The organism is Streptomyces sp. NPDC048277 (genome assembly GCF_040652235.1).
GTDB lineage: Bacteria > Actinomycetota > Actinomycetes > Streptomycetales > Streptomycetaceae > Streptomyces.
Window position 1 is genome coordinate 1 of the sequence record NZ_JBEZLQ010000025.1, and the last position, 57,207, is coordinate 57,207.

Below are 57,207 nucleotides of genomic sequence, written 5' to 3' on the forward strand. Positions count from 1 at the left end.
TCCGCCACAACGCCCGCGACCCTCGCCGCCCCCTCGCACTCCTCGGCCTCGGATGATCACGAACCGGACGTCACGCGACTACGCCGAAGCCCTGGGGGCCCGTGACCCGGACTTTCCCGACGCAAAAGACCAAAGAACCGGGGAAAGAACCGAACCCTCCCCTACCGTCCCCGTCGATTACTCGCCGGGGTGAATATGCCGAACTCAAGTGGCGTGGAGGGGGAGTTGTGGTGCAGGGTCAGCCGCAACGAGCCCGGAAATACTTCGGCCCTCGCCGGGACTGCCATCCCACTGCGAGGGCCTGATCATCAAGGAAGAGATAGAGCCTTCCCCATGACTGTTCAGCACCCTAGCGCGCCCGCGGCCGCCAAGACCCGGCATTCCCAGTCCGGTGTCACCCATGTGAAGGAACGCCTCGACGGCAACTTCACCGTGATCAGCAATGAGTTGCTCCAGCATCCGGAGTTGTCCGCACTGGCCGTCGGCATCTCGTGCATCGTCCAGTCGCTTCCCAAGGGCACCCCGGTCGGCATCAAGGCGCTGGCGGCGAGGCTGCGCGAGGGCGAGATCAGGATCGCCGCCGCCCTGCGCGAGCTGGAGCGGTACGGGTTCTACCGGCGCGTCAAGGAGCGTCTTCCCTCGGGCCAGGTGGTGACCCGGACGTTCTCGTACAACCGGTCGCGGCACGCGGTGGTCGAGGCCGCCCGAGCCCCTGAGCCCGCTGCCCCCGCGCAGCCGAAGGCCCCCGTCCCGCCGACGGCGCCCCGGGCCCCGCGCAAGGCCCCCGACCTGCTCGCCGGGCTCCGTGCGTACGACTCCCGTCTGCTCCTCGGCGAGCGGGACATCCACCGGCTGACACCGGCCGTCTCGGCGTGGCTGGAACGTGGCGTGCCGCCCACAGCCGTCGTACGCGTGCTCACGTCCGACCTGCCGCAGGACCCGATCAAACACCCGGCGGCCTTCCTGGCCCATCGCCTCACCAGCCACCTGCCCCCGCATCTGCCGGCCCCGGCTCCGACTCCGCGTGACGCTTCCGCGCCGACCCGCCCGGATCCGCTCCAGACCTGCGACGGCTGCGAACGCGCGTTCCGCGCACCCGAACCGGGGCGGTGCCGCGACTGCCGTGCGGTCGGCGCGGTCGCCTAGGAGAGAGGGGGGCGAGAAGTGAGCACCGACGGTCCGATCGAACCGCTGATCCCCATGCCCGAGCTCACCCCGGACGGCCTGCGGGCGGCGGTCGCGCGGATCGCCCCGAGTCGGATCCCGGCCCTCACTCAGCACCTCTTCGAGGCCACGACGAACGCGCAGCAGACGCAGAGTCTTGCGCCGCTGCGAGCCTTCGTGCACTCATGGGCCGTTTTTGTGGCGATTCAACGCCGCCCGGAGCGTGCCGCACGCCTGCACGAGCTGGAGCGGCTTGTGGACGAGGGGGAGCAGGATCCGACGGCCGCCGTTGCCGAGATCCGGGGGATCCGGGAGACAGCCGAGGCGGAGGCCGGGCTGTGACGGACTGGGCCCGGGACTACAACCCAAGCGCCGAGTACGTCACGGACGGCCTGCCGCTCGGAGCGGTGGCCGAGGTAGAGCGCTTGGCGGCCGAACTGGCCTGGTCGCCGTGGCAGGAGCGGCGGGGCGGCCGGCGAAGCCCCGTACGACGCTGTACGGCGAGGTGCCGGAGGAGCGGCGGCTGGCGGCGGAGGCGTCCGACGGGCATCTGCCGGAGCTGCTGCCGGTGCTGGACTGAGCGGTCGATGGACGGGGGCCCGGTGCGATGATCCGACCTCTGTTGTCTGTGCAGGGGGCCTCATGGCGGAGGAGATGCGTACCCGTGGCTGCCCTACTGCCCTCCTGGGTCACGGTCACCGGTCTGACGGCGGGGGCGACGGTGGCCGTCGTCTTCCTCGCCGTACAGGCGGACAAGGGGCTACGCGCTCGGTGACAAGCGGGTGTGGCTGGTCGGCGCGACCGGCGAGGCGAGTCGCACCTTCACGGTGTGGCCGGGGACGGTGAGTCCCGACCCCGGCACCTACGTGATCTCCCATACCCGCGCGTCCACGACGGGCTCGGACGGCGTCCAGATCGAGCACATCCTCTACTTCGCCTCGAAGTCGGGCCTGTCGGTCGCCTTCTCCAACGCGGTCGACGGCTCCTCCCCGCCACCGGCCGCCGGCAAGCAGACCAGCGGCATCCGCATGCACCAGGCGGACGGGGCGGCCCTGTGGACGTTCGGCACGGAGCCGGACACCAAGGTGACGGTCGTCAAGTAGCCGGGGAGCGCTCCGGCAGCTGTACGACGACCAGCGCGACCCCGGTCAGCACCAGTACCCGGGTCGCGGCGTCGAGTCCGTTCCAGGTCTTCGACTGCCACATCGCGAACCACTCGCCGCCGATGGCGATGAACCCGGCGCCGAAGAGCAGCACCAGCATCAGCAGACCGTAGGTGGAGACGCGCCGCGCGCGGCCGTTGTCGCGCCGTACCCAGAACCAGGTCCCGGCGACGAGCACGAGCGCGGCGACCGTCTCCCACGCGATGATGGCGACGTAGGCGGTGTTCTCGAGCCCCTTGTCCGTGATGGCCCGCCACATCAGGTCGTCGTCCTTGAACGTGGTGTCCATGGCCAGGACATGCTGGACGAAGGCCTGGTTGGTGCCGAAGTCGGTGATGTTCCCGAGGGCGACGAGGGCGATGTAGAGAGCGACCGTGCCGGTCAGCACGGCAGCGGCGAGCGAAAGCGCACGAGGCGCGTGGGAGGTGGACATGACACCGTCCTTCCCGTCACCTGTTCGGTGTACGCCCGTTTCCGCGGGCCCCGGTCTCGATGGGTTACTGGAGTAAATCCGTTCGAAGGAGGATCAGATGAACGAAATGCAGCAGAACGGTGCAACTCCCGCCCATGGAGGGACGTCGAACCCCCCGTCGCGCGCGTATCTGCACTTCGACGGCGGGTGGCCGTTCACGGGCCTGGAGGCCGGCAAGTTCTTCCCGGCGACGGAGAAGGGGCTGTCCGATCCGGAGGTTCCGACCGACGTCGTCAGCGGCCCCAAGACCCCGCCGCCGGACGGGCGGATCGCGAGCGGCGGCCATGAGCCGGAGGCCGCCGTCCTCGACGAGGTGCGGGACTGGCCCAAGGTGGACCTGCGGTCCGGCGCCGAGATCCCGGTCGCGTGGGGCTACACGATGAAGCACCGGACGCGCCGGTACAACTACTTCGTCACGAAGCCCGACTGGGATCCGCAGGCCCCGCTCTCCCGCCGGCAGTTCGAGGCCACGCCGTTCGCGGTGCACAAGCCGTACGGGGACACGGTGTACTGGGAGATGCCGGAGGCCCACGACGATCCGAACCTCGACGGGCACACGATCAGGCTGCCGCAGCGCAAGGGCTATCACGTGATCCTCGCCGTATGGGAGGTCGCCGACACCGGCCACGCCTTCTACCAGGTGATCGACGCCAACTTCACGTGACGGCGGCCGCAGGCCGACCGGACGTGACGGCCCGCCGCCCTGTCGCGGCGGGCCGGTGCCGGTCCGGAGGTCCGCGCCGTCCCGCCGGGTGACGGCTGCCGAGACGCCAGGTGCTCTGCCAGACTCACCGTGAACCGGCTACGGGGGTGGTGAGGGTGGGGTCGACGCGGCCGTCGATGCAGGAGCTGATCGCCCGGCGCAGGAGGGCCGGGTTCGTGGGGCGGGTGGACGAACGCGCCGTGTTCCGGCGGAACTTCGAGCTGATGCCCGAGGACGAGAGGCACCGCTTCCGCTTCCATGTGCACGGCAACGCGGGCGTCGGAAAGACCTTCCTGGTGCGGGAGTTGGAGCAGATCGCCCGGGAGGCCGGGGCGCTGACCACGTTCGTCGACGAGGGCGCGGGGAGTGTGCCCGAGGCGATGACGGCGATGACACGTCAATTCGCGGCGCAGGGACGCAAGTTCAGGGAGCTGGAGCGGCAGCTGGCCCTGCACCGGGAACGGCGGCACGAGGCGGAGGCCGCGCTGACGGCGGCCGGACCCGAGCCGGAACGGCCTTCCGCGGGAAGCCTGGCGGTGGCCCGCGCAGCCCAGGTCGGCCTCGGGATGGTCCCCGTGGCCGGGGCCTTCGCCGCCTCGCCGGCCGGGGCGCGGCTCTCCACGAACTGGGCCGGCACGAGGAGGCTTTGACCGACCTCGACCGAGCCGTCGAGCTGGCCCCCGACTTCGGGTGGGCACTGGCGGTACGGGACCGGGTGCGGCGCGGGGCCTAGGGTCCGCCGGGGGATCCGGCGACTCGGAAAACCGGTGGAGCGGCGCCGCTGCGCGCCGTTACCGTGCTGCCGAGCCGAGTCGCCCAGGCAAGGACGTGCCGTTGTACACCGTGTGAGACCTCCCGAGAGCTGATCTGTCGCGCGTCGCGCATCCGCGCCGCGCTTCTTCTTGCTGCGGACTTCTCACTGAGACCGGTGTACTTCTGTGCTCACCAACTGGGTGGTCATGCCCACCTGCCTGCCGACCGTTCTTCGCCGCTGCCACGCATGCGCCTCCGGGCGCTTCCGGGCGAACGGTAAGTTCCGTGTCAACGCGAACCACAAGCTCCTCGACGCCTGGCTCCTCGTCCTCTGCACGGCTTGCGGGGACACGGCGAAGCTCACGGTCCTGGAGCGGATGAACGTGCGCGCCGTACGGCCCGAACTGCTGGACCGGATGCACGACAACGACCCGGGCCTGGCAGCCGAGTTGCTCCAGGATCCGGTCGTGCGGCGCCGTAATCGCATCGCTCTCGACTGGAGCGGCGCCTGGCGCCTCGACACCGGCGGACCGGATCACCTGGACCACGAGGTGATCGACGTCTCGGTCCGCTTCGCCGCCCGGATCCCCGTCCGGCCGGTGCGGCTGATCGCGGACGGCTGCGGTCTCTCGCGGGCCGAGGTCGAGCGACTGATCACGGCGGGCAAGCTCGTTTCGGCGGTCCGGCTGACCGACAGGCTCTCCGACGACTTCACCTTCACGCTCAAGCGCTGAACCCCTCAGCCCAGGAACGCTGCGACGGTCGTCGCGAAGCGGTCGGCGTCGTCGAGCCACGGTTTTTCTGGCGATTCAACGCCGCCCGGAGCGTGCCGCACGCCTGCACGAGCTCGAGCGGCTTGTGGACGAGGGGGAGCAGGATCCGACGGCCGCCATTGCCGAGATCCGGGGGATCCGGGAGACAGCCGAGGCGGAGGCCGGAATGGGTGGGGTCGGTCCCTTGCTCCCTGTGTGACAGACCCCTCACCCGCCCCCGACCTGGCCGAAAAGCGGTCACCCGGGAGCACACAACCCACACTTCGCATACCTAACTGGGCCCTGAACGGACCGTTCCCGGTCGATTACAGTGCTGAGCTGTCGTACGTACGGACGGTGCCCGTAAGGAGGTCATGGTGAGTGCGACATCGGGTGCCGTCTGGGGTCGTGCGGAGCAGCAGGACTTCCGGAGCAGGGTGCGGGGCACGCTGCTCGGCGGCGCCGTCGGGGACGCCCTCGGCGGGCCGGTCGACGGGCTGACGCTGGAGGAGATCCGGGCGGCGTACGGGCCCGAGGGGCTGGTCGATCTCGGGTTCGGGTACGGGCGGCGCGGCACCGTGACCCATCACACGCAGCTCACCCTCTTCACCGTGGACGGGTTGATAAGGGCCCAGGTGCGGAGGGACACGGGGGCCTGGCATCCGCCGACCGACGTGCACCGGGCCTATCTGCGGTGGGCGGCCACCCAGCGGGACTGGGGGCCGGACGAGCGGCGGAAGGACGACGGGTGGCTGGCCAGGGAGGAGTGGCTGTACGCGAGGAGAGAGCCGACGCGGGCGCTGCTCATCGGGCTCGGTGACGAGAAGATGGGGACCCTGGAGTCGCCGAAGAACCCGGACGACCTGGGGCCGGAGGCCGTCGCGCGGTCCGCGCCGTTCGGGCTGCTCGTGGGGTGGGATCCGCAGCTCGTCGTACAGCTCGCCGTGGAGTGCGCGGCGCAGACGCACGGGCATCCGACCTCGTGTCTGTCGGCGGGCGCGTACGCGGTGATCGTGCACGGACTGGCGAGAGGCGACTCGCTCGACGGGGCGGTGCAGCGCGCGCTGGCCCTGCTCGCCGCCCGGCCGGGGCACCAGCCCGTCTCCGACGCGTTGCAGCACGCGCTCGGCGCCGTACGGCAGGGCATGCCCTCCCCGGCCCGGGTGGAGGAGCTGACCGGGGACGGGGCCGCGGACGGGGCGCTCGCCGCCGCCGTCTACTGCGCGCTGGTCGGCGAGGACGTACGGCACGGGTTGTGCCTGGCCGTGAACCAGGCCGGTCCGTCCGCCGTCGCCGGGGTCCTCACGGGTGGCCTGCTCGGCGCCCTGCACGGCGAGACGGCCCTCCCGCCGGCCTGGGTGGCCGAACTGGAGGGCCGTCCCACGATCCTGGAGCTGGCCGACGACTTCGCGATGGAGATGACCCAGGGGCCGGCCCTGCACAACCCGGCGGGCGCGGCTCCGGGTTGGCTGGTCCGGTACCCGCGGAGTGCGTGAGCGCCCCGGCGCCGACGGGTGTCCCGCTCAGGTGGCGCGACGGGCCCTGACCACGTCGGGTTCGAAGTCGTAGACGATGCTGTTGATCCGCAGGCCGTCGACGGCCCCGATCCACATGAAGTCGCGCCCCTTGCTCACCCCGGCGGTGTAGATGACCGGCTGCGCGCCGCCGTCGTTGAGCGCGGCCAGCAGATTCTGGAAGGTGCACTGCGTGGTCAGGTTGCAGCCGGTCGAGGTGCCCGCGGAGCCCGTGAGGTACCACGAGCCGGTCGTGGTGGCGTCCAGGTAGGGACTCCACTGGTTCACCACCGGGGACTGGGGCGGGTTCCACACCATCGAGGAGTAGGCGCTCGGGTTCCCGGTGAGGTTCGGATTGATCTCGAACCTGATGTTCGGCATGTTGACCGCCGAGCCCCCGTAGGCGACGTTCTCGCCGGTCTGGAAGACGTGGAAACCGACCTGGCGCAGCGCCAGCACCGGGGCACCGAAGAAGTCGACCTCGTTGCCGAAGTGGACGGCCTCGCTCGGCGGGCTGAGGGAGGTGGACTTGTCCGCCACCTCGATGCCGAGGCTGCCGCGTCCGAAGGGCGGCCTCGCGGTGGGGCCCTGTACGCCGAACGAGCCGAACGGGCCGGTCCGCAGGGCGGCGACGGGAGAGCCGATCGTGTTGCGGGTGATGACGCCCCAGTGGTCGGAACGTACCCATTTGTTGTCGGAGACGGTGGAGGCCGATGCCGGGACGGCCGAGGCGGCGATCGCGAGAAGTGCCGTGACCGCGAGCGCCGCTTTCCGTTTCACCCCGAAGCAAGCTTTCACGCTCGCTCCTTTCGTGGTCCTTACATGGGCAGGACGGGCACCGGGGCCGGGCCTGCGTGGCGCACGCCACGGTAAGGACACGCCGTACCGGAACCATCACGACGCACCAGTGATATGTGCTGATTAATCATGATGGTGGACCGAATGGTGGACCGAACGGCTGCTCTCTTCGTGTCAGTCCTGGACCGGCGTTGCCGCCGGGGCCTGTGCCGGCACCGGTACCGTCACCGCCGCGCTGTCGCCGTCCGTGTTCACGGTCTCGATGATCGCCAGGCGTTCCGGGGTGTCCTCCGGCTTCAGGTAGCCGATGAGGATGTAGAGGATCAGCGAGACCGCCAGCGGGACCGAGACCTGGTACTGGAGCGGGACGCCGCCGTCGACGTTCCAGTTGATCGGGTAGTTGACCAGCCAGAACGCCAGCAGGCCCATGGACCAGCTGGTGAGCGCGGCGGTCGGGCCGGAGCGGCGGAACGGGCGGAGCAGACCCAGCATCATCGGGATGGCGATCGGGCCCATCAGACCGGCCACCCACTTGATGACCACGGTGATGATGTCCTTGAAGGTGGGGGAGTTGACCTGGGTGGCCACCGCCATGGACAGGCCGAGGAAGACGACCGTGGTGACACGGGCCGCGACCAGGCCGGAGCGCTGGTTCCACTCCCGGGCCCGGCGGGACAGTACGGGCGCCGCGTCCCGGGTGAACACCGCCGCGATCGCGTTGGCGTCGGAGGAGCACATGGCCATCGTGTGCGAGAAGAAGCCGACGATGACGAGGCCCAACAGGCCGTGCGGCAGCAGCTGTTCGGTCATCAGGCCGTAGGAGTCGGAGCCGTCCGGCTTCTGGGCGTGGACCAGGAGGGGGGACATCCACATGGGGAAGAAGAGGACCACCGGCCAGACGAGCCAGAGGGCCGCGGAGAGGCGGGCGCCGCGCTCGGCCTCCTTCGGGCTGCCCGTCGCCATGTAGCGCTGGGCCTGGTTGAGCATGCCGCCGTTGTACTCGAAGAGCTTGATGAAGAGGAACGCGAGCAGGAAGACCGTGCCGTACGGGCCGGTCAGTCCCTTGCCGTGGCCGTGCAGGGCGGGCTGGTTCCAGGCGTCGAAGAAGCCGATGCCCTTGTCGTTCAGCTTCAGGACGACGGCCACGAACATCGAGATACCGGCCAGCAACTGGATGACGAACTGCCCCAGTTCGGTCAGCGCGTCCGCCCACAGGCCGCCGATCGTGCAGTAGACGGCGGTGATCGCGCCGGTGATGAGGATGCCCTGGTTCAGCGTGATGCCGGTGAAGACGGACAGGAGGGTGGCGATCGCCGCCCACTTCGCGGCCACGTCCACGATCTTCAGCAGCATGCCGGACCAGGCGAGGGCCTGCTGGGTCTTCAGGTCGTAGCGGTTCTTCAGGTATTCGAGCGGGGACGCCACATGGAGGCGGGAGCGGAGGCGGTTGATGCGCGGGGCGAACAGCTTCGAGCCGATCGCGACGCCCAGCGCGATGGGGAAGGACCAGGTGACGAACGACGTCACGCCGTACGTGTAGGCGATGCCCGCGTACCCCGTGAACAGGACCGCGCTGTAGCCCGACATGTGGTGCGAGATGCCGGACAGCCACCAGGGCATCTTGCCGCCGGCGGTGAAGAAGTCACTGACGTTGCCCACCTGCTTGTGCGACCAGATGCCGATCGCGACCATCACACCGAAGTAGCCGATGAGCACGGTCCAGTCGAGCCCGTTCATGCGCCCCCCTTTCCAGGGTCCGCCTTGTGAACTCCGCTCAGCTGGCTGGCACTTCGCATAAGCGGAGCGAGGACGGGGAAGGCCGCGAAGTGCCCGCTCATCGTGGGTTCGTTTACGAGGGCACGACAAGCCGACGTATGGTCAAGGGGCGGTAAAATCGTTCGCCTTGCTGACCTTGATTTATGTACGTGAACGACTGGAATGGCTGGATCCGACGGGTCAGCGCATCAGCTCCCCCGCGTTGACCAGCAGCGACTGCCCCGTGATGGCCCGCGCCCGGTCCGACGCCAGGAACACCGCCGCGTCCGCCACGTCCCCGTCCGTCGCCAGGTCCGGCAGCGCCATGCGCCCGGTCAGCCGCCCCAGCACCTCGTCCTCCGGCACGCCCTCCGTGTGTGCCGTGAACTGCACGTACGCCTGCACCGGCGGCCCCCACATCCAGCCCGGCAGCACGGTGTTGACCCGGATCCGGTGCGGTCCCAGCTCCCGCGCCAGCGAGTACATCGCGCTGGTCAGCGCCCCCTTCGAGGCGCCGTACGCGGCCTGCCTCACCTGTGAGGGCGCGGCGACCGCCGACTGCGTCCCGATGAAGACGACCGAACCGCCCCCCGCGGCCTTCAGTCCCGGCAGGCACGCCCGGGTCATCCGCAGCGTCCCCAGCAGGTTCACGTCGATCACCGACGCCCAGGTCGCGAAGTCCGCGTCCTCGACCCCGCCGAAGTAGGAGTCCCAGGCGGCGACATGCACCACCGCGTCGATGCCCCCGAAGCGCTCCCGCGCCAGCGCCGCCAGCGCCTCGCACTGCCCCTCGTCGGTGATGTCGGTGGCCCGGTACGCGGTCCGGCCGCCCTCCGGATCGATCCCGGCCGCGCTCTTCGCGAGGTTCGCCTCGGTCCGCGCACCGAGCACGGCGTTGCCCCCGTCCCGTACGACGGCCGCCGCGACCTGGTGCCCGAGCCCGGCGCCGACCCCCGAGACGACGACCGTCTTGCCCGCGAGCAGTGACATCGATGACCTCCCGGCTCTGGCGCTTTATCTGACGGAGCGTCAGAGTATGGGCGACCACCGGAAAGGGGAACCGCATGAGCGACGACACCCGCAGTGACGTCTACGCCGAACTCGCTGCCGTCGGGCCCTACGGCGTCCGCCCCGGCCACGCCCTCATCACCATGGTCGAGCCGCACCCCGGGCACGAGTACGCGTACAACCGCTGGTACGAGGACGACCACTACTACGCGGGCGCCATGGCCATGCCCTGGATGTACGCGGGCCGCCGCTGGGTCGCCACCCACGACCTCCAACTCCTGCGCTACCCCGAGAAGTCGGCCGTCGCCCAGCCCGTCAGCGCCGGCTGCTACCTCTCCGTCTACTGGGTCACCGACGGCCGCTACGCCGACCACATGAAGTGGACGGTCGCCATCAACAAGCGGCTGAACCGGGACGCGCGGGTGTACCAGGACCGGACCCACGTCTTCACGGCGTTCCAGGACCACGAGGCCACGGTGTACCGGGACGGGGCGGCCGGGCCGCGCGACTACCACGCCCTCGACCACCCGTACGCGGGGCTGGTCGTCGAGGTCGTCGACAGCGAGTCGCCCGAGCAGCGCGCGGAGTTGCTGGAGTGGCTGCGGGCCCGGCACCTGCCGAAGAAGCTGGCGTCCTCCCCGAGCGCCATGGTGACCGTCTTCCGGCCCACCCCCCTCCCCGGTGACCGGATGACGTACGTGAAGCAGGTCGAGGGCGTCGACACGCGGCTGACGCTGCTGTGGTTCTTGGAGACCGACCCCCGTGAGGTCTGGCAGGAGCACTTCACCGGGCTGGACGCGGAGGTGGCCGCGACCGGGCTGGGCAGCGTGGAGTTCGTCGCGCCGTTCATTCCTACGGTGCCGGGGACGGACCGGTACGTGGACGAGTTGCGGGCGCGGTAGCGGTGCGGTTTCAGCGGCGGTGACGGGCCGGTTTTCGTCTGCGGCTGCGTCGTGGCTGGTCGCGCAGTTCCCCGCGCCCCTGTCGGGGCGCTGCAGCCGAGGTCGTACATCCCGCGGCGGGACTTTGCGTAGTACGCGTCGCCTTTCCACTTACCGGCGGTTGCGGGCGGGGGCCGTGTCCCATGCAAGGATGACCGACGCAACCGCAGCGACGACCGTTCCGGCCGTTTCGGCGCGTGACCGTACTACATGGGCCGAACTCTTCTTCGACCTGGTTCTCGCGTTCGGCGTGGGCCAGGTCGCCCACCCGCTGGCCGTACACCCCGGCTGGCCGGTACTCGGCGCATGCCTGCTCGTGCTGGTCCCGCTCTGGTGGGCCTGGGTGGATGTCGTCATGGCGATGAGCGCCGTGCACGAGACCAATCTGCAGCGGGTGTTCCTGCTGCTGACCGCGCTCGCCGTCTACGGCATGGCCGTCGCCGCCCCCCTCGCCCTGGACGACCGGGAGGCGGCCCTGCTGTACTCCGGAAGCTATCTCGCCCTGCGCCTGCTGATCGGGGAGGCGATCCGCAGGGAGTGCGCCCTCTACACCATCCACCCCTACCGGGCCGGGCTCGCCTTCGCCCTGGTCCTGTTCGCGTGCGCGACCGTACCGGCGCCGTGGCGCGAGGTCTGCTGGGCCTGTGCCGTGGTCGCCGAGATCGCCGCGCCCGCCGTGCTGAGCGGCCATCTGCGCCAGTTGGCGTTCGGCGTCAACCATCTGCCCGAGCGCTTCGGCCTGTTCATCATGATCGCGCTCGGGGAGAACGTCTTCGCCGTGGGCGCCGGGGCCGCCCGGGGCCCGCTCGCCCCGGCCGAACTGACCGCCCTCGTCCTCGCCTTCCTGGTCGGCTGCGCCCTGTGGTGGCTCTACTTCCACCTCGTGGCCTCCGCGGTCGCCCACGCCCTGCGCACCCATCCGACCCCGTCCGTCGTCGTCCGCGACGTGCTCAGCTACGGCCATCTCGTCCTGGTCCTGGGGCTGTTGCTGGTCTCCGTCGGCGCCGCGCGCACCGTGCGGTACCCGCTGCACACCCCGCACGGGCTGGGCGCCGCACTGCTGCCGTCCGGCGCCGCCCTCTTCATGCTGGCGTTCTGCTACACCCGGCGCCGGATGTTCGGCGCCGCGTCCGCCACCCGGTTCTACGCCGGGCTCGCCCTGCTCGTCCTCGCGCTCCCGGTGTGGCCGCTGCCGGCCGTCGCGACGCTCGCCGTCGCCACCGTGCTGCTCCTGCTGGTCAACGCGGTGGAGCACTGGCTGATCAGCTCCGGTCGACAGGTCCCGCTGGTGCTGCGCAACAACGGGTTCGGGACGACCTGACGTAGTAGGCCGACGGAACTCCGGCAGTGCCGCAGGCCCTCCCGAGGCGGCCCCGGCGGGACGCGGGGCGTTCCTAGGTTCGCTGTATGGAACTTTCCCGCACGGGCCTTTCCGGCACCGGAGACGAAGAGGAGGTGGCCTGATGCCGTCCCGCAGCGCCTTACCCGCCCTGCTCTCCCTGTCACTGGGGTACTTCAGCCTGGGGACGATCTCGCTGGCGGTCGTCGGTCTGAACGGCCCGATCGGCGACGACCTGCACGTCCAGCCGGCCACGGTGGGCATCCTGGTCACCGTCTTCGCGCTGACCTTCGCGGTCTGCGCGCCCACGGCCCCCATCCTGCTCCGCCGCTGGAACCGCAAGCGGGTGCTGCTCGCCGGTGTCGGCCTGCTCACCGTCGGCGCGGCCCTCGGCGCCGTCGCCCCCGGCTACGGCTTCCTCACGGTCACCCGGGTGCTCGGCGCGATGGGAGCCGCCGTCTTCGGGCCCGGTGCCTCGGCGGCCGGTGCGCTGATCGTGCCGCCCGAGCGGCGGCAGCGGGCCCTGGCCACGGTGTTCGGCGGCATGACCGCCGCCGCGGTGCTCGGGGTGCCGCTGGCCTCGTTCCTCGGCGGCACGCTGGGCTGGCGGCCGGCCCTGCTCGGCGTGGCCGCGCTGTCGGCGCTCTCCTTCGTGGCCGTGCTGGTGTTCGTCCCCGAGATCCCGGCCGGCGAGCCGCCGACGGGCGCCGCGTACCGCGAGGCGATGCGCACGCCCGCCACGGCCGCGACCGTCACCACGACCCTGCTGTTCATGGCCGCCCAGTTCACCGTCTACGGCATCGCGGGCGCGTATCTGAAGGACCGCTTCGGCGCGTCCTCCGGGCTGATCTCGCTGACGCTGCTCGCCTTCGGCGTCATCGGCGTGGCGGGCAACGCGTTGGCTCCGCGGATCGCCGAGCGGCTGGGCGGCGGGCGCACGGTGAGCGTCGCGCTGCTCGGCCTCGCGCTGGGGTTCGTCCTGCTGCTGGTCGCCCCGCACTCCGCGCCCGGGGTCGTCTTCTTCGCGTTCTGGGCGTTCTTCAGCCAGATGTACCAGGCGCCGCAGCAGGCCCGGCTGGTGGAGCTGGTGCCGCTGCAGCCCGGTCTGATCCTCGCGCTGAACGCCGCGGCGCTGTACCTGGGGATGAGCCTCGGCAGTTTCGTCGGCAGCTCGCTCCTGCCGGGGCTGGGCGCCGGGCCGATTCCGTTCGCGGCGCTCGGCGTGCTCGTGCTCGCCGGTCTGGCGCATCTGGCCTCGGTCCGGCAGGTTGCCGCGGCGGCGGTCGGTGCGGGCCGGTCCGTGACCTCTCCCGTGCGTACCAGCTAGGCGTCCAGTCAGTTGTCTGCGGCGCCGTCGTGGCTGGTCGCGCCCACGCGGCGGTAGCCGCACATCGATACAGCCCCGCGCCCCTTACGGGGCGCTATTCCCCCGTCAGTCAAGGAGAACCCATGAGCAGCCACCAGGTGAACTTCGTGCGCGAGTACATCGAGAACGTCTGGAACCAGGGGCGGACCGAGCTGGCCGACAAGTACCTGGCCGAGGACCTCATCCAGCACAACCCGAACCTGCCCGACGGGCGGGCCCCGCTGGTCGAGTTCATCGACGGCTTCCACAAGCAGTTCCCGCGGGCGCGGTTCGAGGTCCGGCGCGCGGCGGGTTCGGGGGACCTCGTGTTCCTGCACACCCGCTTCCGCGGCGACCCCGACGACCGCGGGATGGTCGTCGTGGAGGTCTTCCGGATCGACGAGGGACTGATCGTCGAGCACTGGGACGTCCGCGACGAGATCCCGGAGACCACCGTCAGCGGACACGAGGTCGTCTGACCGCCCCGTCCGCCGGCTCCCCCCCCTGCCGCCCGGGAGGCTCCCAGCCTCCCGGGCGGCGGCCGTTTCCGACCCCGAAATGCCCGAGAACCAGGAGACACCTGTGAAGCGACAGCAGCCAGACTCACGCCCCGCCGCCGGTCTCACCCGGCGCGCACTGCTCGGCACGGCGGCCGCCGCCGGTGCGGGCGCGGCCCTTCTTCCGGAACCCGCCCGCGCCGCCGACCCGGTGGCAGCCGCCACACCCGCCGCCGCCCCGGTCACCGTCGCCCCCTCCGACGCCCGCTATCTCGACCTCACCTCCCGCGGCTACAACGCGAGATTCACCGCCGCCCCCGACTCCGTGCGGCTCGTCCACAGCACCCAGCAGGTGGTGGCCGTCGTGCAGGAGGCGGTGGACGGGGGCAAGCGCATCGGCGTGCGCGGTGGCGGGCACTGCCTCGACGGGCTCGTCGACGACCCGGACGTGCGGGTACTCGTCGACATGTCCGAGATGGACGCGGTCCGCCACGACCCCGTACGCCGGGCCTTCCTGGTGGAGGGCGGTGCCACGCTCGGGCACGTCTACCGGACGCTGTATCTGGAGTGGGGCGTGGCCCTGCCGGGCGGTACCTGCCCGACCGTCGGGGTCGGCGGGCATGTCAGCGGCGGCGGTTACGGCGCCATGTGCCGGCAGCACGGCGCCGTCGTGGACCATCTGTACGCCGTCGAGGTGGTGACCGTCGACGCGTCCGGCACCGCCCGCGCGGTGGTCGCGACGCGGGAGCCGGACGACCCGCACCGCGAGCTGTGGTGGGCCCACACCGGCGGGGGCGGCGGCACCTTCGGCATCGTCACCCGGTACTGGTTCCGGTCGGCGGACGCGACCGGCAGCGACCCCGTGAACCTGCTGCCCAGACCCCCGAAGACGCTCCTGAAGTCGACGGTCACCGTCAAGTGGAGCGACCTGACCGAGGCGGCCTTCACCGCGCTCGTCGCGGACCACGGCGGCTGGCACGCCCGCAACAGCGTCGCCGGGTCCGCCTACGACAGCCTGCACAGCGTGCTCATCCTGTACAACCGCGTCCAGGGCGCCGTCGTGCTCAACTCCCAGATCGACGGCACTCTCGCGGACGCCTCGGCGCTGCTGGACGCCTACGTCACGGCGGTGGCCGGGGGCATCGGCGTGCCGTACACCGAGGTCCGCTCCTCCTGGCCGTGGCTGAAGACCACCCTCAAGGACCCCTACGACACCGGCCTGTACAACCGGACCAAGTCCAAGGGCGCCTATCTCAGGAAGGGCTGGTCCGCCGACCAGGCGGCCACGCTCTACGGCTACCTCTCCGACGCCGCCTACGACGGGCACGCCGGTATCCTGCTCTACTCCTACGGCGGCAAGGTCAACACCGTCGCGGCCACGGCCACCGCGCTGGCCCAGCGGGACTCGGTCCTGAAGGCCAACTTCACGACGTACTGGCCCGCCGCCGCGGACGACGACCGGCATGTCACCTGGATGCGCGACCTCTACCGGGACCTGTACGCGGACACCGGCGGGGTGCCCGTGCCGAACGACACCAACGACGGCTCGTACATCAACTACCCGGACACCGACCTCGCCGACCCGGCCTGGAACACCTCGGGGGTGCCCTGGCAGAGCCTCTACTTCAAGGACAACCTCGCCCGGCTGCGCGCGGTGAAGGCGGCCTGGGACCCGAACGACGTCTTCCGCCACCGGCTGTCCGTGACGGCGAGCTGACCGCGCGCGGACACGGACGAGCCCCCGCCTCGCTGCGCCGAGGCGGGGGCCCTGCCACAGACGGGATCAGCCGAAGCTGGCCGGGAACGTCACCCCGGTCAGCGACTCGCTCAGCTCGCGCAGCCGGGCGCGGGCCGTCTCGTCGTACGCCTGGGCGCCGGCCCGGGACCGGGTGGAGCGGTTGAAGTAGACGCCCGACACCTCGTCCAGCGCGGGGTCGGTCATCAGCCGCAGCGTGTTGCGCATGCCCTCGTCGACCGTGCTCTGCGGGGTGAACAGGTTCACCACCATCTTGGTCGGCATGTACGACGCCGGGTGCAGCGCGTTGGCCGTGACCCCGGTGCCGCGCAGCCGCTCGGCCAGGTCGAAGGTGAGGGCGATCTGGGCGAGCTTGGCCTGGCAGTAGGCCTGCACCCCGTCCCAGTGGCGCTCCAGCATCACGTCGGCGAAGTTGACCGGTGCCTGGCCCGCGGAGCTGACGTTGACGATGCGGGCCGGCGCCGAGGCCACCAGCAGCGGGGCGAGCCGGCAGCTGAGGATGTAGGCCGCCAGGTAGTCGACCTGGAAGGTGAGTTCCAGTCCGTCCTGGCTGGTCTGGCGGGCCAGTTCGACCCCGATGCCCGCGTTGTTCAGCAGCACGTCCAGCCGGTCGTACGTGGTGAGGATGCGCTCGGCGAGCTTGCCGATGTCCTCCAGGGAGGAGAAGTCGGCCAGCTCGTAGCTCAGCCGGCCGGTGGCGCCGGCCGCGCGCAGCTCGGCCAGCAGGTCCGCGCCCTTGGCCGCGCTGCGGCCGTGCAGGATCAACGACGCTCCCTGCGCGGCGAGGTTGCGGGCGAGCGCACGGCCGAGGCCGTCGGTGGCGCCGGTGATGAGAATGGTCTGGTCGGGGACGGCCTTCATGGTGGGGAACTCTCCTGTCAGGCGGGTCAGGCGTACGGTGCCAGTTCTTCGCTGGACTGGTCGGTGTATCCCTGGCTGACCTCCACGACGATGCCGTCCGGGTCGGACACCCACACCGTCTTCCAGCCGGGGATGAACTCGTCGAAGGTCAGCGGCCCGAGCGTCGGCTCGAACCCGCCCTGGGCGGCGGCGAGGAACGCGTCCACGTCGTCGACCTGGAAGGCCAGGTGGCGGGCGGTGCCGGGCGCGGCCGGACCGTCCTTCTCGGCCGGGAAGAGCGGGTCCGCGTCGGTCGCGAACAGCTCCAGGTACACCGGGCCGTTGCGCAGGAACACCACGCGGACGCCGTCGGCCTCCACCACCCGGGCCCGGCGGAAGCCGAAGAACCGGGTGTAGAAGTCCTCGGTGGCCTTCTGGTCGCGGCAGTTGAGGCCCACGTGCGACCAGCGCAGGCCCTGGGCGGCGGCGGTCGTCATGGCCGTCACTTCCCGGTGACCGGGGCGAACGGCACGGTGTCGTGGACGTTCGTCATGTAGGTGATCAGGCCGCCCCGGACGCGGAAGTAGTTGCACACCACGGCCTCCACCGCGATGCCGTCCGGGGTGCGGGCGGTGATGTCGGAGACCACCGCGGCCTGTTCGCCGTCCACGACCACGAGGCGGGGGACGTTGGCGAAGGAGGCGTACATCTGCGGGAAGCCCTTCATCATCTCGCGGAGCGTCTCGCGTCCCTCGACATGCCCGGCCAGCTGCTCGTCCATGGTCTGGTCGACGGCGAACAGGTCGCACCAGGCGTCCCAGTCGCCCTCGTTGGCGAGCCGGTAGTACGTGTCGACCACTTCTCGGGTGCTCATGCGCCCGTCCTTTCCTGCGGTGGTGGGAGCATCAGGGGAGGGGCACGCCGAGCTGGCGCATCAGGCCCGTGGTGTCGGCCTGCACCCAGCGCTCGACGACCTTGCCCTCCTCCAGGCGGTAGACCTCCAGGCTGGTCCAGGAGACCTCCTTGCCGGTGGGCTCCTGGCCGAAGAACGGCGCGATGTGCCTGCCGTGGAAGGTGATGTGCATGATCACCCGGTCCGGGGCGGCCGGGTACAGGGCGTCGAGGTGCACGGTCATGTCCAGCGCGTCGTGCGCGCCCTTGATGATCACCTTGAGCTCGTCGAGGCTCTGGACGCTCCAGGCCGGGTTGTTGTCCCGGAACGTGGGCCCGAACAACTCGTCCAGGTCGTCGTAGCGGCGCTCGTTGACCGCGTCGCTGACCTGCCGTACGACGGTGTAGTTCAGGTCGTCCGAGGAGACCTGCCGACGCAGGCCGAGCAGGTCGTCCTGGGCCCAGCGCTCGGTGAACAGGCCGCCCTGGGCCCGCCAGATCTCGGTGGTGGACCACTCGACCTTGCGGCCGGTGGCCGGGAAGCCGAGCACCTCGCCGAGGTGGGTGCCGGTGAGTTTGACCCGGGTGACGATCCGGTCGTCGCCGAGCGGGGCCCCCTCCTCCAGCTCGCCCTTGAGGTCGAGCGTCTCGTGGGCCCCGCGCACCGCCTCCAGGTAGGACTCGATGCCGGTGATGTCGAAGCCGGGGTGGTGGTCGGTGAAGTCGGGGCTGAGGACGGCGCGGACCGCCGCGATGTCGCCGGCGTTCAGGGCGTCGAGGAAGCGCTGGTAGAGCTTCTGGATCTCCTGCTGGTCACGGGTCTGGCCACGGGTCTGGTCAAGGGTGGACATGCTGCATCCCCTCGTTTCGGGCGGCGGACGGAAGCGGCCGGTCGGTGCCGAGGGCGAACGCCGCCGCGCGCTCGCCGATCATGACGCTGGGTGCGTGGGTGTTGCCGGCCACGATGGACGGCATGACCGAGGCGTCCGCGACCCTGAGGCCCTCGACGCCGTGCACGCGCAGCTCGGGGTCGGTCACGGCGTCCGGTCCCGTGCCCATCCGGCAGGTGCCGGCCGGGTGCCACAGGGTGGTGGCGTTCGCGGCGACGTAGGCGCGCAGCTCTTCGGTGCCCGACACGTCCTTGCCGGGGCCCAGTTCGTCACCGCGGAAGGCGTCGAGGGCCTGGGCGGCGGCGAGTTCCCGGGCCAGCCGGACGCCGTGCACCAGGACGTCGAGGTCGGCCGCCGAGGTGAGGTAGCCGGCGCTGATCACCGCGTTGGAGGCGGGGTCGGCGTCGCGCAGCCGCACCCGGCCCCGGCTGTGCGGGAGCACGGCGATCGGGGCGAAGGTGAGGCCGGGGCCCGCCCACTGCTCGTCGGGCGCGCCGGCGGGCAGGAACTTGACCGGGCCGAAGGTGAACTGGAGGTCGGGCGGCCCGTCCGGGTCCGCCGCCGGGGTGTGGGTGAACAGTCCGGCCTCGGACAGCAGCGCCCCGGGCGGGTGCTCCTGGAGGGACTGGTAGCAGACCGGGGTGAAGAGGTGGTCCTGGAGTCCGGCGCCCACCCCGGGCAGGTCGCGTACGCAGTGGATGCCGTGGGCCCTGAGGTGCTCGGCCGGTCCGATCCCGGACAGCATCAGGAGCTTCGGCGACTCGAACGCGCCGGCGCACACGATGACTTCGCGGTCGGCCCGCAACCGCTCGGGGGCGCCGTCCCGGACGTACTCGACGCCGGTGACCCGGGTTCCGTCGAGCAGCAGCCGGGTGGTGCGGGCGCCGGTCAGCACGGTCAGGTTGGGGCGGCCGAGCGCGGGGCGCAGATAGGCGTCGGCGGCGCTGCACCGCTGCCCCGCGTCGTCGCGGTTGGTCTGGTACAGGAAGCCGAAGCCGTCCTGCCGGGCGCCGTTGTAGTCGCCGTCGCTCTCGGCGTCGTGGCCGAGTTCACCGGCCGCCGCCACGAAGGCGGACGCCAGCGGGGACGGGCGGTCCAGCTGCCGTACACGGACCGGGCCGTCGGCCCCGCGCAGTTCGGAGCCGCCGCCGGAGTAGCTCTCGGCGCGTTTGAAGAACGGCAGGACCTCGTCGTACGACCAGCCGGTCGCGCCCTCGGCGACCCAGCGGTCGTAGTCGTGGCGGCTGCCGCGCACCCACATCAGGGCGTTGACGGAACTGCATCCGCCGAGGACCCTGCCGCGGGCCACGGGGACCCGGCGGCCCGCCATGCCCGCCTCGGGCTCGGTGACATAGCCCCAGTCGATCTCGGTGCGCCACTCGGCGGTGAGCAGGGAGAGGACCGAGGCGGCGTCGGCGCGGTGGATCTCGGGGCGTTCGTCCGGGCCGCCGGCCTCCAGCAGCGTCACGGTCACGGACGGGTCCTCGCTGAGCCGGGCGGCCACGGCGCAGCCGGCGGAACCCGCGCCGACCACCACGTAGTCGGCCGCCGGTGGCACCGGGGGAGTCGCATTCGTCGGCATGACAGCCTCCAAACAGTGACGGACAGTGACAGACAGTGGCGGGGTCAGAGGGCGGCCGGCTCGCCGACCTGGTAGTCGACGATCACCGGGGCGGCGCCCGGGGCGGGGCGTTCGAGCCGCCACTGCTGGTTGATCCGGAACGAGGACACGGTGCCGTCGGCGGTCGACTTGGCGGTCCACACGACGGTCAGGTCGATGCCGATGCGCGGTCCGTCCTCCTGGTGGACGAGCTTCTCCACGGTGTGGTCCTGCTCGCTGTAGGCCTCACCGACGGCCGCGTACCAGTCGAGGAAGTCCGCGTGGCTGTGCAGGGTCCGCTCCGGGAAGGCCATCTCCAGGCCCTCCTCGGCGACGAACGGCAGCAGCTCCGCGACCGGGGCGTGCACATTGAGCAGGCCGAACCAGCGCTGCACGAACTCCTCGATCTCCCGGTCGGAGCCGGTCTGTTCGGTGGACATGGATGTCTCCTCATCGGGGTCCCGCCCCCGGGAACCGGGAGCGATACGCGTCCGATGACCGCACATCCCGGCCGCTTCGCGCGGCCCGCGCCCGGACACCGGGCGCACTGTGCGAAGTCGCTGCTCAGGCTCGGGCAACTCGGCTTCCGCGCCGGGTGCGCTCCCCGGTCGTGCGCCCCTCGAAAGGCATTGGCCACAACATGCCGTAGTGCATTCGGCCACTTGGGCATGTGCCGTGACCCCGGGCGGCGCGATGGTCCGGACGAAGTGCCCCGTCGTAGACAGGAATCCGCCACTTGGCACCGTCACGTGGCACCGTCCCCACGTGGCACCGTCCCCGCCGAACGGGAGGGATCCCATGAGCAGGCGCATCCTCGTCGTGCTGTCCGAACACGGTTACTGGGGCGAGGAGTTGATCGGACCCCTGGAGACCTTCGACCAGGCCGGCTACCACCTCACCTTCGCCACCCCCACCGGCAAGCGGCCCCACGCGCTGCCGCCGAGCATGGACCCCGAGTACGTCGACCCGCCGCTCGGCCGGTCCGTCACCACCCCGGAGATGGCGGCGAAGGTACGGGCCGCCGAGGACTCGGACCGGCTGGACAACCCGCTGGACCTCGCGTCCTGGCTGCCCGACCGGCCCTACCGCTCCCGGCCGTACTTCCTGCGCGACTGGGAGGCCTACAACACCCGCCTGGAGCAGGTCCGCAGGCAGATCGCCGACCGCTACGACGCGCTGCTGATCGTCGGCGGCAGCGGGCCCATCGTCGACCTCGCCAACAACTGGCGGGTGCACGACCTGATCCTCGCCTTCCGCGAGCTGGACCGGCCGATCGCCGCCGAGTGCTACGGCGTCGCCTGCCTCGCCTTCGCCCGCGACCAGGAGACCCGGACCTCCATCATCCGCGGCAAGCACGTCACCGGGCACTGCATCGAGTACGACTACAAGGACGGCACCGGGTTCCTCGGCACCGACTTCGTGATGGGTCCGCCGCCGTACCCGCTGGAGTACATCCTGCGCGACGCCACCGCGCCCGGCGGCGCCTACCACGGCAACTTCGGCAAGGAGACCTCGGTGATCGTCGACTACCCGTTCATCACGGGCCGTTCGACCCCCGACTCCTACCTGACCGGCCAGAAGACCGTCGAGGTCCTCGAACAGGGCCTGCGTCAGTGGGGGTTCAGGACCTCCTGACCTCCCGACGTCCGACCCACGAGAGGTGACCAGCATGGACAGCAGGCCCGCGCGCGTCGCGCTCCTGGAGCAGCTGCAGGCCGAAGGGGTCCGGTACATGTTCGGCAACCCCGGCACGGTCGAGCAGGGGTTCCTCGACGAACTGCGCTCCTTCCCCTCGATCCAGTACGTCCTGGCCCTGCAGGAGGCCACGGCCGTCGGCATGGCGGACGGCTACGCCCGCGCCACCCGCACCCCGGCGGTCCTGCAGCTCCACTCCGGAGTCGGGCTCGGCAACGGCATCGGCATGCTCTACCAGGCCATGCGCGGCCACGCCCCGATCGTCACCCTCGTCGGCGAGGCCGGGCTGCGGTACGCCAACCTGGACGCCCAGATGGCGGCCGACCTGGTCGGCATGGCACGGCCGGTCACCAAATGGGCGACCCGGGTCCTCGACCCCGACTCCACGCTGCGCGTGCTGCGCCGCGCCTTCAAGGTGGCCGGGACCCCGCCCTACGGGCCGGTCCTCGTGGTGCTGCCGGCCGACGTGATGGACGCGGGCACCCGGGAACCGGTCGTCCCGGTCTCCTATCCGGACACCCGCAGCCTGCCGGCCCCGGACACCGTGACGCGGGCCGCGGCCCTGCTCGCCGGGGCCCGGCGCCCGCTGGTCGTGGCCGGCGACGGCGTGCACTTCGCGGGCGCCCAGGCCGAACTGGCCAGGCTGGCCGAGGTGTGGGGCGCCGAGGTGTACGGCGCCGACTGGGCCGAGGTCAACCTCTCCGTCCAGCACCCGGCGTACGCGGGCCAGTTGGGGCACATGTTCGGCGAACAGAGCCGGCGGATCACCGGTGCCGCCGACGCCGTCCTGATCGTCGGCACCTATGCGCTGCCCGAGGTGTACCCGGCGCTGTACGACGTCTTCGCCGAGGGCACCCCGGTCGTCCACGTGGACCTGGACACCGACGCCATCGCCAAGAACTTCCCCGTCGACCTCGGCATCGTCGCCGACCCGCGGGCCACCCTCGGGCTGCTCGCCGACGCGCTGCACGAGGAGATGGGCGCGGAACGGCTGGCCGCGGCGGCCGAACGGCTGCGCACACGGGCCGCCGAGCGGTCCGACGCGGAGGCCGGCGCCCGGGAGCGGGAGCTGGCGGGCCACGAGTCCCAGGCCCTGCCCACCACGGCCTTCGCCAAGGAGCTCGCGCGCCAACTCCCCGCCGACGCCCTGCTGTTCGACGAGGCGCTGACCGCGTCCCCCGAACTCTTCCGCCACCTGCCGCCGACCGTGCCCGGCCAGTGGATGCAGACCCGGGGCGGCTCCCTGGGCGTCGGCATCCCCGGCGCGCTCGGCGCCCAGCTCGCCCACCCCGACCGCACGGTGGTCGGCTTCACCGGCGACGGCGGCAGCATGTACACCTTCCAGGCGCTGTGGACGGCGGCCCGCTACGGACTGCCCACCAAGTTCGTGATCTGCGACAACGGCAGCTACCGGCTGCTGGAGGACAACATCGAGCAGTACTGGCGCGAGCAGGGCATACCCGCCCACGAGCAGCCCGGCATGTTCGATCTGGCCCATCCGCCCATCGACTTCGTGGGCCTCGCCCGCTCCCTGGGCGTGGCCGCCGTACGGGTGGAGAAGCCCGGGCAGGCCGAGGAGGCGGTGGCGCAGGCCCTCGCCCACCACGGGCCGTTCCTCGTCGACCTCGTGACGGCCAAGGGAAAGGGGTGAGTGCCGTGCGACTGTCCGGCCACAAGATCGCCGTCCTGATGGAGAGCGACTTCTACGAGCCCGAGATCCTCTACTACCGCTACCGGTTCCCCGAGGAGGGCGCCGAGGTCCACTTCCTGACCCGGCTCTGGGGCAACGACACGATGACCTTCCAGGGGCACGAGCACCGTATGCCCTTCGACGTCAGCGAGTCCTTCGAGGACCTCGACGAGTTCGCGCTCAAGGAGTACTCGGCGGTCATCGTCCCCTCCGGCATGGTCTCCGACCGGCTGCGCTACACCGACGACCCCGCCGAACTGCCGCCCGCCACGCAGTTCCTGCGCCGCGCGTTCGCCGACCCGGCGATCGTCAAGGGCATCATCTGCCACGGCATGTGGCTGGTCGCGCCGGTGCCCGGCATGGTGCGCGGGCGGCGCGCGGTGGTCCACAACAACCTGCTGGGCGACCTGCGCAACATGGGCGGCGAGTACGTCGACCAGGACGTCGTCGTCCACGACGACCTGGTCACCGCCCGCACCGGCAACCACTGCCACGTCTTCGCGCGCACCATCATCGACCTGCTCGCCGCCCGTCAGCCCGCCCAGGCCGGTGCCCCGGCCGGGAACGACTGACGGCACGCGAACGGGGAGAGGAGAGACCGCCATGACACCGGTGACCGGGCGCATCCCCGTCCTCGACGTCCGCCCCCGGGTGCGGGACGGGGAACTGCCCGCCAAGGCCGTGACCGGCGAGCACCTCGACATCACCGCCACCGTCTTCCGCGAGGGCAACGGCGTGATCGCCGCGGACGTCATCCTGCGCGGACCCGGGGGGACGCCCGCCCGGCGGGTGCCGATGACCCTCGTGGACGAGGACGCCGACCGCTGGAGCGCCACCGTCGTGCCCGACACCGAGGGCACCTGGACCTTCCGCGTCGAGGCCTGGGCCGACCCGCTGGCCACCTGGCGCCGGGACGCCGAGCTGAAGATCGCGGCCGGCGTCGACACCGAACTCACCCTGCGCGAGGGCGCGCTGCTGCACGAACGGGCGGCACACGGGCGCAACGACCTCAGAGCCTGTGTCGCCTCCCCGGCCGGGCGCGTGACGCCTGGCACGCACTCCCCCAGAGGGGGGACCCCCAGCGGCGTTGCCGAACCGCCCACGTGGCTCCGCCACGAGGGCGCTCCGGCGCCTTGCGATCGCACGCTCCCCCACGCGCGAACCGGCTTCGCCCGGCTCGCGCGGGAGGTACCCCCATCGCCGCCACGCGCTGATCCGACCGGGGAGGCGACACAGGCTCTCACCGACCAGGGCCGCCGGGAGGCGGTCCGGGCCGCGGTCGCCGCGCTCCGTGACCCGCTGAGCCCGCCCTCGGCCCGGCTGGCGGCCGTCACCTCCCCCCGGGTGACGGCCGCCCTCGGCCGGTACGCGGTGCGCGAACTGGTCACCGCCTCCCGGCCGCTGCCGCTGCGCGTCGAGCGGCGGCGCGCCCTGGTCGGGTCCTGGTACGAGCTGTTCCCGCGCTCGGAGGGCGCGGTGGTGGCCGGCGGGCGGCCGATGAGCGGCACGCTGCGCACCGCCGCCGGGCGGCTGCCGGCCGTGGCCGGGATGGGCTTCGACGTGGTGTACCTGCCGCCCGTCCACCCCATCGGCGTCACGCACCGGAAGGGACCTGACAACGTTCTCGTCGCGGGCCCGGACGACGTCGGCTCGCCCTGGGCCATCGGCTCCGAGCGGGGCGGCCACGACGCGATCCACCCCGACCTCGGCACCCTGGACGACTTCCGGTACTTCGTCTCCACTGCCCGCGACCTGGGCCTGGAGGTGGCCCTCGACTTCGCCCTGCAGTGCTCCCCGGACCACCCCTGGGTGACCGGGCACCCCGAGTGGTTCCACCACCGGGCCGACGGCTCGGTCGCCTACGCCGAGAACCCGCCGAAGACCTACGAGGACATCCACCCCCTCGACTTCGACACCGACTTCGAGGGCCTGTACGCCGAGGCGCTGCGCGTCCTGCGGCACTGGATGGCCCAGGGCGTGCGGATCTTCCGCGTGGACAACCCGCACACCAAGCCGGTGCACTTCTGGGAGCGGCTGATCGCCGAGGTCAACGCCACCGACCCGGACGTGGTGTTCCTGGCCGAGGCGTTCACCCGGCGGGCCATGGTGCACGCCCTGGCCCAGGCCGGCTTCCAGCAGTCGTACACCTATTTCACCTGGAAGAACACCAAGCGGGAGCTGACCGAGTACCTGCCCGAACTCGCCGAGGAGAGCGCGGACTTCCTGCGGCCCAACCTGTTCGTGAACACCCCGGACATCCTGTCCGTCCAGCTCCAGCACGGCGGCCGGCCCGCCTTCGAGGCGCGGGCCGTGCTGGCGGCGACGGCCGCGCCCAGCTGGGGCGTGTACGCCGGGTACGAGCTGTGCGAGAACACCCCGCTCGCCGAGGGCACCGAGGACTACCTCGCCTCGGAGAAGTACCAGCTGCGGCCCCGGGACTGGGCCCGCGCGGAGTGCGAGGGGCGCACGATCGCCCCGCTGATCACGCTGCTCAACCGGCTCCGCCGGTCCCGTCCGGCCCTCCAGGAACTGCGCAACCTGCGGCTCCAGCACACGGACAACGACCAGGTCCTCGCCTACTCCAAGCACGTGGAACTGCCGGACGGCTCCACCGACGTGGTGCTGGTCGTCGTCAACCTGGACCCGCACCGGGCCCACGAGGCGACCGTGACCTGCGACCTGGCGGCCCTCGGCCTGCCCGCGGACGGCACGCTCAAGCTGCGGGACGAACTCACCGGAGCCGCCTACGCCTGGGGCGGGTCCACCTATGTGCGCCTCGACCCGGCCCACCAGGTCGCGCACGTTCTGACACCCGAGGAGGCGTCATGAGGACGGAGATCCTCGAGCCGCTGCTTCCCGCGCTCGGGCCGTGGCTGGCGGGGAGGCGCTGGTTCGACGCACGCTATGCCGGAGCCGCGCTCACCGCCGAGGCGGCCTCGGTGATGGGCGACGAACCACCGCTGCTGCTGCACGCCGTGGTCGCGGCCCGGGGCGACAGCGGTTCCGTGCACAGCCAGCTCCTGCTCGGCCTGCGCCCGGACCTGCCGGACCGGCTGGCATCCGCCGCGATCGCCACCGTACCGGCCGGGCCCTGGCGGGGCTGGCACGTCTACGACGCGCTGGAGGACGGCGCCCTGCTCGCCCTGCTGCTGCGGACGCTGGCCGGCCGCGGCGCGCCGCGGGGGCCGCGTCTCGAGCGCATGTCCCGCTATCCGCTGCCCGTGGGACTGGTGCCCCGGCCGCTCCAGGTGGACCAGAGCAACACGTCCGTGGCCTACGGCGACCGGCTCCTGCTGAAGATCTTCCGCCGTCCGGAACCGGGACCGAACACCGAGGTCGAGGCGCTGCGGGCGCTCACCGACCAGGACTGCGCCCGGACACCGCTCCTGTACGGGGCGGTGCACAGCGACGCCCCCGGCGCGCAGGGCCTGGTGCTCGGCCTCGTCGAGGAGTTCCTGCCGGACGCGCGGGACGGCTGGGAGGAGGCGGTGCGGCAGGCGGGCGAGTACGTGGACGGCTCGGCCCGCGGTGTCCCGGCCGGCGGCGGTTTCACCGGGTACGCCGCCGAACTGGGCCGGGCCGTCGCCGAGGTGCACGGCGCGCTGGGCGAGGCGTTCGGGCGGACCCGGCTGACGGTGGAGAACGTGGCCGAGGAGGCGGCCCGGATGACCATGCGCCTCAAGGAGGCCGCCGAGGAGGTCCCGGCACTCGCCCGGTACACCGCACGGCTCGGCGCCCTCTTCGACGACTACGCCCGGGTGGCCGGGCGCGGCTGTCCCCTCTTCGTCCAGCGCACCCACGGCGATCTGCACCTGGGGCAGGCGCTGCGGGCCCAAGACGGCTGGCGGATCGTGGACTTCGAGGGCGAGCCGGCCCAGCCCGCCGCCGAACGGGTCCGCCCGCAGCCGGTGCTGAAGGACGTCGCCGGCATGCTGCGCTCCTTCGACTACGCGGCCCGCATGGGGCTCGCCTCCGCCGAGGAGGACGCGGCGGCCCGGACGACGCCCGCGGTACGGCTGCGGCGACGCCGGCGCGCGTCCGCGTGGGCGGCGCGCAACCGGCGGGCGTTCGTGGCGGGTTACGCGGCCGCCGGGCACGAGGACCCGGACTGCCACCCCGTGCTGCTCCGGGCGCTGGAGGCGGACAAGGCCGTCTACGAGGCCGTGTACGAGTCGCGGCTGCGCCCCGACCGGCTGCCGGTCCCGCTCGCCGCGGTGCACCGGCTGGCCGCGGCGGTCCGCTGACCGCGCAATTCCGCAACCGCGTCACCGCACTCGAATCCGGCGCCGAATCCGGGGGCGAAAGGAACGGGCCGGAAGAGAGGGGAAGCGGTGCCTGAGGGACTTTCTTTTCTCTTGGCCGTACGGGTATTCCACGGCGGCGGGACGTGCCGCCGGGCGCCTTCGGGGAGGGGGAAATCGGGGTGGGGCGTGGAACGGGACCGGAAGGGTCAGGAACGGCCCTGCTCGGTGAGGCTCGTGCTGGGGTCGCGGTTCGGGGCCAGACCGGCCGACGACAGCGCCCGGTCGTACGCCTGGAGGGCGGCCGTGCCGTTGCCCTGGCGCCGCCACAGGTCGCCCACGTACCGCCAGTTGAGCGCGGTCTGGTGGGACGGGGGGAACTGGCGCAGCTGCCGGGTGGCGGCCTGCAGACACTGGGCGGCCTGCTCGTTGTCACCGCGCAGCAGATGGATCTCGGCGAGCGTGGCGCGCGCGCCGACGGCCTGGATACGGGATTCGGGGCCGGTGAGCCCGAGGGCGCGCTCCGCGTGGGCCGCGGCCTCGTCCCAGTTGCCGAGCATCGCGTCCGCGTCGGCCAGGCCGATCTCGCACTGGGCCAGTTCGGGCGCGTTGCCGACCTCGGCCAGCAGCTGCTGCGCCTCCTCCAGCAGCTGTTTGGCGCGCGCCGGTTCGGGCTCGTCGACCTGGAGGAGCAGCGAGCCGCAGTTCATCTTGAGCATGGCGACATGCCGGATGTTGTCGTCCTCGGACATCAGCGCCAGCGCCCGCTCCACCAGCGCCAGGGCCTCGTTCAGCTGGCCGCGGGAGCGGGCCACCAGTCCCGCGTTCCAGAAGACGGCGCCGCGCGCGGCGCGTGCCCCCTGCTTCTCGGCCGCGTCCAGGAGCCGGACGCCCAGCAACTGGGCCCGGGTGAGGTCGCCGCGCATGTGGTACGAGGCCATGAGCGTGGCGCCGAGCTGGACGTGGTCGACCGTGACGTCCAGCCCGAGGCCGTCGAGGCGGGACAGGGCCCGCTCGCCGATCTCGATGCTCATCGTGATGTCGCCGGCGTTGCGGTAGCAGCGGCACAGGGCGACCGACACCGCGCACCAGTCGGCGGAACCGGGCGGCAGCTCGGGGTCCCGCTGGAGGTCTTCGAGGATCGTGATGGCGGCCTCGATCCGGTCGAGCTTCTCCAGCGCGGAGGCCTGGGCGATGCGCGCGCGCCGGGTCATCGCCGGGTCCAGCAGGGACGGCTTCGCCAGGAGGTCGCTCAGGGTCTGGAGCGCCTCGCCGTTACTGCCGTTGCGCAGGGCCATCTCGCCGAACGCCAGCCGCAGCCGGGTCTCCTCCATCTCGTGGTCGTCGCGTCCGGTGCGCAGATACTCCATGGAGCAGCCCAGACGCTCGGCGAGCGCGGCGAGCACCGCGTCCGACGGCGCGCCGCGCTTCCCCGACTCGATCAAGGAGATGTAGCTGGCCGATATCTCACCGGACGCCAGGTCCTGCTGCTTGAGTCCACGTTTGCCGCGCAACAACCTGATGCGCTCACCCAGTCCTGCGGCCGTCGCGTTGCCGAGTGGGTCCATGCGAGCTCCTCGGTGCGGTACTTGACTGTCGGGATGACAGATCGATGTTACCAGTAAGTTGATATTTACCCAATGGGCTTCCAGTGATCTTTTAGCGTGTCTCCGGCGCTATTTGCAGCGCAGTTCTTCCGGTGATGCCGAAAGAAACCTATGCGGTTCCGTGAATTCCGTTTATTGATGCTTAATTTTACGAAGAACTACTTGACCAGATTAGTCATTCAATGTTGACTATAATTGTCAAAGCGCCACGCTTTATTGCTCGGGGGAGGTGATTTTCGTGAGCAACAAAATAATCGCGCTCATTGCAATGGTCGTCCTGGTCAGTGGTCTTGTGTCGGGTGGACTGTGGCTGAACGATTCCGGTCCGAGTAACCGCCCGCTGCACGAAGGCATCGCTCAGTCCAGCGGTGGGAGTGGTGGTTGCTGCTGATCGCACACATGCTTCGCAACGGACCGGGTGCGGTCCGGCGGCCGGACCATGGCCCCGGACCGCACCCGGTCCTTCGTCAGTCGCCGCGGCGCGTGTCCCGGTGCCCGTCGTCGTGCGGGAAATGGCAGGAGACGGTCTGGGCGGCCGGGCCGCCGGCCGCCCGCCGGTGCGGTACCTCCCCCGCGCAGCGGCCGCGCTGCGCGGGGGACAGGACGGCCTGCAGGGGACAGCGGGCGCGGAAGCCGCACCCGGAGACGGCGCGTGGGCCGGTCCCGGGGTCGCCGGGCAGCACGATCCGGCGCCGGGAGCGCTCGGCGACCGGGTCCGGCAGCGGGACGGCCGAGAGCAGGGCCCGGGTGTAGGGATGGCGCGGCCGGTCGAACACCCCGGCCACGTCCCCCGTCTCCACGACCCGCCCCGCGTACATGACCGACACCCGGTCGGCCAGCTGCCGGACCACGGCGAGGTCGTGCGAGACCAGCAGGTACGCCGGGCCCAGCTCCCGCTTCAGCCGCAGCAGCAGGTCCAGGATCCCGGCCTGCACCGACACGTCCAGCGCGGACACCGGCTCGTCGAGCAGCAGCAGCGCGGGCCCGACCGCCAGGGCGCGGGCGATGGCGACGCGCTGCCGCTGCCCCCCGGAGAACTCGTGCGGGTAGCCGTCCGCGTCCGCGGGGCGCAGCCCCACCTGGGACAGCAGCCGGGGCACCCGCGCCGCCACCACGGCCGACGGCACCCGGCGGGCGTGCAGCGGCTCGGCGACGATGTCGCCCACCGGCATCCGCGGATCGAGGCTCGACATGGGGTCCTGCGGCACGATCCCCACGGCCGCGCGCAGCTCGCGTGCCGCACGGCGGGAGAGCAGCGCGGTGTCGTGCCCGAGGATCTCCACCCGGCCGGCCCCCGGCGCCCTGAGCGAGGCGATCTCCATCAGGGTCGTGGTCTTCCCGGCACCGGACTCCCCGACGAGCGCGAGCGTCTGCCCCCGCCGCACCTCCAGCTCGACATCCACGACGGCCCGCACGCCAGGGGCCCGCCGCCGCCCGAACCCCGCCGCCCGGAACTCCCGCCCGAGCCCGGAAACCCGCAGCACGACGTCGGCTGCGGCGTTCCCGACGGCGTTCCCGACAGCGCCTCCGGCCGCGTCGTCCGGTCGGCCACCGGCTGTGTTTCCGGCGGTGTCCGCGCCCGCGGGGCGTGTCGGCGCGTCGACGGTACGGCGCCACGGTCCGGCCGGTCCGGCCGGCGTGCGGTCGGCGCCGGTTGCGTCTGCGGCATCCGGCGGGGCCGCCGAGGGCGAGGGCGGCTCGGCGGCCCCGACGCCCCGGTCCGGTGGGGCCGGCGGTGGCCCGGCGGACGTGTTCCCGCCGTCCGGCGTACCTGGCGGCGGTGCGAACAGGTCGGCCGCGCCGCGGTGCCGGAGTTCCGTGGTGCGGCGGCAGGCCGCCTCGTGTGCGTCGTCCCCGGAGGGGCCGTCCACCCCCGTCAGCGGCGGCTCGGTCGTCCGGCACTCCGGCTCCGCCAGCGGGCAGCGCGGGGCGAAGGCGCAGCCCGGGGCGGCGGTGCCCGGGGTCGGGGCGGTGCCCGGGATCGGGGTGGGGGGTACCCGGGCGTCGAGGCGGGGCACAGAGCCGAGGAGGCCGAGCGTGTACGGCATCCGGGGGCGGCAGAGCACCGCGTCCACCGGGCCCGTCTCCACGACCCGCCCCGCGTACAGGACGGCGACCCGGTCCGCGGTGCCGGCGACCACGCCGAGGTCATGGGTGATCAGCAGCAGCGCCGCGCCGGTCTCCCGCCGGGCGGCCGCGAGCGCCTCCAGTACCTGGGCCTGCACGGTCACGTCGAGGGAGCTGGTGGGCTCGTCGGCGACCAGGACCGCGGGCCGGTTCGCCGTCGCCATCGCGATCATGGCCCGCTGGAGCATCCCGCCGGACAGCTGGTGGGGCAGGGCGCGCGCGGCCCGGGACGGCTGCGGCACCCCCACGAGGTCCAGCAGCTCCACCGCCCGCCGCAACGCCGCCGCGCGCCGCGGCCGCGGGCGTTCGTGGATGCGTACGGCCTCCGCGATCTGGTCGCCGACGCGCAGCACCGGAGTGAAGGCCTGCAGCGGATCCTGGAAGACCATGGCGATCAGGCGCCCGCGGATCCCGGCCAGCTCCCGCTCCGGCCGCCCCAGCACCTCCTCGCCCAGCAGCCGCACCGAACCGCCGACCCGGGCCCCGGGCGGTGCCAGGGCGAGCAGGGACAGCGCGGTGAGCGTCTTGCCCGCGCCGGACTCGCCCACCAGGCCCAGCACCTCACCCCGGCGCAGTACGAGGTCCACGCCCCGCACCACGGGGACGGGCGGGCGCCGCCCGTCCCCGAAGGCGACCGTCAGACCGCGCACCTCCAGGACCGTGCTCATCCGGCGCTCATCCGGCGAGTCCCGACACGACGCCCCGGGGCGGGCCGAGGGGCCGTACCGTCGTGGGGTCCAGCGCGTCCCGGAGGGCGTTGCCGAGGAGGCCGACGGCCAGCACGAACGCGATCAGCAGGCTCGTCGGGAAGAAGAACATCCACGGATACACCAGGGCCACGTCGGACGAGTCCGCGATCAGGGTGCCCAGGGAGACGTCGGGCGGCTGTACGCCGAAGCCGAAGTAGGACAGCCCGGCCTCGCTGATCACCGCCCCGGCCACGGTGACCGTCGCGTCGGCGATCAGGAAGGAGGACAGGTGCGGGAGGATGTGCCGGCCGATGATCCGGACCGGGCCGACTCCCATCAGCCGTGCCACCACCACGAACTGGCGCTCCCGCAGGGACCGGGTCATACCGCGCACCGCCCGCGCGGTGACCGTCCAGCCCAGCAGGGCGAGCAGCCCGGCCAGCGCGAGCCAGCCCCACCGCCGCAGGCGCGGGGCGAGCACCACGAGGACGAGGAAGCCGGGGAGCACGAGCAGCAGGTCCACGACGGACATCAGCAGCCGGTCCGTCCAGCCGCCGAAGTACCCCGCGCAGGCGCCCACGGCCGCCGCCAGGCCGGTGGAGACCGCGGCCACCAGCAGCCCGATCAGCAGCGACTTCCGCAGCCCGTGCGCGACCTGGGCGAAGACGTCCTGTCCGATCCGGTTCGTGCCCATCCAGTGCCGGGCGTCCGGCGGCCGCCGCAGCGCCGTGTAGTCGACGTCGGTGGAGGACCACCGGCACACGTGCGGCCCCACGACCGCGAACACCGCGAGGCCCAGCAGCAACGCGAGCCCGCACAACGCCCCCGGATGCCGCACCAGCCGCCGCAACACGCCCCGCCCCCGCCGCCCCGCTCTCACGGTCGCCGTACCCGGGGATCGAGCAGTGCGTGCAGGGTGTCCGCGACCAGGCCCGCCAGCAGGACGACGGCCGCGGCGAAGGCGTTGACGGCCACGACCGAGTTGACGTCGCCCCGCTCCACCGAGTCGATCAGCCAGCTGCCCATGCCGGGCCAGCCGAAGATCCGCTCGGTGAACACGGCCCCGGTGACCAGGGTGAGGACGCCGAAGGAGAAGAACGTCGTCATCGGCACCAGCGAGATCCGCAGCCCGTGCCGCAGCAGCGCGCGCCCCGGGGTGAGCCCCTTGGCGCGGGCGGTGCGCAGATGGTCCGCCCCGAGCACGTCCAGCGTGGCGGCCCGCTGGTAGCGGCTGTAGAGGGCGATCGCCGCGAGCGCCACACAGAGCGCCGGGAGGACCAAGTGGGCCAGCGTGTCGCGGAGTTGGACGCTCCAGTCGCCCTGCAGTCCGGGCGTGTGCTCGCCCGTGTACTTGATGACCGGGCGGCCCGCGGCCCGGTTGACCGCGAGGGCCCCGGTCTTCAGCAGCAGGGCCAGGACGAAGGTGGGGACGCACAGCACCGCGAAGGAGAACCCGGTCAGCACCCGGTCGCCGAGCCGGCCGCGCCGGACCGCCGCCCACACCCCGGCCAGCACGCCGAGGGCCGTACCGGCCAGCGTGCCCACCAGCAGCAGCCGTACCGACACCCCGATCCGGCGGCCGAACTCGGCGCTCACGGACTCGTCGTCGACGGTGCGGCCCAGGTCGCCGTGGACGGCCCGGTCCGCCCAGTGCCCGAAGCGCTCCGGCAGCGGGACACGGTCGTCCATGCCGAGCCGGGACAGCTCGCGGTCGACGACCCGGGCCGGCGGCGGTGGCCGGCGGTCCTCGAAGTAGGCGCGGGGATCGAGCGCGGTCGACGCGAGGGCGTAGGACAGGACCAGGGAGACGAGGAACAGGACCACGCAGCGGGCCAGGCGCCTGGCGATCAGGAAGAGCATGGAACTCCCGACGGGGCACGGAGGGTGACGGCCCGGGCGGTGCGCGGGCGTCCGCCGGGGTCTGGAGTCTGCCTTGTCTTCATAAGGGGGAAACACCGTGATGTTAGGCTCTGACGTCGCAATTCGCAGTGCAGTCAGGGCAGTTGGCGGTTCCGTGACGCCGGAGGGGCTGACAGGTGGCGCGATTACGGGGCTGGCCCGCATGGGTGGCCGTCTGGGCGCTCGTCGTCCTCACGGCGACGGGATGCTCCGCATCCGGCGGGCACGACGACTCCCGGCGGGCACTGCCCACCTACGGCACCTACGACATCAACGCCCTGCCGTCCGGGGACCTCCGCTCCGGGGGGACGCTGACCCTGCCGATCACGCAGATGATCACGCAGTTCAACTTCAACGACGTCGACGGCGCCCTGGACGACGTGTGGACCGTCGACACGATGACGGAGCCCCGGCTCTTCACCCGCGACGCCGAGGGCGTCCCCAGGATCGTGCCGGACTACCTGGTCTCGGCCACCGTCACCACAGAGCCGCGCCAGGTCGTCACCTACCGGCTCAACCCGAAGGCCCGCTGGTCCGACGGCCGGGCCCTGAGCTGGCGGGACTTCGCCGCCCAGTGGCACGCGGTCGGCGGCGACGACGAGCGCTACCCGGTCGCCGACCCGAGCGGGTACGACCGTATCGCCGACGTCCGCCAGGGCGCCGACGCGCACGAGGTCGAGGTCACCTTCAGGCAGCCGTACGCCGACTGGCGCAGGCTCTTCACCCCGCTCTTCCCGGCCGTCGCCTACGACAGCCCGCGGCACTTCGACGCCGACTGGCAGGGCCGGCTGCCGGTCACCGCGGGCCCCTTCCGGCTGGCCTCCGTCGACCGTACGGCGGGGACCCTCACCCTCGTCCCCTACGCCGCCTGGTGGGGCACCCGGCCCCGGCTCGACCGGATCGTCTTCCGCGTCCTGGACCCCGACGCCGCCCTGCAGGCCTTCCTCAACGGCGAGGTCGACGTCGTCAACGCCGCCACCAGCGAGGCCTACGCCCAGCTGAAGAACGCCAAGGACACCGCCGTCCGGATCGGCTCCGCCTGGGACGAGGTGCACATCACCCTGAACGGCGCCGGCGGGCCACTGGCCGACCCCGCCGTGCGCAACGCCCTCCAGCAGGCCGTGGACCGCCCGGCGCTGGCCGAGGTCGCGGCCGAGGGCCTGCCGGTGAAGGTGCCGCTGCTCGGCAACCACTTCTTCATGACCAACCAGCCCGGCTACGCCGACAACTCCGGGCGCTACGGCCGCTTCGACCTGAAGGCCGCCGCCCTGGCCCTGGACCGCGCGGGCTGGCACAGCCAGGGCGGGGGGCGGCCGAGAGCCAAGGACGGCCGCAGCCTCACCCTCCGCCTCGTGCTGAGCGAGGGCACCAACCGCCTCGGCGAGGACCTGGCCCAGCTCGTCCAGCAGATGCTGGACAAGGTCGGCGTCCGCATCGACATCGAGAAGGTGCCCGCCTCCGCGTACGGCCCGAAGTACCTGGACAAGGGCGACTTCGACCTCGCGATCTTCCGGTTCACGGGGCTGACGTATCCCAGCTCCGCTTATGCCATCTACCGCCGCCCGGCGGGCGGGCAGGTCTTCGAGAACTACGGCCGGGTCGGCTCGGCGCGGGTGGACGAGCTGCTCGGCAGAGCCGTCGGCACCCTCGACGAACGGGCCGCCGAGCGGCTGTACAACGCGGCGGACGCCGAGATCTGGCGGCTCGGCCACGACATCGAGCTCTACCAGCGGCCGCAGATCCTCGCCGTGCGCAAGGGGCTGGCCAACTACGGCGTCCCCGGACTCGGCGACATCGACTTCGCCCGGGTCGGCTGGCAGAAGTGAGCACGGGAGTGAGCAGGGGACGGCCCCGTGCGGACGTATCCGCACGGGGCCGTCCCGGCCGGGCCGTTCAGCCACGCGGCACGCTCAGGGCTCTCTCGTCCGCCTGCTGGCGCACCATGTCGAAACCGAGCGCCGCCGAGGCCAGCGTCACATGGTGGTGCCAGCCCCGGAAGGAGCGGCCCTCGAAGTCGCCGAGACCGAACCGCTCGTGCATCCGGCCCAGCGCCTCCCCGGCGAACCTCCGCAGCCGGACCAGCGGAACGATCTCCGCGAGCCGGCGCACCGGCAGGTTCGTCAGCGAGTAGGCGCGCGGCTGCGGCCGGCCGTAGGGCCAGTCCGCCAGCAGCATCCGGGCCCGCGGCGCCGCGGCCGTGCAGCCCTCGGGCGAACGTTCCGCCCGCAGCAGCACGGGTACGGCCAGGAACTCCGAGTGCCACATGCGCTCGGTCACCGGATCGTGCCAGGCCACCGACGTCCGCTCGGTGTGCCGGACGGCGTGCGCGGCGAGTTCCGCCAGGGTGCCACGGGCTCCCCGGGCGGCGGCCCCGCTCCGCGGGAGCAGCACCGGGGTGTGCGGTGAGGCCTGCACGACATAGCCGAGACCGCGTGCCTCCAGGCCGCGCAGCAGCGGGTCCGGGTCCCCGTCGCCACGCCAGTCGGCGAGCACCGGCAGCGGTTCCAGGGACCACTCGTCGAGCATCTCGTCGAGCGCCTCCAGCACATAGCTCCAGCGGGGCCGGCAGCGCTCCTGCTCCGGCAGATGGGCCTGGCCGCGCAGGCCCTCGTCGCGGTCCCAGCGGGCCGGCAGCGTCAGCCGCCAGTTCACCGGGACCCCGCCGGCCTGTCCCACCAGTGAAGTCGCCAGCGCCAGCTGGCAGTTGACGGTGCGTTCCTGGGACGCCGCGTACTGGCGGGCCACGCCGACCGAGCGGTCGCCGTTCTTGGCGAAGACGACCTCGTCGACCGACCAGGCCTCGGCCCGGAAGGCCCGGACCATCTGCCCGGCCAGCCGGCCGCGCACCTGCGCGGACGCCCACGGGCTCTGGTTCACGAACTGCTGGATCTGCTGCACCGCCCGCCGTCCGAGCACCTGCTCGGTGATCCGGGCGGGCGTCTTGCGCCCGGGCACGTCCAGCAGGCCGCGCAGGTACACCTCGCCCCAGCGCCGCTGGTCGGCCCGGGTGAACTGGCCGAACAGCTCGCCGCAGTAGGCGGGCAGGTCGCAGGTGCCGGGTGGCGCGCCGGGGGCACGCACGGACGGTAACGGGAGGGCGATGGTCGCGAGATCAGTCATGGTTGCAGTCGTCACCGCCCTCCAGCAGGAAGGCGTCCGTCGCGAGCAGTGCGTCGGCGACCTCCGCCAGGGCACAGCCCACGATCACGAAGTCGACGTCGAGCCCCGCCTTGGTGCGCTGGAACAGCAGCTCGTTGATGGCGGAGCGGCACATCTCGCTGGTCTCGCACAGATGGAACTCCACCCGGCGCGGGGTGGCCGCCATGACCTCGGCCAGGATCCTGCGGAACTTGCCCAGTTCGGCGGTGTCGATCACCCCGCGGCAGCTGATGTGGGCGGTGCCGCCGTCGAACTCGCTGCGCATCCGCAGCCGCATCTGGGCGGGCTCCAGTTCGACCCGCACCCGCACCGGCTCCGTGCCCTCGGGCAGCCGTACGGTCAGGTCCTTGGCGTCGAAGTGCTCGTACGGCTCGCCGTCCACCCACACCCGGGTCAGCTCGGCCGAGCCGGCGGGCAGCAGGTCCGGCGCCACCCGCAGCAGCCGGTCCGGGAGATCGTCGGGGCGGGGCCGGAAGTGCAGGGTCACCGGGTCGTTGCCGAGCAGCAGACCGGTGTAGGTGGCCGACAGGTAGCACAGCTCCAGCGCGTGGTAACCCGCCATCGCGTGGCTGCCCTTGAGGCGCTCGGTGCCCAGCAGGTACGGGATGCCGTTGGCCAGGACGTTGAAGTAGACGCCGCCGTCCCCGTAGTCGAGGAAGAACGCGTTGTAGAACGACGCCGCCTCCCGGGCCAGCCGCAGGTGCTGGGGGTCGTCCGTGGTGCCGGCCAGGATGAGGTAGGCGAGGATCGCCTGTTCCTGCTGCCACCAGGCCTTGCGGTCGTGCCAGACCATGCGGTGGATGCCGCTGTCCGGGTCGGGCCGGCGCTCCACCACGTCGTACCAGCCGCTGCGCAGGCCGTCGCTGCCCACCGCGGGCATCAGCTCGGCGATGCGCTCCGCCGTGGCCAGGTACTCGGGCTTGTCGTGCAGGGCCTTGATGCGGGTCAGATTCCAGGTGATCTTGAGGTTGTGGCCGACGACCGCCCGGTCCTGCTGCCAGCCCCAGGTGCGGTCCGGGCTCCAGTCGGCGTGGAACCGCTCCTGCACGAAGGGGCTGTTCGGCTCGTCCGGGAACCGCTCGACGATCGTGTCCGCGGTCTCCTCCAGGAGGGCGGCGAAGTCCGGCCGGCCGGTCGCCAGATAGGCGTTGATCAGATAGGCCGGGGCGTGGTCGCCGACGGAGTTCCAGTTCTTGCGGGCCCGGTTGCGGCCCAGCGAGTCGGCGTTCGGGTCGAGCGCGATCGGGTCCAGGTGCGAGAAGAACCCGCCGTCGACCGGGTCGCGGAAGTACTTCTGGAACAGCGCCACCGTGCGGTCGATGTCGTGCAGGATCCGCGGGTCGCCGGTGATCCGGAAGGTCTGGGTGGGACCGGCGAGCGCGTAGATCTGCTCGTACATCGGGATCGCGTCGTAGTCGTCGCCGAACTCCGAGGCGAAGACCGGGCGGTGGCCGTTCGGCGTGATGTCGATGCCGTGGTACCAGTAGGTGATCCCGTCCGCCTGGTCGTCCACCCGCATGTGCTCGCGCAGGTACTCGGTGCCGGACTGCGCCGCCTCCAGGAAGCGGTCCTCGCCGGTCAGCAGGTAGGCCGTGGCCAGCCCGTACACCAGCCGGGAGATGGTGTCGGTCTCCTGGCGCACGTCCTGGCCCTTGAAGTCGGGCAGGTGGGTGCCGCTCAGGGTGAGATGGGTGCGGAAGTTGCGCCAGTCGTACGTCCCGTCGGGGAACTGGCCGCGCAGATAGAAGTCGGCGATGGCGGCGGCCTGCTGCACCCACCAGTTCGGGTGCTCGAAGACGTACTGGCCGCGGCTCTCCTCCGGGAACGTGATCTCCTTGGCGTCGAAGCGGGAGCCGCCCTCCCACTCGTAGAGGATTCCGTACGCGAACAGGAACCGGCCCTCGGCCAGCATGTCGACGGTGTCGGCGGTGGTGTCACGGTAGGAGTCGCCGAGGTTGCGGACGATGCGGGAGACGGCGTTGTGGGTCAGGTGGACCGTGAACTCACGCTCGTCGGGGGTGCGCAGTCCGAACATGCGCCGGGTGGGGCTGTAGTGGGTGACGTATCCCGCGAGGGTGTCGGAGGTGATACGTCGTCGGTCGGGTGCGCTCATCGTCGGATGCCCTTCTCGTCGGGCAGGGCCGCCAGCAGTACGACGCTGCGGCCCTGGGCGTGATAGGTGGGACCGTCGACCGGCTCCTCCTCCCCGGACGGGAGGATCTCGTGCGGTTCCGGCCGGGCCGTGTCCAGGACGCGGTGCCAGCGGTGGCCGGGGATGACGGGCAGCTCGAAGTCGAGGCCCAGGTAGTACATGTTGAGGATCAGATGGAGGTCGGGGTCGCCGTCGAAACCCCCGTACGTGCAGGCCAGCACATGGGCGTCGGGGTTCTCCCAGCCCGGCTGGTGCAACCGGGTGCCGTGCCAGGTGATGTCCGGCATGAGCCGGGGGTTCAGCCGCTCGGAGAAGAACTGCGGCTCACGGAAGGCGCGGTAGCGCTTGCGCAGCCCGATGACCCGGCGGGTGAACGCGAGGGTCTCCTTCTCCTTCTCGGCCTGGTCCCAGTCGAGCCAGGACAGCGGGCCGTCCTGGCAGTAGCCGTTGTTGTTGCCGGCCTGGCTGTTGCGGAACTCGTCCCCGGCCAGCAGCATCGGGACGCCCCGGCTGAGCATGAGGAGCGACAGCAGGTTCTTGACCTGCCGCACCCGCAGCCGTTCGACCTCGGGGTCGTCCCCGGGGCCCTCGGTGCCGCAGTTCCAGCTGAAGTTCTCGCTCGCCCCGTCGGCGCCCGCCTCACCGTTGGCGTGGTTGTGCTTGGTGTTGTAGCTGACCAGGTCGTTGAGGGTGAAGCCGTCGTGGCAGGTGACGAAGTTGATGCTGTTGGTGGGCAGTTCGGCCTGCGGGGCGAACAGGTCGGCCGAGCCGCCGAGCCGCGAGGCGACCTCGCCGGCGATCCCCGCGTCCCCGCGCACGAACCGCCGTACGTCGTCCCGGAAGGGGCCGTTCCACTGCGCCCAGCGCTTTCCGGGGAACCGGCCGACCTGGTAGAGCCCGCCACCGTCCCAGGGCTCCGCGATGATCTTCGTCTCGGCCAGGGTCTGGGACAGCTCGATCGCCCACAGCGCGGGCGGCACCGCCATCTCGTAGCCCATCGGGCCGCGGGAGAGCTCCGAGGCGAGGTCGAAGCGGAAGCCGTCGACGTGGTGTTCGGACACCCAGTACTCAAGGCATTCCAGGATGAACTTGGTGACGATCGGGTGGTTGGCGTTGACCGCGTTGCCGCACCCGGTGAAGTCCATGTAGTGGGAGCGGTCCTGCGGCCACAGGTGGTAGTAGGCCTCGTTCGCCGCGCCCCGGAAACTGATCGTCGGCCCGAACTCGTTGCCCTCGCTGGTGTGGTTGAAGACCACGTCGAGGATGACCTCGATGCCCGCCCGGTGGAACGCCTTCACCATGTCGCGGAACTCGGTGATGTGGGTGGCGAGATGGGGGCTGGAGCAGTAGCCGGTGTGCGGGGCGAAGAACCCGTACGGGTCGTAGCCCCAGTAGTTGCGCAGCGGGGAGCCGGCCGGGCCGGTGCGCAGGACCTGTGTCTCGTCGAAGTCGAAGACCGGCAGCAACTCCACCGCGGTGACGCCGAGTTCCTTCAGGTGCGGGATCTTCTCGATGACGGCCGAGAAGGTTCCCGGGTGGGCGGCCCCGGAGGTCGGTGACGCGGTGAACCCGCGCACGTGCATCTCGTAGACGACGGTGTCGGCCATGGGGGTGCGCAGCGGGGTGTCGCCCTCCCAGTCGTAGTCGTCCAGGTCGACCACCAGACTCCGCATGGAGTACTCGGTGTTGTCCCCGGGGCCGATCGCCCGGGTCCGCTCCCAGCGGCTGTTGACGTTGGCGCGGGCGTACGGGTCGAGCAGCACCTTGCGCTGGTCGAAGCGGCCGCCCCGGGCGCTGGTGTCGCGCGGCCCGTCGATGCGGTAGGCGTAGACCTGGCCGGCGCCGAGCCCGCGCACATGGCAGTGCCAGAAGTGGAAGCTGCGGTGCCGCTCGGGGTGCAGCCGGATGGTCCGATAGGGCCGCGGGCTGTCGCAGTGCTCGAACAGCAGCAGGTCGACCCGGGTGGCGTGCTCGGAGAAGACCGAGAAGTTGACCCCGTCGGCGTCGACGGTGCTGCCCAGCGGCTGCGGGTGGCCCGGGGTGACGCCGACCGGGTGGGCGTCGAAGGTGTCGGTGTCCTGGTCGGCGGGCAGCGTCAGGTACTCGCTCATGACATCCGTCGTGGGGGCGGTCGGGCGGTCGTGGGAATCGGTCGGCGCGGTCATGCGAACACCGCCCCGGTCCTGGCCGGGGCGTCGGCGCGGAGCCCGGTGAGGAGTTCGTCCCAGGGCACGGGACCGGAGGCCGGCCCGGCCTCGCTGCGCATCTCGAACGTCACACCGCGGGCCGCGGGCGCGTGCAGCGCCCGGACGCAGGCCTCGGCGACATGGGCGCGGGCCACGTGTCCGTCGCCCACGTCCCCCTGTTCCAGGTGCAGCACGCCGTGTCCGGGCTCGTCGGTCAGCCAGCCCGGCCGGATCACCGTGTAGGGCAGGCCCGAGGAACGGACCGCGTTCTCTCCGGCCAGCCGCCAGTCCAGCATCCTGCCGTAGGCGTTCATGGGGTGGTCGCGGCGGGTGACATGACGCTGGCTGACGAGCACGAAGTGCTGGTCGGCGGAGGCGGCGCGCAGGACGTCGAGGACATGGCGGACGCCGCCGTGCAGGGTCGTCTCCGGGCGGTCCGGGCCGGCGGCGTCGGTGCCCGGCTCCACCGTGTAGACGACGGCGGCGCAGCCGTGCAGGGGGGTGCGGAGGGTGGCGGGGTCGCGTACGTCGGCCGTGAAGTACTGCGCCTGCGCGGGCATGTGCCGCCGGGCGCGCTGGGTGCTGCGGCCGATGACCCGGACGGTCTCGCCGCGGGCCAGCAACTGCCGGGTGACGAGCCGGCCGACCCGGCCGGTGCCTCCTATGACTGCGATCGGGCTGTCCATCGGAAACTCCCCAGGGCTGTAGACGAGCCGGACGAATGGGGTGCGGGAAGGAGCGGGTGGGTGCCGGGGTACTGGGAGGAGCGGGTGGGTGCCGGAGTGCTGGAGGAACGGGTGGGCGCCGGAGTGCGGGAGAAGCGGGTGGGTGCCGGGGGTGGGCAAGGATCGGGTGGGTGCCGGGGTGCCGGGGTGCCGGGGTGCCGGGGTGCCGGGGTGCCGGGGTGCGGGAAGGAGCGGGTGGGTGGCGGAGTGCGGGAGAAGCGGAGTGGGTGGCCGGAGGGTGGCATGGATCGGGTGGATGCCGGGGGTGGGAAGGAACTGGTGCGATGGAGCGGGTGGGTGTCGTGGGGGCGGTCAGATCCAGCGCAGGATGTCGTCGGAGCTGGTCAGATGGGTGCCGGTGGGCAGACCGGTGACGGCGGGGACCCGTAGCCGCGGATAGACGCTCACCCCGCAGAGCCGGGTGCCGGGGCGCAGGTCGGCGGCCTCGCCGATCGCCGAGTGGCTGAGCCGGACGGGGCTGTCGCGCTCGGAGTGCACCTGAGCCATGGGCCCCACGTACGAGTCCGTGACGCGGGCGTACGGCCCGACGACGGCACCGTCGCCGATCGCCGTCCGGCTGAGCCTGGCGCCTTCGTCGATGTCGACGTCGTCGCCGATGTCCGTGTACCGCAGCTTCACACCGGGGCCTATCTCGGCGTTCCGCCCGATGCGCACGGCGGGTCCGAGCACCACGCTGCCCTCGGAGATCTTCTGGGCGAGGGTGGTGCCGGTCGCGCTGTCCTTGGTCCGCAGGCTCGACTCGTGGATCCAGTACGGCGGGTCGGTGCTCACCGGTGCGCCCATGGCCCGGCTCATCCAGGGGTAGCGGCCGCGCAGCACCTCGCCGAGGGTGGTCAGGTAGTCGGGGATGCTGCCGAGGTCGCCGAGCCGGCCGATCGGCGCGGTCGTGACCGGCAGCCCCCGCCGGACCAGCCAGGGCAGCAGATCGCCGCCCCAGTCGAGGCGCTGCTGGGCGAGCCGGATCATCTCGGGGGTGCGGGCCGCAAGCCGCAGCCGCCCGCAGTCGACCAGGTACATGCCCGCGTTGGTCGGCAGGGTGAAGCGGGCGGACGGCGACGACGTCCCGGGGAAGAGCCGGTGGATACGGTCGAGGTCGGGTTTCTCCAGGAAGCCCGAGACGGTTCCGTCCGCGGACGTCTGCATCACGCCGTACTTGCCGGCGATCTCCCCGGCGGTGCGGGCGACCGAGGCGACGGTCACCACGGCGTCGGCGGCGTCGTGCGCGTCGGTCAGCGCGGGGAGCGAGAACTCGAAGACGGAGTCGACCGGCAGCACCAGGGCGCGGCCGGTCAGGTCCCACTGTTCGAGGTTGTGCAGGGTGGCGGCGCCCGAGCCCACGTTGTAGCGGTCGAGCCGGGCCCGGGAGTAGTGGATCTCGACGCCGAAACGCTCGCCGCGGCCGAGCACGAGTCTGATCTGGCTGTGGTTCTCGGCGCCCTGGGCGATCACGTAGAAGCGGCGGATGCCCTGGTCGCGGCAGGCCTCGACGAGCCACTCGATGACGGGACGGCCGACGAACGGGATGAGCGCCTTGCTGCGGATGTAGTCCGAGGAGGCGAGGGTGAGCGGTTTGGCGCGTTCGCCCCGGCCTCCCGCCAGGATGATCCCTAACGTCTCGTCCCCCATGACTGTGCTGCCTCCTCGGCTGACGAATCAACGCCATTCAGTCAACTGAGCACGTCATCGAGAGTCAAGTAAAAAGTAAAGAAAATGGGCGTGCGGGGACCCTAAGGGGCCCTTGATTGCCGCGTTGAACTGCGAATATGTGGGTGACTGTGAGAGTCAATCAGACTGTCAAGCCAGTCATGTCATGGTGTGACCCTGGCCAGGCCCGCGGTCACTTGAGCTCGTCGGGGCAGGGAGTGCCCCGCGGCAGCTGGTAGGGCGCCGCCAGCCGGTACGTCCCCGCCTTCGGGGCGAGGAGCATCGTCCACTTGTCGCCCTTCGCGTCCTCCGGCGTCTCCCTCAGGCAGCCGTTGACGTTGACGTACGTCTTCGGCTCGCCGTCGGCCCGGTGCTTGGAGGCCCGGGTCTCCTGGGGCGCCTTCAGGCTCTTGCCCTCCGCGTCGACGATGCTCAGCCACGGCGAGTACGGGATCCGGATCAGGATCCGCCCGGCCTTGCGGACCTCCAGGGTCAGCTCGCCCTGCTCGGCGCTGTCCACCACCGCGTTCGGCTCGGCGAGCGGCACCGGGTCGGTCACCTTGAACAGCTGCCAGTTGGCGTCGCCCCAGATCTGCTTCAGATACGGCATCCCGCGCTGCAGCAGGGCCCGCTCCCGGTCGCCGCCGCCGTCCCCGTCCGGGTTGTCCTTCGGCAGCACCACGAAGTGCACGGCCCAGCGCTGCAGCCACTCGTGGTAGTTCGCGGAGTTGAGGGTGTCGTCGTAGAAGAGCGGGTTGCGCTCCATGTCGGCCTGGCGGTTCCAGCCGCGGGCCAGGTTGACGTACGGCGCGAGCGCGGACGCCTCCCGGTGCGAGCGGGCCGGGACCACCTCGACACGGCCCTTCTCGGCACCGACCTGCTGGAGCTGGTGCACGAGCGGGGCGAGCTCGCGGGCCCAGGACGCGGCCGGGGTCGTATGGACGATGTCGTCGACCGACTTGAAGCCGATCCAGCCGACGAAGCCGAGGAAGGCGAGGACCGTGACGTAGTACTTGCGCGAGCGCGGGACCGTGTACGGGAGGGCGGCGATCAGGGTCGCGCCCGCGAACAGCATCGGCAGCCGTGAGATGTTCGAGCCGATCTGCGAGCTGACCAGCCACACCAGCACCACGCCGAGGCTGTAGACGGCCGCCGTCAGCCGGACCGTCTTCCACTCCCTGGGGACGAGGAACAGACAGAGCAGTCCGTACAGCAGGGGCAGGATCACCGAGCCGATGCCCATCGGCTGGGTGCCGGAGAACGGGAACAGCCAGGCGGAGACGGCGACCACGGCGGCGGGTGCCAGGCCGAGCGCCCAGGCGCCCGGCCGCCGCTTCTGCAGGAACAGCGCGACCGCGACCAGCCCGACGAAGAGACCGGCCACCGGGGACGACATGGTGGCGAGGGCGGCGAGCGGGGCCGCGACGAGGGCCTTCGCCCAGCGTTTGAAGCGCCAGGGGTGGGGCCAGCAGAACACCGCCCCGACCGAGGCCAGCGCGAACATCGTGCCCAGCCCGAAGGTGACCCGCCCGGAGATGGCGTTGCACAGCAGCGCGAAGACCCCGGCGAACGCGGCCCACAGCGGGTTCTTCACCGCGCGGCTGCGGATGAGCAGCAGGGTCAGCAGGCCGGCCGACGCCGTGCCGGCGATCATCATCGTCGTACGGACGCCGAGCAGCGACATCAGGTACGGCGACACCACGCTGTACGACACCGGGTGCATGCCGCCGTACCAGGCGAGGTTGTACGCGGAGTCGGGGTGCCGGCCGACGAACTCGGCCCAGGCGTCCTGCGCCGCGAGGTCGCCGCCGCTGTTCGCGAACGTGAAGAACCAGATGATGTGGAGGACGCCGGCGAGGACCGTGACCGACAGCACGGGGTGCTGGAGCAGACGCCGGCGCAGGGGCTCGGCGGCCTCCAGGAGCCGGGCGACCGTGCCGTCACGGTGCGTGTCGTGCGGACCGTCCGTGCTCTTCTCCGGACCGGTCCCGGGCAGGGCTATTCGAGGGCCGGCTACCGGGCCCGGATCGGCGTCGTCGGCGCGTGTCGCATCCGTTGTGGCCACCTGAAGGCACTCCCCGTGTCCCGTCTTCTGTTCCCGGCCGCGTTCCACGGTGTTGGCGGCCGCTTCCCGTCCAGTTCGCGGCCGTGTCCCTACGACCGGCGACCTGCCCCGATTCGTGACGCTAGCACGCACCCCGCCGCGGGACCCTGGGGTGGGCCTCCATCGGCGGGGTGCGGTGACGGTATGCGCGTTATGGGTCAGCCGAGGCGGGTCAGCTTGCCGGAGAACCCGGGCTCGGTCAGATCCTTCTGCAGGGCGACCGGAATCTGGACGGCGGAGCCGGAGCCGTCACCCACGGTGAGGGTGCCGACCTTGGTGCCCGCCTTCGCGGTGTGCGGCACCTTGTCGGCGGCGAACGACAGCTTCACCTTCAGCCCCGACCAGCCGACCGCGGTGACGTCCTCGGTCGCCACGACCGGGGTACGGCCGCCGAGACCGTCGTCGACGTAGCCGACGACGTCACCCTTCTTGTAGATGGTCGCCGACTTCAGCGCGCTCTGGGCGGCCCGGATCAGCTTGTCGCCGCCGGTGAGGGCGGCGCTGAGGATGGTGTTGTCGGTGCCGCCTGCGGGCTGCCGGATCACCGCGCCGATGATCGTGCGGGTCTCGCCGTTCACGTCCTTCTTCGCGGCGAAGACCAGGTTGCCGAGGGCGGAGGTGGTGGTGCCGGTCTTGATGCCGACGACGTCGTTGTGACCGACGAGCTGGTTCCAGTTGGAGTGGTTGACGCCCTTGTAGTCGTCGTACGACATCATCGCGGCGACCTCGCGGAAGGCGGGCTCGCTCGCCATCGCCGCCTTGGCCAGCTTCACCTGGTCCACGGCGGTGGACACCGTGGAGTTCGTGAGGCCCGACGGGTCGGTGTACGTCGTGTTCGTCATCCCGAGCTTCTTGGCGGTGGCGTTCATCTTCGCCACGAACGCCTTCTCGCTGCCCGCGTCCCAACGGGCCAGCAGACGGGCCACGTTGTTGGCCGAGGCGATCAGGATGCTCTCCAGGGCCTCGCGCTGGGTGACCGAGTCGCCGGCCGTCACGTCGACGGTGGACTCCTGGCCGGCGTTCGCCTGGTCCTGGGCGGCCTGGTCGATCTTGATCTTCGGACCGGCGGCGCCGCTCTTCAGGGGGTGGTCGCGCAGGATGATGTACGCGGTCATCACCTTGGCGACGCTGGCGATCGGCACGGCCTTCTGGGTGCCGGAGGAGCCGAACGAACCGACGCCCTGGACGTCGAGCGCGGCCTGGCCGTCGGCGGGCCAGGGGATGTCGGTCTTGCTGCCGTCGAAGGTGTACGTGTCCTTCGCGGTGAGGTCGAGGGTGGGCTGGGGGAGCGGACGGAGAGTCTGTACGACCGCAAAGACGATCAGGAGGACGATGACCAGGGGCGTCCAGATCTTGACCCGGCGGAGCGCGGTCCTGACCGGGGTCTCCGGCGGCGGGGGCGTGTTCGTCAGCTCGGCGAGCAGGTCCAGCGGGGGCTTCGGGGGAAGCGGCTGCTGGGTGGTGCGCTCGGGACCGACCTGGGGGAAGGCGGTGGTGCGGGTGGTGGAGGGGCTGGAGGGGCTGGAGGCCGCCTCGGGCTTGGCCTCCGGCTTCGCGCCCGGCTGTATGTCCGACTTGAGCGCGACGAACTTGCTGGTGCGCTCGGGGGCGGACTCGGGCTTCGGCTCGGGCGCGGGCTTGGTGCCGCCCAGCTTGAGCATGGTGGTGGGCTGGTCGACCTGCGGTGCGCGGGGGGCCTTGAGCATGGCGGTCGGCTGATCGACCGCGGGCCCCTGCGGGCCCTGCGGGATGCCTTCGCCGTCGGCGGGTGCGGGCTCGTCGTCGGTTGCGGTCTTCGTGTTCCCACCCGCACCACCCGTGCGGCCATCGTTGTCAGATGCGGGTGGCCCCTGCGGGGCGTCCTCGCCGTCGGCGGCCGCGGGCTCGTCGTCGGGGGCGGAGTCCTCGACGACGGCCTTCGACTTGCCCTGGGGCGTCGCGTCCTCGGGCTCGGCGTCGGCCTTCGGTGCGTCCTCCGGCTTGGCGTCCTCGGGTTTGGTGTCGGCCTTCGGTTCGGCCTTGGGTGCCGCGTCCTCCGGGTCGGCGTCCGCCTTCAACTCGTCCTCGGGGGACGCGTCTTCAGGTTCGGCGTCGGCCTTGGGCTTGTCCTCGGGGGACGCGTCCTCGGGCTCGGTGTGAGCCTTCGGTGCGTCCTCCGGCTTGGCGTCCTCGGGTTCGGCGTCCGCCTTCGGTTCGGCCTTGGGCGTCGCGTCCTCGGGTTCGGTGTCGGCCTTCGGCGCGGTCCCGGGTGCCGCGTCCTCCGGTTCGGCGTCCGCCTTCAACTCGTCCTCGGGGGACGCGTCCTCGGGCTCTGCCCCGGTGTCCTTCTCGGTGGTCTCTGTCGTTGCCTCAGGCGTCGTGGCGGGCTTCTGGGCGGGCTGTGCCGTCTCCTGCGCCTCCGTGGCGTCCTCGGGCCCCTCAGCGGGCTCCTCGGGCTCCGTCGCCGCGTCGGTGGGCTCCTCGGTGGTCGTCGTCGCCTTCTCGGCCGCGTCGGCGGAGTCTTCGGCGCTGTCCGCGGCCTCCGCGGTCTCCGTCTGCTTCCCCGGTCGTACCCACGTCGCCACCGCCTCGCGGAGCTCCGTGTCGTTCTCCTCGGCCGACGGCTCGGCGGAGTTCGTCTTCAGGTCCCGTACCGAGAAGACCCGGGTCGCGGTGTCGACGCCGCCGCCCGCCACTCGCGGGTCGCGCGCTTCGGGAACCGGACCCGCGCTCCCCGACGTCGGTTCTGCCGACGACTCGCGCTGCTTCGACCTGTCGGGGGACTCGCCCGCCACCGATGCCTCCTCCACGCTTCGCACGTTTCCGCGCGCTGTCCGAACCATGTACCAGTGTCCTGTGTGCGGGCTTAGCCCCTGTGGTAGACGAGAACGACATACCTTCCGGTTCCCTTACAAACCGGTCACGCACCCTCGACAGACCAATGTGAGAGGGGTCACCCTGTCATTCATCCACGCGGGGAGGCATGGATGGGCAGGAGCCGCAGAACACTTCCGGAGGAGCTTCTGCTGCTGGCACTGGACCCGGCCACGGGTACCACTGCACAGCCGCAGTCGCTCGACCTCGGTCTGGCCGGAGCACAGCTAGTGGAGCTGGCGCTGGCCGGACGGATAGCCCCAGACGGGGATCGTATCGCCGTGGTGCAGCCACGGCCGACTGGAGATCCGACTTTGGACTGCGCGTTGGAGTTGCTGCGAAGGCGTGGCGCTCCCGTGCGGGCTGTTCACTGGATCGGCGGGCCGCGTCTGGGCCTTCGCCAGATCTATCTCGCGCATCTCGAACGGTGCGGCATGGTCGCCGCCGTAGCGGGGCAGATGTGCGGGGTGCTGCCGACCACTCGCTACCAGGCGACGGACAACGCCGTCACCCGGGAGATCCGTGGCCGGCTGGATTCGGCGATCCGCACCGGCGTACCGCCGGACCCGCGGACCGCCGCGCTCGCCGCCCTGGCCCACGCGGTCGGTCTCGGCAAGCACCTGTATCCGGGCAACGAGGGACGCTCCTCTCGTTCCAGGCTGCGGGACTTGATCCGGCACGACCCGATGGGCGGGCTCGTCGCCCACGCCGTCATGGACGTGCAGAACGGCGCGGCCGCACAGCCACGCCGTAACCCTGCCCCGGCCCCGGCAGGCCGGCCGGCAGGACCAGGTGCCAGGCCCGGTGTACCGGAACCCGCCCGTGGTGTTCCGATGCAGCCGCGCCGAGGTGCGATGGCCCGCGCCGTGGTGCACTGAGCCGCAGTGCCACGGCAGCGACGGGCGGCAACACGGCACCAGTGAGACCCGGTTCGGGAGCCGCTGGTCCGAGCGGGGCGGTGAGGCGTACGCAGTACGCGCCTCGCCGCCCCGCTCGGCTGTCTTCGCCCGCCTGCGTCCGCCTGCGCCCGGCCGCATCCGGAACGTGCCCGAACTGACGCGTACGCGCCGCATATCCACTGTTTCCCAGCGGTAGGAAGCACCTTGGTGGCAGTCTGCTCAACAGCAGATACACAAAGTGGTAGTTGCAGGCAGACAGCCGGAGGTGCACGTCCCGTGGCGTCCAATGTCAATCCCACCGTCAGGCGACGCCGGCTGGGCCAGGAGCTGCGCAGGCTCCGCGAGCTCAAGGGCATGACGGCGGAGGAGGTGGCGGAGCGGTTGCTCGTCTCCCAGTCGAAGATCAGCCGGCTGGAGAACGGGCGCCGGAGCATCAGTCAGCGCGACGTCCGCGACCTGTGCGGGGTGTACGAGGTCGAGGACCAGCGGGTCGTCGAGTCCCTGATGGAGATGGCCAGGGATTCGCGGCAGCAAGGGTGGTGGCATGCGTTCGGCGACATCCCGTACAGCGTCTACATCGGCCTGGAGACGGACGCCGAGTCGCTGAGGGTGTACGAACCCCAGCTGGTCACCGGGCTGTTGCAGACCCGGGCCTACGCCGAGGCCCTGGTGCAGGGCGCGTTGCCGGAGACCTCCGCCGCCGACATCGAGAAGCGGGTCCAGGTGCGGATGCGCCGACAGGAACGTATCACCGCGGAACACAACCCCCTTCGCCTCTGGGTGGTGCTCGACGAGGCCGCGCTGCGCCGGCTCGTCGGCAGCAGGCTCGTGATGCGCGAACAGCTGGAGTACCTCATCGAGATGTCCCAGCAGCCGCACATCACCGTCCAGGTGCTGCCCTTCGAGTGCGGTGCCCATCCGGGCCTCAACGGCCAGTACGCGATCCTGGAGTTCGCCGACGCGGCCGACTCCAGCGTCGTCTACCTGGAGGGCGTCACCAGCGACCTGTACCTGGAGAAGGCCCACGACGTGCAGAAGTACGCCGTGATGTACGAGCACCTGCGGGCCCAGTCGCTGAACGTCGAGCAGTCCCGGCAGTTCATCGCCGACGCGGCCAAGGAATACGCCCGCTGAGCCCTCTTGCGCGCCCTCCAGGCCGGAGGGCGCCGGATCGTACACCGGCGTAACGCTCCCATGGAAGTCTCCTCTGGAATATGCCATCCGGTCGAGTGAACGAGTGCTCCAGGCGGGGGAGTTGGCTAGTAGCGTCGATCACGCCAACCGGTCAGAAGGTTGGCGCGAATCGCACCACAGCAAGCACCACAGCAACTCGCTACAGGAGTGGACATGGCACTGCTTCAGGGCGCCACGGAGACGTGGACGAAGTCCTCCTATTCCGCAGGGAACGGGGCGTGCGTCGAGGTCAAGTCGCCGACGACCGCTGGACTCGCCGTTCGCGACTCCAAGGTCGAGGAGGGCCCGGTCCTCGCGTTCCCGGCCGGCGCGTGGAACACCTTCGTGGCCTCGGTCAAGGCGTAGGGGGCATTCGCTGACCCACCGCTCACTCTTCCGACCACGACAACTGCACAGACAACAGCACGGACAACAGCACAAGCATGACCCACAGAGCCCTCTCGACTGGCCCGCCGTCCTTGCCGAGGGGGCTCGGCTTGTGCCCGAAAACGCGACGGCGGTCACGGGAGCGCGCTCCCGTGACCGCCGTCGCCGTGGCGCTCCCGCTCAGCCGATGGCCTGCTCCACCGCCGCCACGACCTCCGCCGACTCCGGCTCGGTCTGCGGCGAGAAGCGGGCGGCGACCTGCCCGTCCCGGCCGATCAGGAACTTCTCGAAGTTCCAACGGATGTCCCCGGTGTGGCCCTCGCCGTCGGCGAAGGAGACGAGACGCTCGTAGAGCGCGTGCCGGCCCTCGCCGTTCACCTCGACCTTCTCGGTCAGCGGGAAGGTCACGCCGTACGTCGCCGAGCAGAACTCGGCGATCTCCTCGGCGCTGCCGGGCTCCTGGCCCATGAACTGGTTGCAGGGCACCCCGAGCACGGTGAAGCCCTGCGCCGCGTACCGCTCCTGGAGCTTCTCCAGGCCGTTGTACTGCGGGGTCAGACCGCACTTGGAGGCCACGTTGACAATGAGCACAGCCTTGCCTGCATAGCTGCCCAGGTCGGCGGAACCGCCCTGCAGCGCACCGATCTCGACGTCGAGCACGGACCCGTTGTTCTCAGTAGTCGTCATGAAACGGATGCTAACTCCGCCAGGTGTCGGACCGGCTCCCGGCCTCGACGATCACGTCACCGGCCGCCGTCCGCGAGTACAGCACCGAGCGCCCGGCCCGCCGCCGCTCCACCAGCCCGGCGCCGAGCAGCACCTTCAGATGCCGGCCGACCGAGCCAAGCCCCTGCCCGGTCACCGCGACCAGCTGGGTCGTGCTCATGGGCGTCCCCAGCAGCACCAGCAGCCGGGCCCGCGCGCCCCCGAGGAGCGCCCCGAGCCCGGCCGGGACCGGCCGCCGGCCGTGCTCCTCCGCGAGCACCCCGAGACACGGGTAGACGACGGCGTACCGCTCCCGTCCCTCCCACGACGCCCACCCGGTCCGCGGGGTCACCGGCATGAACAGCAGCTCGGCCCCGGCGGCGATCTCCCGCACCGGATACGCGTGCGGATTGATCTGGAACCGGCTCTCCCCGAGCCATCTGGTCCCCGGCCGCAACGAGTCCAGCACCGCCGCCCAGCCGCCCTGGCCCACCCGCGCGGTCCGCGCGACCACGTCGGCCTCCAGGACCCGCCGCCGGCGCTCCCAGTACGGCCGTACGGTCTCCTCCCAGACGTACGTCAGGAGCGCGGCCGCCCGCACGGGCAGGTCGTCCCGCTCCAGGACGGCCGGGAGCGGGCCCCGCAGGGACACCCGGAGGTCGGCCCGTGCCTGCCCGGCCCCGGCCGCCCGGACCCGGGCCACGGTCGCCTCGAAGCTCTCCCCGGCGCACGAGGTGGGGCAGAAGAAGTCGGCGATCCAGCCCGCGCCGAGCGCCGCCGACACGAGCGGCGCGGCCACCGGGTCGGCCGCGAGACGCGCGCGGTAGCCGGGCAGGTGCGTGCGCAGCCAGGCCTCCTCGCCCGGATGGCCGCCGGTCCCCGTGTGCAGCAGCTTCAGGCTCGCGAACGTCTCGGCGAACGGCGAGAGCACGAACCGGCTGCGGGCGAGGGTGTCGGTGTCGATCTGCCACAGGCCCATGCTTACGACCTTTCGCAGGCCGGCGAAACACTAAACACGGCCCCCCGACCGCCCCGAGACTCGCCCGCATGCGCAGCTACCGGACCCTGTTCCGCACCCCCGAGTTCACTCCGTTCCTGCTCTCCTTCGCCGCCTCCGCCGCGGCCATGACGATCGGCGGCCTGGCCCTCGCCACCCTGGTCTTCCGGGCCACCGGCTCCCCGCTGCTGTCCGCGCTGAGCATGTTCGGCCCCCAGCTCGCGCAGCTGCTGGGCGCCGCCTTCCTGCTCTCCGGCGCCGACCGGCTGCCCCCGCGCGCGACGCTGTCCGGCATCAGCCTCGTCTACGCGGCGGGCACGGCGGTGCTGGCCCTGCCCGCCCTGCCTGTCCGGGCGGTCTTCGTCGTCCTGCTCGTGCAGGGCCTGGTCGCGTCGCTGGGCGGGGGAGTGCGCGGCGGGCTGCTGAACGAGATCCTGACGAAGGACGGCTACGTCCTGGGCCGTTCGGTGTACAACATGCTCTGGGGCCTGATCCAGATGGCCGGGTTCGCCACGGGCGGCGTCCTGCTGACGCTCCTGTCCCCACGGACCTGCCTGCTCCTGGCGGCGGCGCTGTACGCGCTATCGGCGCTCGTCACCCGCCTGGGCCTCACGGCCCGCCCGCCGCGCTCCGCCGGCCGCCCGTCCGTCTCGGCGACCTGGCGCACCAACGCCGTTCTGTGGTCCGCGCGCCCCCGCCGCCTGACCTACCTGGGCCTGTGGGTCCCCAACGGCCTGGTGGTCGGCGGCGATTCGCTCTACGTCTCCTACGCCCCCTCGGCCGCCGGCACGCTGTACGCGTGCGGGGCGCTGGGCATGTTCGTGGGCGACATGGCGGTGGGCCGCCTGGTGCCGCCCGCGGTACGACCCCGCCTCGCGACCCCGCTGCGGGTGCTGCTGGCGGTGCCCTACCTGTTCTTCTTCCTGCGCCCGGGAGTGGTGCTGTCGGCCGTGGCCGTCACCCTCGCCTCCGCCGGCTTCGCCGCGAGCCTCGTCCTCCAGGAACGCCTGATGTCCCTGACTCCCGACGACCTCGCGGGCCAGGCCCTCGGGCTGCACGCCACCGGCATGGTCGCCGCGCAGGGCGTCGGCGCCGCGCTGGCGGGTTCGGTGGCCCAACTCACCTCGCCCGCCCGCGCGATGACGCTCATGGCGTGCGCGTCACTCGCGGTGACGCTGACGCTGGCTACTGCTGCTCGGCGGGAGCGGACGGCTCCGCTGCCGGTTCCCGCGGAGCGGTGAGCTCCGTGGCGGGCCCGAACGTGTCGGCGACGGCGGCGATCTGCTCGATCCCGGCCTTGAGCGCGGCCTGCCCGTCCAGCTCCCGGTCGTTCTTCTCGACCTCCTGGTCGAGCCGCTTGGTCGCCCGCTCGAAGTAACGCAGCAGCTCCACCGGGAAGGGCATCACCAGCGTGGAGTTCTTCTCGGCGGCGACCTCGACGACGGTCTGCAGCAGGCGCAGCTGCATCGCCTCGGGGGTCTCGGACATGATCCGGGAGGCGTTGGCGAGCTGCTGCGCGGCCTGGAACTCACCGTCCGCGGTGATGACCCGGGCCCGCCGCTCCCGCTCGGCCTCCGCCTGCCGGGACATGGACCGCTTCAGCGACTCCGGGAGCTGTACGTCCTTGATCTCGACCCGGTCGATGTGGATGCCCCACTCGGCGGCCGGGCTGTCGATCATCAGCGCGAGCCCCTCGTGCAGCCGCTCGCGGTCGGTGAGCAGGTCGTCGAGGTCGCTCTTGCCGATGATGGACCGCAGGGAGGACTGGGCGACCTGCCCGACGGCGAACATGTAGTCCTGCACCTCGATGGCGGCCCGCACCGGGTCGGCCACCCGGAAGTAGACGACGGCGTCGACCTTCACCGACACGTTGTCCTTGGTGATGCCCTCCTGCGTGGGCACGGGCATGGTGATCACCTGCACGTTCACCTTGCGCATCCGGTCGGCGAAGGGGATGAGGAAGGTGATCCCCGGGTGCCGGTACGACGGCAGCGCCTTGCCCCACCGGAACACGACCCCGCGCTCCACCTGGTTGACCACCCGCATCCCGCTGCGCAGCACGAGCAGGACCAGCGCGACGACCAGTACGACCCCTACAACGGCGCCGTCCATCGGCACTCACTCCATTCTCCGACCAGATCCGGACACCACCCGGACAAGGATGACAAGAATGAGGACACTGGCCGGGCCCACAGGGATGCGGGCACCGACGTCAGGACTGCGTAAAGAACTGCGTAAGGATCTGCGTAAGGATCTGTAGCTCTTCGGGGCCCGCCTCACACCCCGGCCGGGGACTCGCGGTGGGGTGGCGGGTCCGGTACGGCGTCCGGGGACGGTGTGTCCGGGGCGATGAGCTGTTCCGCCCAGATGACCTTGCCGTCGGTGGTGTAGCGGGTGCCCCAGCGGTGGGCGAACTGCGAGACCAGGAACAGGCCCCGGCCGCCCTCGTCGATCGCCCGCGCGTGACGCAGGTAGGGCGCGGTGCTGCTGCCGTCGGACACCTCGCAGATCAGGGTGCGCGCGCGGATCAGGCGCAGCCGGATCGGCCCGGAGGCGTGCCGGACGGCGTTGGTGACGAGTTCGCTGACGACGAGCGCCGTGGTGAACGCGAGGTCCTCGAGCCCCCAGCCGGCCAGCTGCCGTTCGGCCGACTCCCGGGCGCGGGCGACGACGGCCGGATCGGCCGGCAGGTCCCAGGAGGCCACCCGGTCCGCGTCCAGGGTGCGGGTCCTGGCGAGGAGCAGCGCCACGTCGTCACGGGGCCGTACGGGCGCCAGCCGGTCGACGACGGCCCGGCACAGGGCGTCGAGCGGCAGGCCCCGCGCCTCCAGCGCCCGGCACAGCCGCTCCCTGGCCGTCTCCGGGGCCGCGTCCGGGACCAGACCGTCGGTGTACAGGGCGAGCACACTGCCCTCCGCCAGCACGCTCTCCACGGACTCGAACGGCAGCCCGCCGAGGCCCAGCGGCGGCCCGACCGGCAGTTCGGGGAAGCTCACCGTGCCGTCCGGGGCGAGGTACGCGGGCGGGGAGTGGCCCGCGCTCGCCATGGAGCAGCGCCGGCTGACCGGGTCGTAGACGAGGTAGAGGCAACTGCTCCCGGTGGCCGTGGCGCCCGGCACCGGCGCCCCCGTGTCCTCCTCGTGCGCGGCCTGCGTGACCAGGTCGTCGAGGTGGGCCAGTACTTCCTCGGGACGCAGGTCCAGATCGGCGAGGGTCCGTACGGCGGTGCGCTGCTGTCCCATGAGCGCGGCGGCGTCGATGCCGTAGCCCACCACCTCCCCCACCACCAGCGCGACACGCGCCCCGGACAGCGGGATCACGTCGAACCAGTCGCCGCCCACGCCGGTCAGCTCGTCGGCGGGCCGGTACCGGGAGGCCACCTCCACGGCGTCCTGCTCGGGGATGCTCCGCAGCAGCAGGCTGCGCTGCAGCACCAGCGCCGCGTCCCGCTCCCGGGTGTAGCGGCGGGCGTTGTCGATGCAGACGGCGGCCCGGGCGACGAAGTCCTCCGCGAGCCGGAGGTCGTCCTCCTCGAACGGTTCGTCGTGCAGCCGGAAGAACGTGGCGATGCCGAGCGTGATGCCCCGGGCGCGGATCGGCACCACCATCGACGTGTACAGCCCCAGTTCGCCGAATCCGGCCGCCGGGCCGGCGGGGGTCTGGGTGGCCCATTCCCTGGCGTGCGAGTCCAGCCGTGCCGCCCGCCAGGAGGTGCCGCTGGTCAGGACGTGCATCGGAGGGGACCCGTCGTGGTAGTCGGCCACGCCCCCGATGCCGACCACGGCCTCCGGGACGCCCGCGTGGATGGACTGGTGTCCGCCGCGGCGCAGCGGGGCCGTGTCGCGGATCGGCCCGGGGGTCGGCTCGGCGCCCCTGATCACCGAGTCCAGCAGGTCGACGGCGACGAACTCGGCGAGGTCGGGTACCGCCGCGTCCGCCAGGTCCTGCGCGGTCCGCATGACGTCCAGGCTGCGGCCGATGCGCTCACCGGCCCGGTCCAGCAGGGACAGCCGCTTCCGGGACCGGTGGCGGTCGGTGATGTCGACGACGGAGTAGTAGACCCCGACGGGGCG

46 protein-coding genes and 2 pseudogenes (1 of these 48 only partly in view) are annotated in these 57,207 nt (G+C 71.7%); 23 read left to right on the plus strand and 25 right to left on the minus strand.

Annotation, left to right across the window (positions count from 1 at the left end; translation table 11 throughout):
- Positions 1–333: 333 nt before the first annotated feature.
- The 4 genes and pseudogenes from AB0D85_RS39235 (at position 334) to AB0D85_RS39250 (ending at position 2,267) form a co-directional block, all read left to right on the plus strand.
- Positions 334–1,146 carry a helix-turn-helix domain-containing protein gene (locus AB0D85_RS39235; RefSeq protein WP_362331457.1) on the plus strand — a complete coding sequence of 271 codons (813 nt, stop codon included), beginning with the start codon at positions 334–336 and terminating at the stop codon, positions 1,144–1,146.
- 54 nt (positions 1,147–1,200) lie between these two features.
- A complete protein-coding gene (locus AB0D85_RS39240) occupies positions 1,201–1,506 on the plus strand; it encodes a DUF6247 family protein (RefSeq protein WP_362331899.1) in 306 nt (101 codons plus the stop codon).
- 109 nt (positions 1,507–1,615) lie between these two features.
- Positions 1,616–1,744 carry a hypothetical protein gene (locus tag AB0D85_RS39245; protein ID WP_362331908.1) on the plus strand — a complete coding sequence of 43 codons (129 nt, stop codon included), beginning with the start codon at positions 1,616–1,618 and terminating at the stop codon, positions 1,742–1,744.
- A gap of 84 nt (positions 1,745–1,828) precedes the next feature.
- Positions 1,829–2,267, plus strand: a pseudogene (locus tag AB0D85_RS39250) (hypothetical protein).
- Here the strand turns inward: AB0D85_RS39250 and AB0D85_RS39255 are convergent.
- Positions 2,260–2,760: a DUF2165 domain-containing protein gene (locus tag AB0D85_RS39255; protein WP_362331460.1), complete on the minus strand. Its 501-nt coding sequence runs from the start codon at positions 2,758–2,760 to the stop codon at positions 2,260–2,262. The pseudogene AB0D85_RS39250 and the gene AB0D85_RS39255 sit on opposite strands and share 8 nt — an antisense overlap.
- 97 nt (positions 2,761–2,857) lie before the next feature.
- On the opposite strand from AB0D85_RS39255, the gene AB0D85_RS39260 reads away from it, so the two are divergent.
- From AB0D85_RS39260 to AB0D85_RS39275, 4 genes and pseudogenes are all read left to right on the plus strand, one after another.
- On the plus strand, positions 2,858–3,463 hold the full coding sequence (locus tag AB0D85_RS39260) for a lytic polysaccharide monooxygenase auxiliary activity family 9 protein (RefSeq protein WP_362331463.1): 606 nt from the start codon (positions 2,858–2,860) through the stop codon (positions 3,461–3,463).
- A 176-nt stretch (positions 3,464–3,639) separates the two neighbouring features.
- Positions 3,640–4,101: pseudogene (locus AB0D85_RS39265) on the plus strand (hypothetical protein); the annotation flags it as partial.
- A 339-nt stretch (positions 4,102–4,440) separates the two neighbouring features.
- Positions 4,441–4,989 (plus strand): DUF1062 domain-containing protein, encoded by a 549-nt coding sequence (locus tag AB0D85_RS39270; protein ID WP_362331466.1) that lies wholly within the window; start codon positions 4,441–4,443, stop codon positions 4,987–4,989.
- Between the two features lie 395 nt (positions 4,990–5,384).
- On the plus strand, positions 5,385–6,503 hold the full coding sequence (locus tag AB0D85_RS39275; RefSeq protein ID WP_362331469.1) for an ADP-ribosylglycohydrolase family protein: 1,119 nt from the start codon (positions 5,385–5,387) through the stop codon (positions 6,501–6,503).
- 27 nt (positions 6,504–6,530) lie between these two features.
- Here AB0D85_RS39275 and AB0D85_RS39280 read toward each other — a convergent pair whose 3' ends face one another.
- The 3 genes from AB0D85_RS39280 to AB0D85_RS39290 all read right to left on the minus strand — a co-directional run bounded on the left by AB0D85_RS39280 (position 6,531) and on the right by AB0D85_RS39290 (position 10,064).
- A complete protein-coding gene (locus AB0D85_RS39280; RefSeq protein WP_362331472.1) occupies positions 6,531–7,319 on the minus strand; it encodes a hypothetical protein in 789 nt (262 codons plus the stop codon).
- 174 nt (positions 7,320–7,493) lie between these two features.
- Positions 7,494–9,056 carry a sodium:solute symporter family protein gene (locus AB0D85_RS39285; protein WP_362331475.1) on the minus strand — a complete coding sequence of 521 codons (1,563 nt, stop codon included), beginning with the start codon at positions 9,054–9,056 and terminating at the stop codon, positions 7,494–7,496.
- A gap of 219 nt (positions 9,057–9,275) precedes the next feature.
- Entirely contained in the window at positions 9,276–10,064 is a 789-nt protein-coding gene (locus AB0D85_RS39290) for an SDR family oxidoreductase (RefSeq protein ID WP_362331478.1), read from the minus strand.
- A gap of 74 nt (positions 10,065–10,138) precedes the next feature.
- On the opposite strand from AB0D85_RS39290, the gene AB0D85_RS39295 reads away from it, so the two are divergent.
- The 5 genes from AB0D85_RS39295 (at position 10,139) to AB0D85_RS39315 (ending at position 15,921) form a co-directional block, all read left to right on the plus strand.
- A complete protein-coding gene (locus AB0D85_RS39295; RefSeq protein ID WP_362331481.1) occupies positions 10,139–10,984 on the plus strand; it encodes a hypothetical protein in 846 nt (281 codons plus the stop codon).
- 190 nt (positions 10,985–11,174) lie between these two features.
- Positions 11,175–12,344 (plus strand): low temperature requirement protein A, encoded by a 1,170-nt coding sequence (locus tag AB0D85_RS39300; RefSeq protein WP_362331484.1) that lies wholly within the window; start codon positions 11,175–11,177, stop codon positions 12,342–12,344.
- A 142-nt stretch (positions 12,345–12,486) separates the two neighbouring features.
- The gene (locus tag AB0D85_RS39305) at positions 12,487–13,689 is read left to right on the plus strand and encodes an MFS transporter (RefSeq protein WP_362331487.1); all 1,203 of its coding nucleotides are present in this window, start codon (positions 12,487–12,489) and stop codon (positions 13,687–13,689) included.
- A gap of 122 nt (positions 13,690–13,811) precedes the next feature.
- Positions 13,812–14,186, plus strand: a complete 375-nt coding sequence (locus AB0D85_RS39310) for a nuclear transport factor 2 family protein (RefSeq protein WP_362331490.1) — start codon at positions 13,812–13,814, stop codon at positions 14,184–14,186.
- A 79-nt stretch (positions 14,187–14,265) separates the two neighbouring features.
- Positions 14,266–15,921, plus strand: a complete 1,656-nt coding sequence (locus AB0D85_RS39315; protein ID WP_362331493.1) for an FAD-binding protein — start codon at positions 14,266–14,268, stop codon at positions 15,919–15,921.
- Positions 15,922–15,987: 66 nt separating this feature from the next.
- On the opposite strand, the gene AB0D85_RS39320 is transcribed toward AB0D85_RS39315, so the two are convergent.
- Genes AB0D85_RS39320 through AB0D85_RS39345 form a run of 6 tightly spaced genes read right to left on the minus strand, consistent with a single transcriptional unit; the run spans position 15,988 to position 20,621 of the window.
- Entirely contained in the window at positions 15,988–16,821 is an 834-nt protein-coding gene (locus AB0D85_RS39320; protein WP_362331497.1) for an SDR family NAD(P)-dependent oxidoreductase, read from the minus strand.
- A gap of 26 nt (positions 16,822–16,847) precedes the next feature.
- Positions 16,848–17,297 carry a VOC family protein gene (locus tag AB0D85_RS39325; RefSeq protein WP_362331500.1) on the minus strand — a complete coding sequence of 150 codons (450 nt, stop codon included), beginning with the start codon at positions 17,295–17,297 and terminating at the stop codon, positions 16,848–16,850.
- Positions 17,298–17,302: 5 nt separating this feature from the next.
- Positions 17,303–17,674 carry a nuclear transport factor 2 family protein gene (locus AB0D85_RS39330; RefSeq protein ID WP_362331503.1) on the minus strand — a complete coding sequence of 124 codons (372 nt, stop codon included), beginning with the start codon at positions 17,672–17,674 and terminating at the stop codon, positions 17,303–17,305.
- A gap of 31 nt (positions 17,675–17,705) precedes the next feature.
- The gene (locus tag AB0D85_RS39335) at positions 17,706–18,542 is read right to left on the minus strand and encodes an ester cyclase (RefSeq protein ID WP_362331506.1); all 837 of its coding nucleotides are present in this window, start codon (positions 18,540–18,542) and stop codon (positions 17,706–17,708) included.
- Positions 18,529–20,163, minus strand: coding sequence for a GMC family oxidoreductase N-terminal domain-containing protein (locus AB0D85_RS39340; protein ID WP_362331509.1), 1,635 nt, complete (start codon positions 20,161–20,163; stop codon positions 18,529–18,531). Before AB0D85_RS39340 ends, AB0D85_RS39335 begins: the two co-directional genes overlap by 14 nt.
- Before the next feature lie 44 nt (positions 20,164–20,207).
- Positions 20,208–20,621 (minus strand): hypothetical protein, encoded by a 414-nt coding sequence (locus AB0D85_RS39345; RefSeq protein ID WP_362331512.1) that lies wholly within the window; start codon positions 20,619–20,621, stop codon positions 20,208–20,210.
- A gap of 358 nt (positions 20,622–20,979) precedes the next feature.
- Between AB0D85_RS39345 and AB0D85_RS39350 the strand changes: the two genes are divergently transcribed.
- From AB0D85_RS39350 to AB0D85_RS39370, 5 genes are read left to right on the plus strand one after another with little or no spacing between them, the layout of a single operon-like run.
- A complete protein-coding gene (locus AB0D85_RS39350) occupies positions 20,980–21,816 on the plus strand; it encodes a type 1 glutamine amidotransferase domain-containing protein (protein ID WP_362331515.1) in 837 nt (278 codons plus the stop codon).
- 34 nt (positions 21,817–21,850) lie between these two features.
- Complete coding sequence (locus AB0D85_RS39355) at positions 21,851–23,527, plus strand: thiamine pyrophosphate-binding protein (RefSeq protein ID WP_362331518.1); 1,677 nt, start codon at positions 21,851–21,853, stop codon at positions 23,525–23,527.
- 5 nt (positions 23,528–23,532) lie between these two features.
- Positions 23,533–24,138: a DJ-1/PfpI family protein gene (locus AB0D85_RS39360; RefSeq protein WP_362331902.1), complete on the plus strand. Its 606-nt coding sequence runs from the start codon at positions 23,533–23,535 to the stop codon at positions 24,136–24,138.
- Positions 24,139–24,169: 31 nt separating this feature from the next.
- The gene (locus AB0D85_RS39365; protein WP_362331521.1) at positions 24,170–26,395 is read left to right on the plus strand and encodes a maltotransferase domain-containing protein; all 2,226 of its coding nucleotides are present in this window, start codon (positions 24,170–24,172) and stop codon (positions 26,393–26,395) included.
- Positions 26,392–27,810 carry a hypothetical protein gene (locus AB0D85_RS39370; protein ID WP_362331524.1) on the plus strand — a complete coding sequence of 473 codons (1,419 nt, stop codon included), beginning with the start codon at positions 26,392–26,394 and terminating at the stop codon, positions 27,808–27,810. The genes AB0D85_RS39365 and AB0D85_RS39370 overlap by 4 nt, the downstream gene beginning before the upstream one ends.
- A gap of 206 nt (positions 27,811–28,016) precedes the next feature.
- Here the strand turns inward: AB0D85_RS39370 and AB0D85_RS39375 are convergent, their stop codons facing one another.
- From AB0D85_RS39375 to AB0D85_RS39390, 4 genes are all read right to left on the minus strand, one after another.
- Positions 28,017–29,375, minus strand: a complete 1,359-nt coding sequence (locus AB0D85_RS39375) for a helix-turn-helix domain-containing protein (RefSeq protein WP_362331526.1) — start codon at positions 29,373–29,375, stop codon at positions 28,017–28,019.
- A 506-nt stretch (positions 29,376–29,881) separates the two neighbouring features.
- Positions 29,882–32,209, minus strand: a complete 2,328-nt coding sequence (locus AB0D85_RS39380; protein ID WP_362331529.1) for a dipeptide ABC transporter ATP-binding protein — start codon at positions 32,207–32,209, stop codon at positions 29,882–29,884.
- Positions 32,210–32,216: 7 nt separating this feature from the next.
- The gene (locus AB0D85_RS39385; RefSeq protein WP_362331531.1) at positions 32,217–33,083 is read right to left on the minus strand and encodes an ABC transporter permease; all 867 of its coding nucleotides are present in this window, start codon (positions 33,081–33,083) and stop codon (positions 32,217–32,219) included.
- A 23-nt stretch (positions 33,084–33,106) separates the two neighbouring features.
- Positions 33,107–34,090, minus strand: coding sequence for an ABC transporter permease (locus AB0D85_RS39390; RefSeq protein ID WP_362331534.1), 984 nt, complete (start codon positions 34,088–34,090; stop codon positions 33,107–33,109).
- Between the two features lie 176 nt (positions 34,091–34,266).
- Between AB0D85_RS39390 and AB0D85_RS39395 the strand changes: the two genes are divergently transcribed.
- Positions 34,267–35,955, plus strand: coding sequence for an ABC transporter family substrate-binding protein (locus tag AB0D85_RS39395; protein ID WP_362331537.1), 1,689 nt, complete (start codon positions 34,267–34,269; stop codon positions 35,953–35,955).
- 67 nt (positions 35,956–36,022) lie between these two features.
- Here the strand turns inward: AB0D85_RS39395 and AB0D85_RS39400 are convergent, their stop codons facing one another.
- From AB0D85_RS39400 to AB0D85_RS39430, 7 genes are all read right to left on the minus strand, one after another.
- Positions 36,023–37,249 (minus strand): transposase, encoded by a 1,227-nt coding sequence (locus AB0D85_RS39400; RefSeq protein WP_362331540.1) that lies wholly within the window; start codon positions 37,247–37,249, stop codon positions 36,023–36,025.
- Positions 37,242–39,401, minus strand: coding sequence for an AGE family epimerase/isomerase (locus tag AB0D85_RS39405; protein ID WP_362331543.1), 2,160 nt, complete (start codon positions 39,399–39,401; stop codon positions 37,242–37,244). The genes AB0D85_RS39400 and AB0D85_RS39405 overlap by 8 nt, the downstream gene beginning before the upstream one ends.
- The gene (gene glgX, locus AB0D85_RS39410) at positions 39,398–41,605 is read right to left on the minus strand and encodes a glycogen debranching protein GlgX (protein ID WP_362331545.1); all 2,208 of its coding nucleotides are present in this window, start codon (positions 41,603–41,605) and stop codon (positions 39,398–39,400) included. The genes AB0D85_RS39405 and glgX overlap by 4 nt, the downstream gene beginning before the upstream one ends.
- Positions 41,602–42,312 (minus strand): SDR family oxidoreductase, encoded by a 711-nt coding sequence (locus AB0D85_RS39415; protein WP_362331548.1) that lies wholly within the window; start codon positions 42,310–42,312, stop codon positions 41,602–41,604. Before AB0D85_RS39415 ends, glgX begins: the two co-directional genes overlap by 4 nt.
- Positions 42,313–42,663: 351 nt before the next feature.
- Positions 42,664–43,998 (minus strand): NDP-sugar synthase, encoded by a 1,335-nt coding sequence (locus tag AB0D85_RS39420; RefSeq protein WP_362331551.1) that lies wholly within the window; start codon positions 43,996–43,998, stop codon positions 42,664–42,666.
- A gap of 211 nt (positions 43,999–44,209) precedes the next feature.
- Positions 44,210–46,081, minus strand: a complete 1,872-nt coding sequence (locus AB0D85_RS39425; RefSeq protein WP_362331554.1) for an MFS transporter — start codon at positions 46,079–46,081, stop codon at positions 44,210–44,212.
- A 197-nt stretch (positions 46,082–46,278) separates the two neighbouring features.
- Positions 46,279–48,909 carry a D-alanyl-D-alanine carboxypeptidase gene (locus AB0D85_RS39430; protein WP_362331558.1) on the minus strand — a complete coding sequence of 877 codons (2,631 nt, stop codon included), beginning with the start codon at positions 48,907–48,909 and terminating at the stop codon, positions 46,279–46,281.
- A 177-nt stretch (positions 48,910–49,086) separates the two neighbouring features.
- Here AB0D85_RS39430 and AB0D85_RS39435 point away from each other — a divergent pair, with 177 nt between their 5' ends.
- The 3 genes from AB0D85_RS39435 (at position 49,087) to AB0D85_RS39445 (ending at position 51,411) form a co-directional block, all read left to right on the plus strand.
- Complete coding sequence (locus tag AB0D85_RS39435; RefSeq protein ID WP_362331561.1) at positions 49,087–49,851, plus strand: GPP34 family phosphoprotein; 765 nt, start codon at positions 49,087–49,089, stop codon at positions 49,849–49,851.
- Positions 49,852–50,148: 297 nt separating this feature from the next.
- On the plus strand, positions 50,149–51,006 hold the full coding sequence (locus AB0D85_RS39440) for a helix-turn-helix transcriptional regulator (RefSeq protein ID WP_093501737.1): 858 nt from the start codon (positions 50,149–50,151) through the stop codon (positions 51,004–51,006).
- A gap of 213 nt (positions 51,007–51,219) precedes the next feature.
- Positions 51,220–51,411, plus strand: a complete 192-nt coding sequence (locus AB0D85_RS39445; protein ID WP_293995171.1) for a DUF397 domain-containing protein — start codon at positions 51,220–51,222, stop codon at positions 51,409–51,411.
- A gap of 201 nt (positions 51,412–51,612) precedes the next feature.
- On the opposite strand, the gene AB0D85_RS39450 is transcribed toward AB0D85_RS39445, so the two are convergent.
- Positions 51,613–52,119 (minus strand): glutathione peroxidase, encoded by a 507-nt coding sequence (locus AB0D85_RS39450; RefSeq protein WP_362331566.1) that lies wholly within the window; start codon positions 52,117–52,119, stop codon positions 51,613–51,615.
- A 10-nt stretch (positions 52,120–52,129) separates the two neighbouring features.
- Positions 52,130–53,116, minus strand: coding sequence for a helix-turn-helix domain-containing protein (locus AB0D85_RS39455; RefSeq protein ID WP_362331569.1), 987 nt, complete (start codon positions 53,114–53,116; stop codon positions 52,130–52,132).
- Positions 53,117–53,184: 68 nt separating this feature from the next.
- Between AB0D85_RS39455 and AB0D85_RS39460 the strand changes: the two genes are divergently transcribed.
- The gene (locus AB0D85_RS39460; RefSeq protein WP_362331572.1) at positions 53,185–54,375 is read left to right on the plus strand and encodes an MFS transporter; all 1,191 of its coding nucleotides are present in this window, start codon (positions 53,185–53,187) and stop codon (positions 54,373–54,375) included.
- Here the strand turns inward: AB0D85_RS39460 and AB0D85_RS39465 are convergent.
- Together AB0D85_RS39465 and AB0D85_RS39470 are read right to left on the minus strand one after the other, a co-directional pair.
- Positions 54,320–55,246, minus strand: coding sequence for a slipin family protein (locus tag AB0D85_RS39465; RefSeq protein ID WP_362331575.1), 927 nt, complete (start codon positions 55,244–55,246; stop codon positions 54,320–54,322). The genes AB0D85_RS39460 and AB0D85_RS39465 overlap by 56 nt on opposite strands.
- Positions 55,247–55,410: 164 nt before the next feature.
- Positions 55,411–57,207 carry the 3' portion of a SpoIIE family protein phosphatase gene (locus tag AB0D85_RS39470; protein WP_362331578.1) on the minus strand. It continues 861 nt past the right edge of the window, so only the last 1,797 of its 2,658 coding nucleotides appear in the window; its start codon lies off the right edge, out of view; it ends in the stop codon at positions 55,411–55,413.

Bases quoted from the DNA above. Each gene is read 5' to 3' on its own strand.
- AB0D85_RS39235 (WP_362331457.1), top strand. From the start codon at position 334: ATGACTGTTCAGCACCCTAGCGCGCCCGCGGCCGCCAAGACCCGGCAT.
- AB0D85_RS39240 (WP_362331899.1), top strand. From the start codon at position 1,201: ATGCCCGAGCTCACCCCGGACGGCCTGCGGGCGGCGGTCGCGCGGATC.
- AB0D85_RS39255 (WP_362331460.1), bottom strand. From the start codon at position 2,760: ATGTCCACCTCCCACGCGCCTCGTGCGCTTTCGCTCGCCGCTGCCGTG.
- AB0D85_RS39260 (WP_362331463.1), top strand. From the start codon at position 2,858: ATGAACGAAATGCAGCAGAACGGTGCAACTCCCGCCCATGGAGGGACG.
- AB0D85_RS39285 (WP_362331475.1), bottom strand. From the start codon at position 9,056: ATGAACGGGCTCGACTGGACCGTGCTCATCGGCTACTTCGGTGTGATG.
- AB0D85_RS39290 (WP_362331478.1), bottom strand. From the start codon at position 10,064: ATGTCACTGCTCGCGGGCAAGACGGTCGTCGTCTCGGGGGTCGGCGCC.
- AB0D85_RS39295 (WP_362331481.1), top strand. From the start codon at position 10,139: ATGAGCGACGACACCCGCAGTGACGTCTACGCCGAACTCGCTGCCGTC.
- AB0D85_RS39300 (WP_362331484.1), top strand. From the start codon at position 11,175: ATGACCGACGCAACCGCAGCGACGACCGTTCCGGCCGTTTCGGCGCGT.
- AB0D85_RS39305 (WP_362331487.1), top strand. From the start codon at position 12,487: ATGCCGTCCCGCAGCGCCTTACCCGCCCTGCTCTCCCTGTCACTGGGG.
- AB0D85_RS39310 (WP_362331490.1), top strand. From the start codon at position 13,812: ATGAGCAGCCACCAGGTGAACTTCGTGCGCGAGTACATCGAGAACGTC.
- AB0D85_RS39315 (WP_362331493.1), top strand. From the start codon at position 14,266: ATGCCCGAGAACCAGGAGACACCTGTGAAGCGACAGCAGCCAGACTCA.
- AB0D85_RS39320 (WP_362331497.1), bottom strand. From the start codon at position 16,821: ATGAAGGCCGTCCCCGACCAGACCATTCTCATCACCGGCGCCACCGAC.
- AB0D85_RS39325 (WP_362331500.1), bottom strand. From the start codon at position 17,297: ATGACGACCGCCGCCGCCCAGGGCCTGCGCTGGTCGCACGTGGGCCTC.
- AB0D85_RS39330 (WP_362331503.1), bottom strand. From the start codon at position 17,674: ATGAGCACCCGAGAAGTGGTCGACACGTACTACCGGCTCGCCAACGAG.
- AB0D85_RS39335 (WP_362331506.1), bottom strand. From the start codon at position 18,542: ATGTCCACCCTTGACCAGACCCGTGGCCAGACCCGTGACCAGCAGGAG.
- AB0D85_RS39340 (WP_362331509.1), bottom strand. From the start codon at position 20,163: ATGCCGACGAATGCGACTCCCCCGGTGCCACCGGCGGCCGACTACGTG.
- AB0D85_RS39345 (WP_362331512.1), bottom strand. From the start codon at position 20,621: ATGTCCACCGAACAGACCGGCTCCGACCGGGAGATCGAGGAGTTCGTG.
- AB0D85_RS39350 (WP_362331515.1), top strand. From the start codon at position 20,980: ATGAGCAGGCGCATCCTCGTCGTGCTGTCCGAACACGGTTACTGGGGC.
- AB0D85_RS39355 (WP_362331518.1), top strand. From the start codon at position 21,851: ATGGACAGCAGGCCCGCGCGCGTCGCGCTCCTGGAGCAGCTGCAGGCC.
- AB0D85_RS39365 (WP_362331521.1), top strand. From the start codon at position 24,170: ATGACACCGGTGACCGGGCGCATCCCCGTCCTCGACGTCCGCCCCCGG.
- AB0D85_RS39370 (WP_362331524.1), top strand. From the start codon at position 26,392: ATGAGGACGGAGATCCTCGAGCCGCTGCTTCCCGCGCTCGGGCCGTGG.
- AB0D85_RS39375 (WP_362331526.1), bottom strand. From the start codon at position 29,375: ATGGACCCACTCGGCAACGCGACGGCCGCAGGACTGGGTGAGCGCATC.
- AB0D85_RS39380 (WP_362331529.1), bottom strand. From the start codon at position 32,209: ATGAGCACGGTCCTGGAGGTGCGCGGTCTGACGGTCGCCTTCGGGGAC.
- AB0D85_RS39390 (WP_362331534.1), bottom strand. From the start codon at position 34,090: ATGCTCTTCCTGATCGCCAGGCGCCTGGCCCGCTGCGTGGTCCTGTTC.
- AB0D85_RS39400 (WP_362331540.1), bottom strand. From the start codon at position 37,249: ATGACTGATCTCGCGACCATCGCCCTCCCGTTACCGTCCGTGCGTGCC.
- AB0D85_RS39405 (WP_362331543.1), bottom strand. From the start codon at position 39,401: ATGAGCGCACCCGACCGACGACGTATCACCTCCGACACCCTCGCGGGA.
- glgX (WP_362331545.1), bottom strand. From the start codon at position 41,605: ATGACCGCGCCGACCGATTCCCACGACCGCCCGACCGCCCCCACGACG.
- AB0D85_RS39415 (WP_362331548.1), bottom strand. From the start codon at position 42,312: ATGGACAGCCCGATCGCAGTCATAGGAGGCACCGGCCGGGTCGGCCGG.
- AB0D85_RS39420 (WP_362331551.1), bottom strand. From the start codon at position 43,998: ATGGGGGACGAGACGTTAGGGATCATCCTGGCGGGAGGCCGGGGCGAA.
- AB0D85_RS39435 (WP_362331561.1), top strand. From the start codon at position 49,087: ATGGGCAGGAGCCGCAGAACACTTCCGGAGGAGCTTCTGCTGCTGGCA.
- AB0D85_RS39445 (WP_293995171.1), top strand. From the start codon at position 51,220: ATGGCACTGCTTCAGGGCGCCACGGAGACGTGGACGAAGTCCTCCTAT.
- AB0D85_RS39450 (WP_362331566.1), bottom strand. From the start codon at position 52,119: ATGACGACTACTGAGAACAACGGGTCCGTGCTCGACGTCGAGATCGGT.
- AB0D85_RS39455 (WP_362331569.1), bottom strand. From the start codon at position 53,116: ATGGGCCTGTGGCAGATCGACACCGACACCCTCGCCCGCAGCCGGTTC.
- AB0D85_RS39460 (WP_362331572.1), top strand. From the start codon at position 53,185: ATGCGCAGCTACCGGACCCTGTTCCGCACCCCCGAGTTCACTCCGTTC.
- AB0D85_RS39465 (WP_362331575.1), bottom strand. From the start codon at position 55,246: ATGGACGGCGCCGTTGTAGGGGTCGTACTGGTCGTCGCGCTGGTCCTG.